Origin of the sequence: Indibacter alkaliphilus LW1 (genome assembly GCF_000295935.2) — a bacterium.
GTDB classification, from domain to species: Bacteria; Bacteroidota; Bacteroidia; order Cytophagales; family Cyclobacteriaceae; genus Indibacter; species Indibacter alkaliphilus.
Window position 1 is genome coordinate 57,672 of sequence record NZ_ALWO02000054.1, and the last position, 57,671, is coordinate 115,342.

49 protein-coding genes (2 of these 49 cut by a window edge) are annotated in these 57,671 nt (G+C 40.1%); 25 read left to right on the forward strand and 24 right to left on the reverse strand.

Annotated elements, in window-relative coordinates; all coding sequences use genetic code 11:
- From A33Q_RS20980 to A33Q_RS21040, 13 genes are all read left to right on the forward strand, one after another.
- Window positions 1–1,165 carry the 3' portion of a sialidase family protein gene (locus A33Q_RS20980; protein WP_009035345.1) on the forward strand. It extends 374 nt beyond the left edge of the window, so only the last 1,165 of its 1,539 coding nucleotides appear in the window; its start codon lies off the left edge, out of view; its stop codon occupies window positions 1,163–1,165.
- 75 nt (window positions 1,166–1,240) lie between these two features.
- Window positions 1,241–2,422, forward strand: coding sequence for a DUF4221 family protein (locus A33Q_RS20985; protein ID WP_009035344.1), 1,182 nt, complete (start codon window positions 1,241–1,243; stop codon window positions 2,420–2,422).
- 225 nt (window positions 2,423–2,647) lie between these two features.
- Complete coding sequence (locus tag A33Q_RS20990) at window positions 2,648–3,796, forward strand: 6-bladed beta-propeller (RefSeq protein WP_009035343.1); 1,149 nt, start codon at window positions 2,648–2,650, stop codon at window positions 3,794–3,796.
- A 48-nt stretch (window positions 3,797–3,844) separates the two neighbouring features.
- A complete protein-coding gene (locus A33Q_RS20995; RefSeq protein WP_009035342.1) occupies window positions 3,845–4,189 on the forward strand; it encodes a cytidylyltransferase domain-containing protein in 345 nt (114 codons plus the stop codon).
- A 61-nt stretch (window positions 4,190–4,250) separates the two neighbouring features.
- On the forward strand, window positions 4,251–5,405 hold the full coding sequence (locus A33Q_RS21000; protein ID WP_009035341.1) for a n-acyl-d-glucosamine 2-epimerase: 1,155 nt from the start codon (window positions 4,251–4,253) through the stop codon (window positions 5,403–5,405).
- 156 nt (window positions 5,406–5,561) lie between these two features.
- Window positions 5,562–5,756, forward strand: a complete 195-nt coding sequence (locus A33Q_RS22030; RefSeq protein ID WP_152527445.1) for an SGNH/GDSL hydrolase family protein — start codon at window positions 5,562–5,564, stop codon at window positions 5,754–5,756.
- Between the two features lie 566 nt (window positions 5,757–6,322).
- Window positions 6,323–9,511 carry a SusC/RagA family TonB-linked outer membrane protein gene (locus A33Q_RS21005; RefSeq protein WP_009035339.1) on the forward strand — a complete coding sequence of 1,063 codons (3,189 nt, stop codon included), beginning with the start codon at window positions 6,323–6,325 and terminating at the stop codon, window positions 9,509–9,511.
- A gap of 11 nt (window positions 9,512–9,522) precedes the next feature.
- Entirely contained in the window at window positions 9,523–11,520 is a 1,998-nt protein-coding gene (locus A33Q_RS21010; protein ID WP_009035338.1) for a RagB/SusD family nutrient uptake outer membrane protein, read from the forward strand.
- A gap of 393 nt (window positions 11,521–11,913) precedes the next feature.
- Window positions 11,914–12,735: a glycoside hydrolase family 16 protein gene (locus A33Q_RS21020; protein WP_009035336.1), complete on the forward strand. Its 822-nt coding sequence runs from the start codon at window positions 11,914–11,916 to the stop codon at window positions 12,733–12,735.
- Between the two features lie 175 nt (window positions 12,736–12,910).
- Complete coding sequence (locus A33Q_RS21025; RefSeq protein ID WP_009035335.1) at window positions 12,911–14,320, forward strand: arylsulfatase; 1,410 nt, start codon at window positions 12,911–12,913, stop codon at window positions 14,318–14,320.
- Window positions 14,321–14,342: 22 nt separating this feature from the next.
- A complete protein-coding gene (locus A33Q_RS21030; RefSeq protein ID WP_009035334.1) occupies window positions 14,343–15,872 on the forward strand; it encodes an alpha-L-fucosidase in 1,530 nt (509 codons plus the stop codon).
- Between the two features lies 1 nt (window position 15,873).
- Window positions 15,874–17,427, forward strand: coding sequence for a sulfatase family protein (locus A33Q_RS21035; protein ID WP_016255691.1), 1,554 nt, complete (start codon window positions 15,874–15,876; stop codon window positions 17,425–17,427).
- A 33-nt stretch (window positions 17,428–17,460) separates the two neighbouring features.
- Window positions 17,461–19,473 (forward strand): family 20 glycosylhydrolase, encoded by a 2,013-nt coding sequence (locus tag A33Q_RS21040; RefSeq protein ID WP_016255692.1) that lies wholly within the window; start codon window positions 17,461–17,463, stop codon window positions 19,471–19,473.
- 60 nt (window positions 19,474–19,533) lie between these two features.
- Here A33Q_RS21040 and A33Q_RS21045 read toward each other — a convergent pair whose 3' ends face one another.
- Window positions 19,534–19,926 (reverse strand): GreA/GreB family elongation factor, encoded by a 393-nt coding sequence (locus A33Q_RS21045; protein WP_009035443.1) that lies wholly within the window; start codon window positions 19,924–19,926, stop codon window positions 19,534–19,536.
- A 357-nt stretch (window positions 19,927–20,283) separates the two neighbouring features.
- Between A33Q_RS21045 and A33Q_RS21050 the strand changes: the two genes are divergently transcribed.
- From A33Q_RS21050 to ygiD, 3 genes are all read left to right on the forward strand, one after another.
- A complete protein-coding gene (locus A33Q_RS21050; RefSeq protein ID WP_009035444.1) occupies window positions 20,284–20,868 on the forward strand; it encodes a Crp/Fnr family transcriptional regulator in 585 nt (194 codons plus the stop codon).
- A gap of 123 nt (window positions 20,869–20,991) precedes the next feature.
- Complete coding sequence (locus tag A33Q_RS21055; RefSeq protein ID WP_009035445.1) at window positions 20,992–21,912, forward strand: DsbA family protein; 921 nt, start codon at window positions 20,992–20,994, stop codon at window positions 21,910–21,912.
- 91 nt (window positions 21,913–22,003) lie between these two features.
- Window positions 22,004–22,828 (forward strand): 4,5-DOPA-extradiol-dioxygenase, encoded by an 825-nt coding sequence (gene ygiD / locus A33Q_RS21060; protein WP_040490824.1) that lies wholly within the window; start codon window positions 22,004–22,006, stop codon window positions 22,826–22,828.
- 968 nt (window positions 22,829–23,796) lie between these two features.
- Here the strand turns inward: ygiD and A33Q_RS21065 are convergent.
- From A33Q_RS21065 to A33Q_RS21165, 20 genes are all read right to left on the reverse strand, one after another.
- Window positions 23,797–25,134: a hypothetical protein gene (locus A33Q_RS21065; RefSeq protein WP_009035447.1), complete on the reverse strand. Its 1,338-nt coding sequence runs from the start codon at window positions 25,132–25,134 to the stop codon at window positions 23,797–23,799.
- Between the two features lie 14 nt (window positions 25,135–25,148).
- A complete protein-coding gene (locus A33Q_RS21070) occupies window positions 25,149–27,593 on the reverse strand; it encodes a TonB-dependent receptor (protein ID WP_009035448.1) in 2,445 nt (814 codons plus the stop codon).
- A gap of 13 nt (window positions 27,594–27,606) precedes the next feature.
- Complete coding sequence (locus A33Q_RS21075; RefSeq protein ID WP_009035449.1) at window positions 27,607–28,146, reverse strand: GNAT family N-acetyltransferase; 540 nt, start codon at window positions 28,144–28,146, stop codon at window positions 27,607–27,609.
- Between the two features lie 24 nt (window positions 28,147–28,170).
- Window positions 28,171–28,947, reverse strand: a complete 777-nt coding sequence (locus tag A33Q_RS21080; RefSeq protein WP_009035450.1) for an ABC transporter ATP-binding protein — start codon at window positions 28,945–28,947, stop codon at window positions 28,171–28,173.
- Window positions 28,944–29,957: a FecCD family ABC transporter permease gene (locus tag A33Q_RS21085; protein ID WP_009035451.1), complete on the reverse strand. Its 1,014-nt coding sequence runs from the start codon at window positions 29,955–29,957 to the stop codon at window positions 28,944–28,946. The genes A33Q_RS21080 and A33Q_RS21085 overlap by 4 nt, the downstream gene beginning before the upstream one ends.
- Window positions 29,954–30,982 (reverse strand): ABC transporter substrate-binding protein, encoded by a 1,029-nt coding sequence (locus tag A33Q_RS21090; RefSeq protein WP_160169363.1) that lies wholly within the window; start codon window positions 30,980–30,982, stop codon window positions 29,954–29,956. Before A33Q_RS21090 ends, A33Q_RS21085 begins: the two co-directional genes overlap by 4 nt.
- 129 nt (window positions 30,983–31,111) lie before the next feature.
- Window positions 31,112–31,561 carry an urease accessory protein UreE gene (locus A33Q_RS21100; protein WP_152527446.1) on the reverse strand — a complete coding sequence of 150 codons (450 nt, stop codon included), beginning with the start codon at window positions 31,559–31,561 and terminating at the stop codon, window positions 31,112–31,114.
- 113 nt (window positions 31,562–31,674) lie between these two features.
- Entirely contained in the window at window positions 31,675–32,397 is a 723-nt protein-coding gene (gene hypB / locus A33Q_RS21105) for a hydrogenase nickel incorporation protein HypB (protein ID WP_009035455.1), read from the reverse strand.
- 2 nt (window positions 32,398–32,399) lie between these two features.
- Window positions 32,400–32,753, reverse strand: coding sequence for a hydrogenase maturation nickel metallochaperone HypA/HybF (locus tag A33Q_RS21110; RefSeq protein WP_009035456.1), 354 nt, complete (start codon window positions 32,751–32,753; stop codon window positions 32,400–32,402).
- Between the two features lie 12 nt (window positions 32,754–32,765).
- Entirely contained in the window at window positions 32,766–33,731 is a 966-nt protein-coding gene (locus tag A33Q_RS21115; protein WP_009035457.1) for an urease accessory protein UreD, read from the reverse strand.
- Window positions 33,724–34,350, reverse strand: coding sequence for an urease accessory protein UreG (ureG, locus tag A33Q_RS21120; RefSeq protein WP_009035458.1), 627 nt, complete (start codon window positions 34,348–34,350; stop codon window positions 33,724–33,726). Before ureG ends, A33Q_RS21115 begins: the two co-directional genes overlap by 8 nt.
- Window positions 34,351–34,372: 22 nt before the next feature.
- Window positions 34,373–35,059: an urease accessory protein UreF gene (locus A33Q_RS21125; RefSeq protein ID WP_040490799.1), complete on the reverse strand. Its 687-nt coding sequence runs from the start codon at window positions 35,057–35,059 to the stop codon at window positions 34,373–34,375.
- Window positions 35,025–35,549, reverse strand: a complete 525-nt coding sequence (locus tag A33Q_RS21130; RefSeq protein WP_009035460.1) for an urease accessory protein UreE — start codon at window positions 35,547–35,549, stop codon at window positions 35,025–35,027. The genes A33Q_RS21125 and A33Q_RS21130 overlap by 35 nt, the downstream gene beginning before the upstream one ends.
- Window positions 35,550–35,596: 47 nt before the next feature.
- The gene (ureC, locus tag A33Q_RS21135) at window positions 35,597–37,435 is read right to left on the reverse strand and encodes an urease subunit alpha (RefSeq protein ID WP_009035461.1); all 1,839 of its coding nucleotides are present in this window, start codon (window positions 37,433–37,435) and stop codon (window positions 35,597–35,599) included.
- Between the two features lie 14 nt (window positions 37,436–37,449).
- Entirely contained in the window at window positions 37,450–37,836 is a 387-nt protein-coding gene (gene ureB, locus A33Q_RS21140) for an urease subunit beta (protein WP_009035462.1), read from the reverse strand.
- Window positions 37,837–37,858: 22 nt separating this feature from the next.
- Window positions 37,859–38,164 (reverse strand): urease subunit gamma, encoded by a 306-nt coding sequence (gene ureA / locus A33Q_RS21145; protein WP_009035463.1) that lies wholly within the window; start codon window positions 38,162–38,164, stop codon window positions 37,859–37,861.
- A 32-nt stretch (window positions 38,165–38,196) separates the two neighbouring features.
- A complete protein-coding gene (locus tag A33Q_RS21150) occupies window positions 38,197–39,585 on the reverse strand; it encodes a hypothetical protein (protein WP_016255699.1) in 1,389 nt (462 codons plus the stop codon).
- A gap of 131 nt (window positions 39,586–39,716) precedes the next feature.
- Window positions 39,717–41,117: a sensor histidine kinase gene (locus A33Q_RS21155; protein ID WP_009035465.1), complete on the reverse strand. Its 1,401-nt coding sequence runs from the start codon at window positions 41,115–41,117 to the stop codon at window positions 39,717–39,719.
- Window positions 41,114–41,794 (reverse strand): response regulator transcription factor, encoded by a 681-nt coding sequence (locus A33Q_RS21160; RefSeq protein ID WP_009035466.1) that lies wholly within the window; start codon window positions 41,792–41,794, stop codon window positions 41,114–41,116. Before A33Q_RS21160 ends, A33Q_RS21155 begins: the two co-directional genes overlap by 4 nt.
- 390 nt (window positions 41,795–42,184) lie before the next feature.
- Window positions 42,185–42,373 carry a hypothetical protein gene (locus tag A33Q_RS21165; RefSeq protein WP_009035467.1) on the reverse strand — a complete coding sequence of 63 codons (189 nt, stop codon included), beginning with the start codon at window positions 42,371–42,373 and terminating at the stop codon, window positions 42,185–42,187.
- Window positions 42,374–42,941: 568 nt separating this feature from the next.
- On the opposite strand from A33Q_RS21165, the gene A33Q_RS21170 reads away from it, so the two are divergent.
- The 9 genes from A33Q_RS21170 (at window position 42,942) to A33Q_RS22260 (ending at window position 55,352) form a co-directional block, all read left to right on the forward strand.
- Window positions 42,942–43,586: an RNA polymerase sigma factor gene (locus A33Q_RS21170; protein WP_009035468.1), complete on the forward strand. Its 645-nt coding sequence runs from the start codon at window positions 42,942–42,944 to the stop codon at window positions 43,584–43,586.
- Window positions 43,587–43,864: 278 nt separating this feature from the next.
- Window positions 43,865–44,902, forward strand: coding sequence for a FecR family protein (locus A33Q_RS21175; RefSeq protein ID WP_009035469.1), 1,038 nt, complete (start codon window positions 43,865–43,867; stop codon window positions 44,900–44,902).
- 178 nt (window positions 44,903–45,080) lie between these two features.
- Window positions 45,081–48,326, forward strand: a complete 3,246-nt coding sequence (locus A33Q_RS21180; RefSeq protein ID WP_160169364.1) for a TonB-dependent receptor — start codon at window positions 45,081–45,083, stop codon at window positions 48,324–48,326.
- Window positions 48,327–48,371: 45 nt separating this feature from the next.
- Window positions 48,372–50,021 carry a RagB/SusD family nutrient uptake outer membrane protein gene (locus A33Q_RS21185; protein WP_084328525.1) on the forward strand — a complete coding sequence of 550 codons (1,650 nt, stop codon included), beginning with the start codon at window positions 48,372–48,374 and terminating at the stop codon, window positions 50,019–50,021.
- 435 nt (window positions 50,022–50,456) lie between these two features.
- Window positions 50,457–51,665 carry a porin gene (locus A33Q_RS21190; RefSeq protein ID WP_009035472.1) on the forward strand — a complete coding sequence of 403 codons (1,209 nt, stop codon included), beginning with the start codon at window positions 50,457–50,459 and terminating at the stop codon, window positions 51,663–51,665.
- Between the two features lie 12 nt (window positions 51,666–51,677).
- Complete coding sequence (locus A33Q_RS21195) at window positions 51,678–53,060, forward strand: alkaline phosphatase (RefSeq protein ID WP_009035473.1); 1,383 nt, start codon at window positions 51,678–51,680, stop codon at window positions 53,058–53,060.
- Window positions 53,057–54,358: a fibronectin type III domain-containing protein gene (locus A33Q_RS21705; protein WP_009035474.1), complete on the forward strand. Its 1,302-nt coding sequence runs from the start codon at window positions 53,057–53,059 to the stop codon at window positions 54,356–54,358. Before A33Q_RS21195 ends, A33Q_RS21705 begins: the two co-directional genes overlap by 4 nt.
- A complete protein-coding gene (locus A33Q_RS21205; protein WP_009035475.1) occupies window positions 54,355–55,134 on the forward strand; it encodes a hypothetical protein in 780 nt (259 codons plus the stop codon). The genes A33Q_RS21705 and A33Q_RS21205 overlap by 4 nt, the downstream gene beginning before the upstream one ends.
- 80 nt (window positions 55,135–55,214) lie before the next feature.
- Complete coding sequence (locus tag A33Q_RS22260; protein ID WP_009035476.1) at window positions 55,215–55,352, forward strand: hypothetical protein; 138 nt, start codon at window positions 55,215–55,217, stop codon at window positions 55,350–55,352.
- A gap of 318 nt (window positions 55,353–55,670) precedes the next feature.
- Here the strand turns inward: A33Q_RS22260 and A33Q_RS21210 are convergent, their stop codons facing one another.
- From A33Q_RS21210 to A33Q_RS21220, 3 genes are all read right to left on the reverse strand, one after another.
- Window positions 55,671–56,288, reverse strand: a complete 618-nt coding sequence (locus tag A33Q_RS21210) for a hypothetical protein (protein ID WP_009035477.1) — start codon at window positions 56,286–56,288, stop codon at window positions 55,671–55,673.
- A 91-nt stretch (window positions 56,289–56,379) separates the two neighbouring features.
- Window positions 56,380–56,925 carry a hypothetical protein gene (locus A33Q_RS21215; RefSeq protein ID WP_009035478.1) on the reverse strand — a complete coding sequence of 182 codons (546 nt, stop codon included), beginning with the start codon at window positions 56,923–56,925 and terminating at the stop codon, window positions 56,380–56,382.
- A gap of 89 nt (window positions 56,926–57,014) precedes the next feature.
- A protein-coding gene (locus A33Q_RS21220; protein ID WP_016255710.1) for a hypothetical protein crosses the window boundary here: on the reverse strand, window positions 57,015–57,671 show its 3' portion. 603 nt of this gene lie beyond the right edge of the window; only the last 657 of its 1,260 coding nucleotides appear in the window; the start codon falls outside the window, past its right edge — the gene reads right to left on this strand; its stop codon occupies window positions 57,015–57,017.

Below are 57,671 nucleotides of genomic sequence, written 5' to 3' on the forward strand. Positions count from 1 at the left end.
TGCCCATGATTTGAAAGACAAGGTCAATATTTCGGTAGGAAATATAATGCTGGATAAAAAGAAGATTGCTATAAACAGCACCAAAGAAGTTCCTGCCTACAGACTTGCTACAGCCTTAAGAAGTTATGGTTTTGAAGGCGTACATTCTTACAGGATACCTGGACTGATTACTACCCCAAAGGGAACAGTGCTGGCAGTATATGATATCAGGAGAAATAGCTCTGTGGACTTGCAGGGTGATATAGATGTAGGCCTGAGTAGAAGTACGGATGGCGGAAGAACCTGGGAACACATGAAAGTGATCATGGATATGGGCGAATGGGGAGGCCTTCCTGAAGATCAGAATGGTATAGGTGATCCGGCGATTTTAGTAGACCATGAAACGGGTCATGTCTGGGTTGCTGCTTTGTGGCTTCATGGCAAGCCTGGAAAAATGGCCTGGAATTCTTCCGAACAGGGTATGAAGCCTGAGGAAACCGGACAGTTTATGTTGGTCAAGTCTGAAGATGATGGTCTTACATGGTCTGAACCCATCAATATAACCCAACAGATGAAAGACCCCAAGTGGCACCTTTTCTTCAACGGTCCTGGTAAAGGTATTACCATGCAGGATGGTACCTTGGTTTTTCCTGCACAATACAAAGATGAAAACCAAATGCCTCACAGCACCATAATTTACAGCAAAGACAAAGGAAAAACCTGGTCTGTAGGTTCGGGAGCTAGATCCAATACTACGGAAGCCCAGGTGGTCGAGCTTGCTGACGGTACTTTAATGCTCAATATGCGGGACAACCGTGGAGGTTCACGGGCTGTTGCAGTGACCAAAGATTTTGGAAAAACCTGGACAGAACATTCGACCTCCAGAAGCGATTTGATTGAGCCTGTATGTATGGCAAGCATCATTGATAATCCTCACATAGACCAAATGCTGCTATTCTCCAATCCGGCACATGAAAAAAGAAGGGTCAATATGACCATCAAAGCAAGCAAGGATGACGGCAATACCTGGCCGGAAGGCATGCAGCTGCTGTTGGATGAAGGACAGGGCTGGGGCTATTCCTGCCTGACCATGATCAATGAAAAAGAGGTGGGGATACTTTACGAAAGCAGTGTGGCCAATATTACTTTTCAGATTATCCCTTTGGAAGATGTTATCGGAAAATAATGGTAACTGTTGAGAATTATACCAGATTCTATCAGGCTGTATTTCTACAAGGTTTACTCTAAAATATAAAGTTTTATGTTCAAATATTATTTAAAAGCGATAGTCATCTTATTTTTCTGTTCCTGTGGGCGGTCAAATGATATTGAGAAAAACAAGGATAAAGAATCTTCTCAAAAAAACAGCTTCGAATTTGAAAGAATAGGCACGAAGAAGTTCCCTCTGGATTCTACCACTGCTGGAGGGGGTAGTAACTTTCAGTATGTAGAAAATGAAGGAAAGAAATTATTGTGTTATTTAAATACAAATCAAAATACCCTTATTTTTTACGATTATGAGCAAGAAACATTGGAATACCAATTGAGCATTGAGAAGAAAGGGCCAAATGGAGTTGGTGAAATCAGTGGGTTCTTAGTTCATTCCACAGACTCAATTTTTGTATATTCCAATAGTGGTGTCAGGCTTTATCATTTAAACCAATCGGGAAAAATCATCAATATCTATGACCCCAAGGCTAAAGAAGATGGATTGATCATAAGGCCGTATGTATCCGGAAGCATGCCTATGATGAAAAGAGGCAAGCATATTATTTTGAATTCCTGGGGTTCCCAAAAAGAATATTATAACAATGACACCTATCCGGAGAGTCTTTTGCTCAGGGTGAATCTTGAAACCAAGGAGATGGATTATGGATTTTCCTATCCTGAGATCTATACAAAAGGGGTCTGGGGAATGCAGCTCCATGTCATGTACAATATGTTGAATCCTGAAACATCAGAAATAGTTGTGGGCTTTCCCATTGATGACCACCTCTACGTGCTAGGTGAGGGCTATGTGAAGAAGCACCCACAAGGGAGTAAATATTTTAAAGGTGTGGTTCCTCTTTCAACCAAAAGTAAAATAAGCCCTCCTCCACCAAATCAGGAGGTACAAAATGAACGTAGCCAAACAACCTACCGGACAATCCATTATGATCCCTATAATGAGATCTATATCAGAGTGGTTCATAAAGCTATCAGTGAGGAGGTACTGGCCATGAATGACCCTGTAAAAAGTGTATTTCCGAAAGCATCGTTAATGATTATGGATAAGGAGTTTAAAAAATTGGGGGAAGTTGATTTTGATAATAATGATTATTGGATAAATAATATTTTCATCAATGAAAATGGTATCCATATTATGAAAATGGATTTTGTAAATGAGGATGTACTCACATTTGATGTTTTTGATTTGAAATTTCCGGGGACCGGGAAAAACTAAAAGTATTCTGACAGGATTATGGAACAATACCCTACTAAGTTTGAGGAATGTGAACTTCTGGATGAATTAATGCTACCCATTTTTAATGCAATGGAGTTTAGGTGGCGAACAACTTTTCTAAAATTTTAGACTTTGGAAAAGTTTTAGCACATAGGTAAAGCTTTTATAACAACCTTTAATAGCTATAAGATATTGTTCAATTGATATCCAAAAACTTTAATTTAAATGAGAATAAACCATATCATCATTTTCTTATTTCTTGTTTTTGGTTGCTCCCAAGAAAGTAATCATCAGTGTAAACCAGAGTTTGAAACCATAAATGTCCCAAAGAGCCAAACACCAAAACTCTCTGATTTTGTCAATAAAATTGATTACCACGTAATGCCCAAGGAGATAGCTGCAGGATTTTTTGATAAAGTACTTGTCACTGAAGACCATTATATCTTTGCGGATTATGATATGTCACAGAAAATCTTCGTTTTGGACAAGGAATTCAAATTGGTTTCCACAATTAGCAAGTATGGCGAAGGGCCAGGTGAGTACCAGTTGATGATGGCGGTAGACTATAATGAAGAAATGGAAGCCATAGAAATACTGACGCAGAAAAACATCTTACGCTATTCCACAGATGGGAAATACATTGAATCAGTGAAAGTGCCTTTTACATTCGGAAGCTTCATTCATTATTCGGGAGATGATTATTTGATATACAACAAAAATCCCCAAGAGTCCACCAATGAAAACAAATCCTCTTTTGCTTTGTGGAATTCCAAATCAAACAAGTTTAGCTCAATTGTAACACATGAAACAAATGAATTGGCGGGTTCATTTATGGAGAGAAGCAACTTTTATAAATTCAACAATGAAATATTTGCCACCCAAATTTTTTTGGACACTTTATATAAAATAGGTAAAAGCAATCAGGTAACTAGATATTATTTAAATTTTGACAATAAGAATTTGCCTTATGAATATGTCAAATTTGATTCAAAAGGAAGTATTCAATCCATTTTGGACAATGAGGAATTCATGAAGGATTACGCATTTCATTACCCAACTTTATTGATATCAGACCATTTTTTGATTGATAGATATATAAAAGACAATATTTTCTATTTTTTTATCTTAAACAAAGGAAATGGAAAGGTCTTGTCCGGGGATTCTTTCGTAAATGACATTGACTCAGGAACCAATTACCTTCGTCCCCTTTTTATTGACAATTCCAATAATCTTTACACTATCCATCAATACGAGGAACTGAAGAGACTGACGAATGACAGCTCCAATGAAAATTCTAGATTTTCAAAATTTGTAAATAGCCTTGACCCGGAAACGGGTTTTGTAGTAGTGCAGTACACACTAAAGGATTTCTAGGTGAATTTTGTTGCAAATTCAAACCTGACCTTGAAATATAATTATAGCATGAATTTAATCCTCAAAGACAAAATTATAGCTTTTATCCCGGCGAGGGGCGGTTCGGAAGGGTGCAAAGACAAAAACATCAAACTCTTTAACGGTAAACCTTTAATCTATTACAGCATTGAATTTGCCAGAAAGTGCGGACTGGGAGACAGCACGTACGTCTCTACGGATGATTTGAAGATTGCAGAATTGTACCAAATGTCCTACGCGAATAAATATTTTCAGGGTTTGAAGCAAAGACAGGAAAACCTGAAGCCCCGCTATGGATTATTGGACGGTCGGGCAAGCGAAAGGATGCTGGATTTTTTTGGGAGGATCGTTCCCGAAGGACATTTGCGTGCATAAGATAATGATTCTCTAGTTTCAATTAATGGTAATAGAATAATAAAACTGATTTGATATAATTATGAACCAATACGCAAGAATATACAGAGATGCCCTTTTGAATGACGTGGTACCTTTTTGGGAAAAGCATTCGCTGGACAGGGAATATGGAGGGTACTTTACCTGTTTGGATAGGGATGGGGAAGTCTTCGATATGGATAAGTTTGTGTGGCTGCAAGGCAGACAGGCCTGGACATTTGCTATGTTGTACAACAAAGTGGAAAAGAATCCTGCCTGGTTGGAAACGTCCCGATTGGGAATAGATTTTCTGAAAAAGCATGGGATGGATGCGGAGGGAAATTTCTATTTTTCCCTGGATAGAAAAGGGAACCCTCTGGTACAGCCTTACAATATTTTCTCGGATTGCTTTGCGGCCATGGCATTCAGTCAGTATGGTCAGGCTTCAGGAGATCAGGAAAGTTTGGATTTGGCCGTAAGCACATTCAACAATATCCTCGAAAGGCAGCATAACCCTAAGGGTAAGTATTCCAAAATCATTCCCGATTACCGTCCTTTGAAAGGCTTTAGCCTTCCGATGATATTGAGCAATCTTTGTCTGGAACTCGAGCCCCTGCTGGATAAAATCTTGGTGGAAGAAACCATAAATGCCTGTGTCAGGGAAGTAATGGAGGTGTTTTTGGACAAAGAAAGCCTGATGGTCTATGAAAACTTACTGGAAGATGGCAGTTTGAGTGACAGTTTTGAAGGCAGGCTGATCAATCCCGGACATGGGATTGAAGCCATGTGGTTTATGATGGATATTGCCAAGAGGCGTGATGACAAAGCTTTAGCTACTTTGGCTAAGGACGTTACCCTGAATTTATTGGATTACGGATGGGACAAGGAATTTGGAGGGATATTTTATTTCCTCGACAGAAAAGGCCATCCACCGCAACAGTTGGAATGGGATCAGAAACTCTGGTGGGTGCATTTGGAAACCCTTGTTGCATTAGCCAAAGCCTATCAGATGACAGGAGACGCTGCCTGTATGGATTGGTTTGAAAAAGTTCACCAATACAGCTGGAAGCATTTTGCAGATCCTGAATTTGGGGAGTGGTATGGTTATCTCAATAGAAGAGGAGAGGTCCTGCTTCCGCTCAAAGGCGGGAAGTGGAAAGGATGTTTTCATGTGCCAAGAGGGATGTATCAGGTGTGGAAGGCATTAGAAAATGAATAAACTTTACTATGGATTCCGCATCTCGACTAGTATCAATTAGAAATGAAGTTTATAGATTCAGATACTTATTGATATTCGATATTCGTGGATATTAGTTCCAGTATTCAAATTGTTGCTGTAAAATCAAGTAAGTGCTTTCGTCCATTAATTCCAATCATGATAACTTCAATTACAAGGCTAATGCTTTTCTTTTTCACCATGTTGCTGATCCATCATTTATCTTCGCAAGCTATCGGATTGGATCAGTTTGATTTTGTTGATGGAACTCACCCTACTGATGGGGGTATGCTTAAATATGCCAAAGCATACCAAAATAAAATCTTAAACAATATTGACGATCTATCACGTTGAGGATAGTTTGAATTCATATTATTTTTGCATTCAAAAAAATATTAAACTGAGGTATTTTAGTATAAAATTTGTATAAAAAGGATAAATGATATTTTTACTTTTTCGTATTGTTTTAATGCTGTTAAATGAAATAAAATTCTTTTATAGTCATTTTATAGTGTGAAAATAAATTGTTTTTTTGAGTGATTCCAGTGTCTGACGGTATATAATAATATAAATAAAAATGGTAAATATTTAATTTTTTTCAGATGTTTAAAAATAACAGGTTAATGCAAATATAGTATCATTTATAAAAGTAAGAAAAGATTTGTAAAAAATTTAAATATGATTAAATACTTAAGAAATAAAATTAATTATAAACAATTAAATAAATAAAAAAACACTAATATTAGAATATTTATAATATGAAAATTCGAATAAGTTTAGAGTATAAATGAAAAATTAATTTCTCTAATACAAAAAAATAATTTTATAATAAAAACTTTTATAAATTTTTTGTAAAACTTTTTAGGTCCAATTTAGGAGAGCTAGTCACTAGCATTTAGTCTTAACAAAAACCTAAAGAAATGGTAAAAAGTTTTACAAAATGGATGTTGCTGATGCTCGTTCCGCTACTCTTTTTGGAGAGTCCGGTATGGGCACAAGCAGAACGGACTGTCAGGGGGACAGTTACCGAAGCGAATGGTGAGCCATTAATTGGCGTAAGTGTGGTGGTCAAAGGTACCACCAAGGGAGTAGTAACAGATATAGAAGGTGCTTTTTCACTTCAGGGAGTAAGTGAAAGTGCAACTCTTGTGTTTAGTTACATTGGATTTAAAAGTCAAGAGGCCGCGGTAGGATCACGTACCAGTTTCGACATCGTACTTGAGGAAGACATGAGTACTTTGGGAGAAGTTGTGATCGTAGGATTCGGTGAACAAAAGAAAGCCAACCTTACTGGTGCAGTCAGTACCATCAGTGGAGATATTCTTGCAGAACGTCCTGTTCAGAATGTTGGTCAAATGTTACAAGGGCTGATTCCAGGTTTGAACCTACAAACCTCAGGACTTGGCGGTGAACTTAACCAGAATCTCAGCTTCAATATCAGAGGTACAGGATCCATTGGCCAAGGGTCCAATTCATCTCCTTTGGTACTTATTGACGGAATGGATGGAGATCTTAATGCCCTGAATCCCCAGGATATTGAAAACGTCACCGTATTGAAAGATGCAGCAGCGGCGTCTGTATATGGATCAAGAGCAGCATTCGGCGTTATTTTGATTACTACTAAGAGCGGTAAGGAAGGAAAAGCGAAGGTGAACTATAACAACAACTTCAGGGTCAGTCAGCCTAGAGGTTTACCGAATATGATGGATTCGCATACTTTTGCACGCTATTATAACGAAGCGGCATATCATGCCGGAAGAGCTCCAATATTTGAAGATGATGTATTGAACCGAATTGTACAATTCCAAAATGGTGAAATTACAGCCTCTACGATTCCGGATGCCAATGGTGCCAGATGGCAGTATTACCAACAATCCAATGCCAATACGGATTGGTTTAGAGAACAATACCGTGATCTGTCTTTTAGCCAGGAGCACAATGTGAGTGTTAATGGAGGTAATGAAAATGCCAGATATTTTGTATCCGGGAATTTTTTGGATCAGGGAGGACTTACCCGTCATGGTGGGGATAACTTCCAACGTTATTCCTTGGCTGCTAAAGTCGACTTCAAATTGACAGATAAGCTTAGCTTCATGTACAACAACAGGCTTGTCAGAGAAGCTTTTTCCAAAGCTACACACCTCAACGATTTATTTTATCACAACATAGCCAGAAGGTGGCCTAATGTTCCTGTCAGGGACCCAAATGGCTTTTTCTCAGACCCATCTGAAATCAATCAGCTTAGAGAAGGGGGTAGGGTAGAAAACCTAAGAGATTTCAACTATATGCAAGGCCAGTTGACTTATACGCCCCTTCCAGGTTGGAATATCGTAGCCAGTGCCAACTACAGGGTAATCAATACCAATAACAACAGCAATGTGCTTCCTTCTTTTGCTTATGATGTAGAAGGTGAACCTTTCCCTCTTCCGGTTTTCTGGAATGCTGCAGGACATACGGCAGTTAGTGAGTTTAACCAGAAAGAAGATTTCTTCACATCCAATATTTACTCTGATTACAGTTTTAACCTTGGAGATGGCCACAGCTTCAAGGCAATGGTAGGGTTTAACTCAGAAGTCAATAAGTATAGAAATATCAGTGCAAGCAGGGTAGGGTTGATTTCTCCTTCTGTCATTTCCATTAATACAGCTACTGATAATTTCCAAAATGCCGGTCAATATAATCACTGGGCAACAGCAGGATTTTTTGGCAGGCTCAATTACAACTACAAGGAAAAATACCTTGTGGAATTCAACTCAAGATATGATGGTACATCCAGGTTTATCCAGGATTTGAGATGGAACCTGTTCAATTCTTTCTCCTTAGGTTATAACCTTGCCAGAGAAGGTTTTTGGACCATTGAGGACAAAATACAAATGTTGAAACTGAGAGGGTCTTATGGTGAACTTGGAAATCAGAATACCAGTAGTTGGTATCCATTCTACCTAACACAACCTTTCGCAGTGAATTCTGGTGCTTGGATGGTCAATGGAATCAGGCCTAATACAGCTTCTGCTCCTGGTCTCATCAGTCAGTTTATGACTTGGGAAAGAGTACGAAGCTACAATGTTGGACTTGATCTTGGCATGTTCCGAAATAGATTAGTGGTCAATTTTGACTATTTCCAAAGATTGACTTTGGATATGGTGGGACCCGCTCAAGAGCTTCCGGTGATTTTGGGTACTGGAGTTCCTGTAGTAAACAATGCGGATCTGAAAGCCTGGGGTTTTGAGTTGGAAGCCTCTTGGAGAGACAATATCGGGAATTTCAATTACAGCATCAGAGGTGTATTGTCCGATGATCAGATGATGGTGACCAGATATCCAAATGAAACAGGAAACTTGGATCAATGGTATAGCGGAAGAATGGGAGGCGAAATCTGGGGTTTTGAAACCGTAGGTATTGCAAGAAACCAAGCCGAAATGGATCGTCATTTGGAAACAACCAATCAAAACCAGATTGGGCCGAACTGGCAGGCAGGGGATGTCATGTACCGTGACCTCAATGGAGATGGGGCAATCAACACTGGAGCCAATACATTGGATGACCCGGGAGATAGAAGGATCATAGGAAACTCCACACCTAGGTATAGGTTCTCTTTGGACTTTACAGGACAATACAAGCAATTTGATTTCCGTGTGTTCCTGCAAGGTGTAGGTAAAAGAGACTACATGCCAAATGGACCTTATTTCTGGGGTGCAGGAGGACAGAACATGTGGCAAGCAGCAGGCTTTGTAGAACACATGGACTTTTTTAGAGATGAGAATTCTCCAATGGTACAGGCAGGTGTAGCAGATGTCAATCTTGACTCTTATTTCCCAAGACCAGTATTTGACAATGGGAAGAACAACTGGACCCAAACAAGATTCCTTCAAAATGCGGCATACATGAGGCTTAAAAACGTGCAGGTTGGGTATACCATTCCAAAATGGATGTCTGACAAAGCAAGGGTAGCCAACGCCAGAGTGTACCTGTCCGGAGAAAACCTCCTTACGTTCACCAGGCTATCTAGGATTTTTGATCCTGAGTCAGTTGGCTTGGCCGGTTGGAACAGTGGTAAGACCTATCCTTTTGCCACAGTATATTCTGCAGGTCTCAACATTAATTTCTAAAGTATTTAATCATGAAGTCATATACATTTAAAGATACTTTCATTCTATGGGTAAGCTTGGGTTTTTTAACCCTTACTTCCTGTAATGATTACCTGGATCGGGAGCCACTTTCTGTGGTAACCCCTGAAGCTTACCTTCACTCTGAAGCTGATTTGGCTGCCTTTACCATAGGTAGATATAATTTCCCTACACATGGGGGCTGGAATGTGGGAACATTTGGTAATGACAACCATACAGACAATCAAGCTACCACCAATGCTCATAACAGGTGGATCCCCGGAGAATTAAGGGTGCCTCAAACAGGTGGGAGTTGGAATTTTGGAGCCATCAGGGAAGCAAACTATTTCCTGGAAACCGTAATTCCTCGATGGAAAGCCGGTAGGATTACCGGTAACTCTACCAATGTGAACCACTATGTTGGGGAAGCTTACTTTCTAAGAGCTTATGAGTACTTCAATAAGCTTGAAGCGTTCGGGGATTTTCCAATCGTCAAAACGACTCTTCCGGATGATATGGAGACTTTGAAAAATGCATCCAAAAGAAGGCCTCGCAATGAGGTTGCCAGATTTATCCTTTCTGATTTGGATTCAGCGATCAGTCTTTTGAGCGTTTCTCCTCCCGGAGGTAAAAACAGGATCAACCAATTGGCTGCTCTCAATTTTAAGTCGAGGGTAGCACTCTTCGAAGCTACCTGGCTCAAGTACCATCAGGGAACTGCATTGGTTCCGGGAGGGGCTGGATGGCCCGGTCAGGGAAAAGTTGAAGGATTCAGCATCAATATAGATCAGGAAATTGATTTCTTTCTTACACAAGCCATGGAAGCAGCTGAGCAGGTGGCCGACAATGTGCCTCTTACAGTCAATTCAATGGATGATGGTTATGATTCTTCCCAAAACCCTTACCATGCCATGTTTGCTGATTTTGACATGGAAAAGTACAGTGAAGTTTTGCTTTGGCGTGCCTATGACCAAACTTTGGGAGTGAGGCATAATGTTAACCATTACCTCAATCAAAATGGTGGAAATACAGGGTACACCCGAGGAATGGTGGAAAGCTTTTTAATGGCCAATGGACTTCCCATTTATGCTTCAGGATCAGGCTATGCAGGTGATGATTTTATTGCTGACGTAAAACAGGACAGAGATAACAGGCTGCAGATTTTCATGAAAGATGTTGGCGAGTTGAGATTTACTGATCAGACCAGTTCTGATGGTTCTCCTATCGAAATTGCCATTCCGGAGATTGCCGGTAACCAGGAGACCAGGTATGTGACTGGATATGGTATCAAAAAAGGATTTAACTATAATTCTTCCCAAATAGAAGGAGAAGCCGGTACCATAGGATCAATTGTTTTTAGAGCAGTGGAATCTTACTTGAATTATATAGAAGCTTCCTATCTCAAATACGGATCTATTGATGGAAAGGCCGCAGCATATTGGTCTGCTATTAGGACCAGAGCTGGTGTAAATCCTGATTTCAATATCACAATTGGAAATACTGAGATGGCCAAAGAGGCAAAAGGTGATTTTGGTGCATACTCTGCAGGATCTATGCTCAATGATGCCGTGCTCTACAACATCCGACGAGAAAGAAGAAATGAGTTGATGTCGGAGGGTTTGAGGTATTTCGATCTTAAAAGGTGGAGGTCGATGGATCAGCTGAAAAATGACCCCTACATCGTTGAAGGCTTTAAGCTATGGGGTCCAATGCAGGAGTGGTATAAAAATGAAGATACAGGACAAAGTATACTCGTGCCGGCTGAATCAGGAGCTTCAGGTACGCCAAATGTCTCAAGCCCATCGGAAAGTAAATACCTGAGGCCTTACAGAATAATACTTGGGCCTACCAACTTGGCCAGAGAAGGATACAGATGGGCAACGGCGCATTATCTGGAACCGATTGCCATACAGCATTTGATCATCACATCACCTTCCGGTGACCCTGCTTCATCTGTCATTTACCAAAATCCGGGATGGCCATTGGTAGCCAACTCCGGGGCTACAGAGTAGATTGAAAAATAGGGTTATTTAATCAAAGAGGTCGTCATTATTTGGTGACGACTTCTTTCTAATTATGCTTTCCAATATTTAATAAAAGTTTTTGTACCGACAGGAACAAAACAGCTACAAGAAAATAATGATTATGAATAGTTTATCATATAAAATTTCACTAGGTCAAGGTCTGATATTTTGGCAATTAGCCGCTATAATTTTGGTTGTTCTAATCATTTATATCCTATATAAAATTCTTAAAAAGGCTAATATCCTTCCTGCTTTTACCGCAGGCTTAGCTCTCATATCTTTTTATTCAATTCTCTGATTTGTTCAGTGGTCAAACCGTTAAGAGTCAGGTTGTTGATCTTTTACGCTTGGAATATGTCGTTATTAAATTTTAAATATGAAATGAAACTTTCACTCCACTTAAAATATAAGCACCAGGGAGCAGGACTGATGTTGCTCTTGCTTCTGGTTTTCAGAGTCCAAGCTCAGCATGCAGACCTTACAGATTGGAAATTGATATGGGAAGATCAGTTTGAAAAAGAAGGACAGCCTGACAAAGAAAAGTGGTCATTTTCAGGAAGGAGCACTCCTGATTGGGCCTGTTATTGTACTGACAGTAAGGAAACTGCATTTGTTCAGGATGGTAGGCTTATTTTACGTTCCGGATTAAACACCCAAGCTGGGGATTCGGTCAAATATCAAACAGGCTGCTTGCATACCAAGAAGCACTTTTCTTTTCAATATGGGAAAGTAGAGGTAAAAGCAATGCTTTCCGAAGGAAAGGGGTCTTGGCCTGCCATTTGGATGATGCCAAGGGACGCTGTATATGGAGGATGGCCGGCAAGCGGTGAAATTGATATCATGGAACACCTTAATTACGATTCCATTTTCTATCAGACCATACATAGCACGCATGTGGACCAAAAAGATGAGAAAGATAACCCCCCTTATTACCATACAGAAAAGTTTCTAATTGGTGAATTCAATATTTTCGGTCTTGAATGGTACCCTGACCGGCTTGAATTTTTCCTCAATGGTAAAAAAACCTTTACCTATCCTAGAGTGGAGTCTGAAGGAAAGGACCAATGGCCTTTTGATCAGCCTTTTTACCTGATATTGAATCAAGCGCTGGGAGGCAATTGGGTAGGGGAGATACACGATGAAGATTTGCCTGTTGAAATGCAGGTGGACTGGGTTAAAGTATACCAGAATGAAAGCAGGTAGCATAGATCATGAAATCCCGACACAATGCTTTTAAGCTTTGGGAATATATTAAGCTGATTTTGACTCAAGGTGAATCCATTTTGATAAATCAGTTTTCGGGGCAAGGAATAAAATAGTTCGAATATCAAAACATCAAATTGAGAGTATTTAAGGCTTCTCATAAATAAAATTATAAATGGAAAAGGCTATGAAATGCTTAGGGGTTATGTTGGTAATGATCTTTGGACCTTTCGCTGGTTTATATGCCCAGCATTTTTCAGAAAAGCCCAACATCGTTTTCATCATCGCTGATGATCTTGGGATAGGTGACATTGGCCCTTATGGACAAACAATAATTCCTACCCCGAATTTGGATAAAATGGCCTCAACGGGGATGAAGTTCAACGACTTTTATGCAGGCAGTACTGTATGTGCACCCTCTAGGGCAAGCTTGATGACCGGTCAACATACAGGTCATACTTTGGTCAGGGGAAACGGAGAATACCCTCTTGAATCTGGCAGGAAAATTTTACCCGAAAGGCTAAAAGAAGCTGGATACACCAATGCCATGTTTGGAAAATGGGGACTGGGACTCGCCAATACACATAGCAGTCCTGAAAAGGTAGGCTGGGATCATTTTGTCGGTCACCTGCATCATGTTTCAGCGCATTATCAAAAGCCGGATTCCTTAGACTGTATTATAGAAGGCGAAATAAGCCGGATGCCTGTACCAAAAGGAAAATATGCCAATGATCTTTTTGTAGAAAATTCCATTGAATTTATAGAGACTCAAACTGATGAACAACCCTTTTTTCTTTACCTGTCCCTCACAGTTCCCCATGCAGAATTGCTTGTGCCTGAAAGGTATTTCCAGCCCTTTTTGGATGAATCAGGGAAAAGTATTTTCCCTTCTGAAAAAGCTCATCCAGAAGGATTGCATTATGGTGCCCAGCCTTACCCCAAAGCAGCTTATGCGGCATTGGTAAGTAGCATAGATGATTATGTAGGTAGGGTGATGAGTGCGCTTGAAAAAATAGGGATTGCAGAAAATACTTTGGTAATATTTACCTCTGATAATGGAACACATGTAGAAGGTGGCAGAAGAATGGAGGATGTAGATTATTTCAAAAGCAGTGCCCACTTCAGAGGTGTCAAAAGAGATTTATTTGATGGAGGTATCAAAGTCCCCTTGATGGTGAACTGGCCAGGAAAAATAAAAGAAGGATCAACCAGTGATTTCAGAGGAGCATTCTGGGACCTTTTTCCCACACTTTCACATCTTGCCGGAATAGAAGTAGATAGGGATGATACAGACGGTATTTCATTTTTACCTACCCTTCTAGGACAAAAACAAAAGGAAAACCATTCCTATCTCTATTGGGAGTTTCATGAAGAAGGTGGCAAACAAGCTTTACTTCAAGGAGATTGGAAGTTGGTCCGGTTAGACATCAACAAAACTGAGGGGCCCAAAACTTATTTGTACAAAGTGACTGATGATCCTGGTGAAGTGGATGATCTTTCTTCCAAACATCCCGGAAAAGTAAAAAGAATGAATAAAATCCTGGATCAAATCCGTACACCAAACCCCTATTTTGAATTTAACTAACAATTAATTAAGACCTATTATTATGTTATTATCTCAGAAAAAGATTGCTTCCTTTTTACTTATTCTCTTGAGCTTTTCATGTTCAGAGAAAGAAAACGGGAGTTTAGAGTTTGCAAATTTTCATCCCATCCATCCTGATGATTCAGAAGAGCTTATCATACAAAAGGCTGCGCATGTAGTACCTACTCCAAGACAATTAAGATGGCAGGAACTTGAACTTACCGGGTTTTTCCATTTTGGGATCAATACATATACTGGAAAGGAATGGGGCGATGGAAAGGAAGATCCAGCATTATTTAATCCAACGGATTTGGATGTGGAGCAGTGGGTACTGACCGCCAAACAGGGAGGTATCAGACAGGTGATCCTCACCGCCAAGCATCATGATGGTTTTTGCCTTTGGCCAACGGCTACTACTACACATTCTGTGGAAAGCAGTCCATGGAAGGAAGGAAAAGGCGATGTGGTGAAAGAAGTAGCTGAGGCCTGTGAAAAGCATGATATGGGATTTGGGGTATATCTTTCTCCATGGGATATGAACGCTCCAATGTATGGTACAGAGGAGTACAATGACTTTTTTGTTGCCCAGCTTACTGAATTGCTGACCCAATATGGAAAAGTTGACGAAGTGTGGTTTGATGGGGCCAACGGTGAAGGCCCAAATGGTAAAAAGCAGGAGTATGATTTCGACCGATGGTATTCATTGATCAGAGAATTGCAGCCAGAAGCAGTTATCGCCATTATGGGACCTGATGTGAGATGGGTTGGAACAGAGACAGGATATGGTAAAGAAACGGAGTGGAGTGTAGTTCCTGTGAATAATCTCAGTCAGGATCAAATTGCAGAAAGTTCTCAGAAAGATGTGAACATCAAACCAACCTGGGATAAAAGCGACGAAGTATTGGGAGGGAGAGAAAGCCTTCTGGAAGCAAAAGGCTTGGTCTGGTATCCCGCAGAAACAGATGTTTCTATTCGTCCAGGATGGTTTTTTCATGAAAGCCAAAACAATCAGGTCAAGAGTGTAGAAAAACTTTTGGATATATATTTTCACTCTGTCGGTAAAAACGGTGTTTTGCTCCTCAACATCCCCCCGGACAAATCAGGTAGAATCCATTCCACAGACTCTCTGAATCTTGTTCAATGGAAATCTCAGATAGACAAAACCTTTTCCGAAAATATCGCTAAGTCAGGAAAAATACATTCCAGTGATGGAACTGATGCCTCTAATTTGATTGATGGAGCACAGCAAACATTTTGGACGCCAAAAGACAAAAGTTCTATTGCTGAATTGGTTTTGGAGTTTACAGAACCAAAGCTTTTCAATGTGCTGAACTTACAGGAATATATTCAAAGAGGGCAGCGTGTAGAAGAGTTTGTATTGGAAGTGGAGCAGGATGGGAATTGGAATGAAATTGTAAATGGGACAACTATAGGTTACAAGCGGCTTCTAAAATTTCCTGAGGTAGAAGCAAAAAAAGTGAGGCTTCGGATTTTGTCGTCAAGGCTCAATCCACAGCTTTCAGAGATTGGGCTTTATTATGATGAAAATTGATATGAGATATTCATGGATTTTATTACTAATGGTTTTTGGACTGATTTCCTGTCAAAATGAAAGGCAGGAAATTGCTAAGCCCAATATCATCATCATTATTTCTGATGACCATACCCAGCAGGCTATCTCGGCGTATGGAAGCAAACTGACCCAAACTCCGAATATTGACAGGATTGCAAATGAAGGAGTATTGTTCAACAAGGCCTATGTCAACAATTCCATTTGTGGACCGAGTAGGGCTGCTTTATTGACAGGTAAATACAGCCATAAAAACGGCTACCGTGACAATGAGAACTCCTCCTATGACTCTTCGCAGGATCAGTTTGTCAATCATTTGCAAAAAGCCGGATATCAGACTGCTTGGATTGGGAAATATCATTTGGGGGAAGACCCTAAAGGATTTGATTATTGGGAGATTTTGCCCGGACAGGGACATTATTACAACCCGGATTTTATACAGATGGATGGTTCTAGGGTCAGGAAAGAAGGGTATGTCAGTAATCTGATAGAAGATGCAGCAGAAAGTTGGTTGGATTCACGTGACCAGGATCAACCTTTCCTTCTGATTTTGGGGCATAAGGCCACACACCGGACATGGATGCCGGATTTGGATGATCTGGATATGTTTGACGAGGTGGAGTTTCCCCTTCCTGACAATTTTTATGACGATTACCAAAACCGGGAAGCAGCCCGTGTCCAGGATATGAGTATTGCGCATTCCATGCAAATGGCCTATGACCTCAAAATGTATCCTGAAGATACCAAAGATGGTAATGTCACCAGAATGACAGCTGACCAAAGAGAAAGATTTGATGGGTATTATAAGCCCATTCAGAAAGCACTCAATGAAGCAGGACTGGAAGGTGATGCTTTGACAGAGTGGAAATTTCAGCGCTACATGAGGGACTATTTAGCTACAGCTGCTTCCATGGACCGGAATATCGGTCGTTTATTGGATTATTTGGATAATCACGCATTGAGTGAAAACACCATCGTCATTTACTTGTCTGACCAGGGCTTTTACTTAGGCGAACATGGTTGGTTTGACAAGCGCTTTATGTATGAGGAGTCTTTTAGAACACCCATGATGATGCGTTATCCCAGGGTTATTGCCCCGGGGACTGTTTCTGAGGATTTTGTCATGAATCTGGATATTGGTCCTACCATGTTGCAGGCTGCTGGTCTGGAGATCCCAAAGGATATGGATGGAAAGTCATTTTTGCCGGTACTGACTGACCCAAAAGCAGAAGGAAGAGAAGCCGTCTATTACCATTATTATGAAAATGGCGAACATGCCGTGTCCCCGCATTTTGGTGTCCGGACTGATCGCTATAAACTTATCCGCTTTTACAAGCGGGTAGAAGAGTGGGAATTGTATGATCTAGGAAATGACCCACAAGAGCTGAATAATCTGCTTGGAAATGAAGAATATGCAGAGGTCCATAGGGAAATGTATTCCAAATTGATGAAGGTGATTGAAAAATATAGAGATGAAGAAGCAAAAACTATCGCGGAACATCCTCTTAATGGAGATCTCAATTTGAGAAAAAAGTAAAATGAATAGGTTCTAAAATCGAATAATAAAAAAATGGATAGCATAAGATCTTCGATATGGGCATTTCTGATTTTGCTTTTGATATCTCACTTTACGGTGTTTGGTCAATCAGAAAAACTCCTGCCTAAACCATATCAAGCATCATTCGGAAATGCTAAATTGGTAATCAAAGGGGACAAAGAGGATTTTAAAAGTAAGTTGACTGAATGGATTTCGGTGCCGCGAGATGGGTCTTATAATTTTGAAGATGTTCAGGTCAGCGTCCAGTGGGTGGAGAAACTTAACGGCATTGATGTCAACAAAGAGGAATCGTATCTTTTAGAAGTGACTGCTGAACAGATTGCCATTCAAGCAGTAAAACAACAAGGGGCTTTTTATGCCCTTCAGACCCTGCTTCAATTGGCAGATGAAAAAGAAGGTAACCTGGTATTCCCTGAGTCCAGGATACTTGACCGTCCTGCTTTCCGTATAAGGGGATTTATGCATGATGTGGGCAGGAGTTTTATCCCTGTGGAAGAATTGATGAAGCAGATTGAAATCCTTTCCTCCTATAAGATCAATGTTTTTCATTGGCATTTTACAGAAGACCTTGCCTGGCGATTGGAATCCAGGCTTTTTCCTGAATTGACTGCCGATGAAAATTTTGAAAGATTTCCGGGAGAATATTATACCCAAGAGGATGTCAGAAAACTGATCGATTTTGCCAAAAGACACCATGTCACTGTCATTCCGGAAATCGATATGCCTGGGCACAGCGCGGCTTTCCAAAGGGCTTTCGGCTATGATATGCAATCCAAAGAGGGTAAGGAGATTCTGAAAGCACTACTGACAGAGGCTGGGGATTTGTTTGCAGGCCTCCCATATTTCCATATTGGTACTGATGAAGTGAGATTTACAGACCCGGACTTTGTCCCTGAAATGGTGGCTTTTGTAAGAGCTATGGGTTTTAAGGTTGTATCCTGGAACCCTGGCTGGGATTACAAAGCTGGGGAAATAGATCTGCTTCAACTCTGGTCATACCGTGGAAAAGCCCCCGAAGGAATTCCTTTTGTCGACAGCAGATTTCATTATATCAATCATTTTGATGCTTTCGCCGATTTAGTAAGCTTATTCAGAAGTAATGTGGCGGGCTATGATATTGGTTCGGAAACAGTTGCAGGTTCGATTTTGGCCGTTTGGAATGACCGAAAACTGAATGACTGGAAGCAGATCATCAGAGAAAATAACTTTTATCCGGCCATGCTGACTTTTGCCGAAAGACTTTGGCAAGGTGGAGGTGAAGGCTATTTTGATGAAACAGGTGTTTTATTACCTGAACCGGGCACACCTGCTTGGGAGAGTTTCGCAGACTTTGAGGATAGACTATTGTGGCAAAGAGATCATCAATTTGAAAACTTTGATTTCCCCTACTATAAACAAAGGGATATGGAGTGGCTGGTCTTACCACCATTGGCTAACCAAGGAAATTTGGACTTGGAATTTGACTTTGAAGATGATCTTAAAAAAGGTCAGGTACCAACTGAGATGCTTGCGAAAACAATTCACGTAAAAGGGGCAGGAACATACTTGAGGCATGTTTGGGGTACCCTTGTTCCTGCTGCAATCAGTAATCCCCAGCCCAATCATACAGCTTTTGTAATAGGGAAAGTATATTCTCCAGAGGAAAGAGCAGTCAATGTTGCGATTGTCTTTCAGGATTATAGCCGATCAGAAAAAGATCTTCCGCCCCCTCAAGGCGCATGGGATTGGAAAGGCAGCAAAGTTTGGATCAATGGTGAACCGATCCCGGCACCAATTTGGGAAAATAGCCATACAGAAAAAACCAATGAAATCCCTCTTCAAAATGAAAACTGGCAGAGTAGACCAGCACAAAGGGTAGTATTGAAAAAAGGCTGGAATACCATCTTGCTGAAATTGCCAGTAGGCCAATTCCAAACCGAGGAATTACGCTTGGTCAAGTGGATGTGGAAATTAGTGATTCTAGGTGAGGATGGTAAAGAGGCGGGGGGCTTGAGATGGGATAACTCAAAAATTGAATCTAAATAATTGTGTGGGCATTCCGCCAACAAAAAATCCTTCCCCTACATAAAGNGNAAGGAGATTTTTTTATGCTGACAGGATACTTTCGGATTGGGATACTTTTTCAATTTTGAATTTCCGGGTTCCGGCAGGTAGGTTCCACTCTATTACCTTTCCTTCCTGAAATCCTATCAGGGCTACTCCTAATGGTGAAAGGATAGAAAGCCTCTGCTCTGCTAAATTGGCATTTTTGGGAAAGGTAAGCGTAAACTGTAGTCTTCTCCCACTTGCGATGTCGATAATTTCAAAGCTGGAACCAAGCTGTATGACTTTCTCGGAAATTTTATTGTCAGCCACTATTTTGGCTCTTCTGAGTTCCGATTGTAAAATTCCCAGTTCTTTGGTTCTTCCGCTTGAAGGGATACTTTCCATAAGTTCGGAAAGCGCTTTTTCGTCTGATTTTTTAATGATAGGTACCATAATTGATTACGTTTGATTTTTGTGAAATATAGATAGCCGAACAAATACAGCAGACCTGAGAGGTGCTTGGCTATATCAGTCGGAAATTGATAGAATTTACCCTAGAAGTGAAAGGGAAGGGTTCCCCTGCTAAAGCACTGTTTTAAAGAGATAGCAGGGGCTTAGTTACAAAGGCCTTGCTGTGTGCGGATTTCAAAAATTGCATAGAATTCCCCTGAAAGAAAAAGTTGCAGTTGGGCTTTATGTTAAGAGGAAATTGCATAGTGCAAGATACGATTTTTGTCAGATAATCCGGATAGTTTATAAAGAAAAACAAGGTGTATTTAATATCTTGGCTATTTGCTAAATTTATGCTCAATGGCTTTATACGATTTCTATTTTCAACAATTCAATGAGAAGGTTCCACTCACAAACGAGGAACAAGAGCAGATTCAATCATATCTTACACTCAATAAAATCAGGAAAAAACAATCCTTTCTCCAGGAAGGAGAGGTTTGCAAAAGTTATGCTTTTGTGAATAAGGGCTCCTTGAGAAAGTATTCTATTGAAAATGGGAATGAGCACATCATACAGTTTGCCATTGAAGGTTGGACAGTCGGAGATCTGTTGAGTTTTCTTAGCGAGGAACCTGCCACTTACCATATTGACACCCTTGAAGACAGTGAATTGGTACTTATGAGTAAGGCTGCCCATGATGAGTTGCTCAACATACAGCCCAAATATGAAACCTATTTCCGTCTACTTATCACAGGGGCCTATATCGCTCTTCAGCGACGTCATTCTTTTAGCTTAAGTCTACCTGTTGAGCAGCGGTACATGGACTTTGTAGAAAAATACCCGGAAATCGTTCAAAGGGTGCCCCAACACATGATTGCTTCCTATTTGGGCCTTACACCCGAAACCCTCAGTCGAGTGAGGAAGAAATTGACCAAACATAAATAATCTATAGATTCTTTTCTTGATTATGGTCAATGGCTTTTCTTGATTTAAATCAATGAAAAGGGCTTTGGCATGGGCTAATTTTGTAGCTAAAGTTTAGCAAATGCTCAAATAAAATTAATCAAGATGATAGAACAGAGTAATCCCTTATTATGCGATCTAGAGACAGGTTTGTGTGAAACTCCTGATTCCACAGCAAAAGGCGTGACGAGTAAAAAGGTGAATTCCCTTAGCAAACCTATTAAGGTAATCTATTATACAGACCCAATCTGTTCGTCCTGCTGGGGGATTGAGCCCCAACTCAGGAAACTAAAACTGGAATACGGTAGCTACATAGCTATCGAATACAGAATGGGTGGCTTGTTGCCCGATTGGAGCTACAGTAGTGGAGGAATTAGTAAGGCTTCTGATGTGGCCCATCATTGGGACGAGGTAAGTTTGCATTATGACATGCCCATTGATGGGGATGTATGGTTGGAAGATCCATTGAATTCCTCTTACCCGCCATCCATTGCCTTCAAAGCTGCCCAAATGCAGAATGAGAACCTTGCAATTGCTTTTCTTAGAGAAATTAGAGAAATGGTCTTTTTACACAAAAAGAATATTGCGAAATGGGAAATCCTTGAAGTTGCGGCTGAAAAGGTTGGCTTGGATTTAAGAAAGTTCAAGATTGATTTTGAAGGCAAAGCGAAAGCTTTGTTTGAAGAGGATTTGATGCTTGGAAGGAAGTTGGGCGTAAGGGGTTTTCCCTCGCTTTATTTCTCCGATGGGCAGGGAAACACTGAATTTGTGTATGGCACCAGAGCTTATGCCTTTTATGAAATAGCTGTGCTCAAATTGGCTCCTGAAGCAAAGAAATCTGAGTACAGGAGAAATTGGGAGGCATTGTTTGGTAAATACCCAACTCTAACCGCAAAAGAATTCTCGGAGCTATCCGGAAATGGCAGGGCGGAAGCAGAGGAAGTATTGGATGTCCTGACTACCCAAGGAAAGTTGGTAAAAGAAACTACTAAAAACGGGTGTCTGTGGAGAAGAAAGATGGATTAAAGAGCGCTGAGGAATAATATTAATGGGTCGGAAAAAATTTCTTAAAACCTTGGTCCCGCTAATGATTGCGGGACCTTTAGCCATATCAACCATGAAACTGAAAGAACTCAACATGATGATAGCCCCTCTGGGCAAGACCCAAAAAATGCCTGTATTATTCCTTGGGCATGGGAGTCCTATGAATGCCATTGAGGAAAATGAATTTGTGGCCGGATTCAGGAATATTGCTAAAGAAATCCCGAAGCCAAATGCCATCTTGTGCATTTCTGCCCACTGGGAAACACGGGGAACCTTGGTTACAGCCATGCAGCATCCGCCCACCATCCATGATTTTGGCGGTTTCCCTCAAGCGCTTTTTGATGTTCAATATCATGCACCTGGCAGCCCTGATCTTGCTAAGGAAACACAGGGATTAATCACAAAAGCCAAGGTAGAACTGGATGATAAATGGGGTCTTGACCATGGCGCCTGGTCTGTAATCAAGCATTTGTATCCAAATGCGGATATTCCAGTGGTACAGATGAGCTTGGATCATTACCAAACTCCTCAATACCACTATGAACTTGCAGCGGAGTTGAAGTCCCTTAGGGAAAAAGGAGTACTGATCATTGGGAGTGGAAATATGGTACACAACCTCAGGATGTTGGCATGGGGCAAGATGAATGAAAACTATGGGTTTGATTGGGCCTTAGAAGCCAATGATGCAATGAAAAGCTTTATTCAGAATGGAGATCACCGTTCCTTGATCAATTTCCGTTCACAGGGCAAAGCTTTTGATTTAGCCATCCCCACACCGGAACATTATCTACCGTTGCTTTACACCTTAGGCTTGCAGGATAAAGGGGAGGAGTTATCTCTATTCAACGACCAAGCTGTGGCAGGTTCCTTGACCATGACATCGGTTAAGATTGGGTGATTGGTGATGAAGTAAGGATGACTTAGTGTATTTATCGTCATGATTTTTTATGTTAATACGCAATCTTGTCATTAATTCAATTTCCTATTTGAAGCGAGAGGTAGACCGAAGTCAGAATTACCGGACAATTCAGGCTCCTTACATAACTTACATTGAATTTCAAATTTAAGGGCATCTTTAGGTACACATCAGTTTTTATCAGGTTGAAAATTGTGTCTTAAACGCTATCCAAAATCCTGCATTGAGTGGAAAAAACAAAAGCCCTCTCCTTCAAATAAAGAGAGGGCTTATTTAATGTGGTCTGAGACCAGGTAGAGGCATAGCCTTTATTGTTAGGGTTCCAAGACGTAGCTATGGAAACCTGCGATTTTTTAATATACAAATAGTCAGTACTTTATGCCTGACCCTTCAATTATATTATCTTTTTTTTCTTTCCTTATTCATTTTCTCCTCCATCTTTTTTAAAATTTTTTCTCGTTTTTTTTCTTTTAAATCTTTGGTAGGTTCTTTTAAGCTTTTTCCGAATTTAGACATAACATTATTATTAAATCAATCGAACGATAGTTTAGTGTTAAATAGTCCTAAGAAATAAAGGAGCTTAACCTTATTCTATGGGTTTGCTATAAATGGATAAGCAAGAAAATTAGCGATTAAGGTTAAATAGTTATTCTAGGCATACCCATGGATGCCTAGAAAATCCGGAAAGATGATTTTGCTTTGATATGGTGTAGAAAACGTCATGTTTGTGATCAATCTAATACCACCTATAAATGAATTAATATCAAATGTACGAGGCACCATATTTTTAAATATTATCTATTTATTTCAGTTTAAATTAGATTGATCTACTAGTGATAAATTTAATCAATATTTTGATTAAAGGAATTAAAAAACAGCTGATTATAATATAATCTAAGGGTTATGGCATATTGTTTTTTTATTCTTCTATTTCGCAAAACCTACCTCTTTTAGAACACAAATAGCTGCAATTGTAACCAAAGCTGACTATAGCTGTCCTTTTCTGCTCCTCCATTGAATGCTTCACGGCCATAAGTGACCTGGGTGTAGGATAACCGGAGGTTAGTTGTGTAAGCATTGAAGAAGTAATTCAACCCGAATCCGGCCCTTTGGTTGGAACCTATCAGGTTAGCATCGCTTAGCTGTTGCTCGCTGGCATTTTGTGGCAATCCTAATTGGCTTGGATGGCCATTGATGGATTGGTTTTCGTATTTGATCCAAGGTTGAAATTGGGACCTTTTGAAATAATAGCCCATTTCCAAAAACTGGATGTTTTGCCTTGGGATCAGCTCTGTAAAATTGTACTTTGAAGTGCTTATTCCACCTGTCATATTGGTATGGGCGGCATTCACGGTCAGAGCACCCTTATCTCCGATTGGGATATCGAGGTAAGCATCCAATCCAACGTTTCGGTAGGTACCCTGCACATCAAATCCACCGGCTAGTGCAAAGGTGTTGCGTGTTCCCAATCCTGTGCCATTGTAATAGAAGTCTTTTTCTGGATCGAGAAAATTGTATACCAGACGACCCACATATCTTGCAGGGGCTCCTCCATCAAACCTTCTTCCCGTAAACACTCCCAACCTGTACTCCAAACGGTCCTGTGCCAAAAACCCTCTCGTATTGATTCCTACATCACGGCCAAAATACCCCTGAAGCGGGCTGTCCTCCCACATGTTGTATGGGTATTGATAATGGGTGAAATCATTGGCCATAAGGGTAGCGGCTCCCTGAAGACCATTCCGGTTGTGGCTGACCAGCATCTGCCCTGCTATGACAGAGAAGTAATTGCTGAAAACATGTTCATATTGTGCATCCAACACCATTAAAGGCACTTCCATATTCTTATTCTCACCGGTACCGGATCCAATAATCCTTGGGATCTCAGTTTCTATAAAAACATTCCCTTTTTTGGATAGCTGTGCTCCAAACATCAAACGCGCCCTGTAAACATTGAAACTTCGATCGTAACTGTTCCGGAAATTGGGGTCAGCTGCCTGTTGGGCAGTGATCTCTCCCTGACTGTAAGCCCCAAACATGTGGATGATAGCACCTACCTGATAGGGGATTCTGGATTCCTTTTTGGTGGATTCTTTATCCTCTTCTATTTCCAGAGCTTTTGTTGCCGGAGTTCCTTTGAGTAAACTCAACCCCGCTTGAGAGGCCTTATCAGGTATTCCCAATTCGTGGATTTCTGCTTCTTGAAAATCAGTTTCCTGACTATGTACCGTTAAGGAATAGCAAAGGAAAGTTAGTAGTGCGATTGATGTGAGGTGGTGTTTCTTCATTTTGATAGTGGGGGTTAAAAGGTGTATGAAAATCCAGTCAATAACATGCGTGGGGAACCGGGGAATGCCCTGAGGTGATCATAACCTCCCACGAAATAGTAGGTGTCCAATAAATTATTGGCATTGAGGCTGATCTTAAACTTATCTACCTGATAGAATAAAGAGAGATCAACCAAAGAGTATGAAGGCCAATAATCCCATATCCGCTCTCCGGTCTGTACATCTTGCACCCGGTTTTCCATTCTTCGCTCTCCTACATGGGTAAATCCAAGCCCCCATCCAAAACCCTCGAGACTACCTGAATTAAACCTATGCTTTAGCCATGCGCCAGCGGAATGCTTGGGAGCATTGGGGGCATTCATGCCAATCTCACTTTCTATGTCCGAATGCAAGACTTCCGTCACATTGAAGGCATAGTTAGCACTGAGACTGAGGTTAGGAAGTATGTTTCCAGCCCATTCTGTTTCTATACCTGTGGAACTGATTCCTCCAATTTGTCTCATTACAGGGTTACCGCCCGAGGTTACCTGTCCTGTTTGGGCCAGAATGTTTTCCCTTCGTATGTGATACAATGACAGAGTTGAAAATAATTGGCGTTTGAAAAATTCTGCCTTTACGCCTGTTTCCATTTGAAAGGATGATTCAGGGCGAAAGGGCTTCTCTGCACCAAAGTTTTCGGGATTTCTTATATATTGAGGAGGCAATGGCCTAAATCCCTGATTGTACCCTACAAAAAAATTGACATTAGGTTTGAACCTATAGGTAAGTCCAATTCTAGGTAATGTAGCACTCTGAAGTATTTGTTCATCTTCTTGGTCAAATCTCCTCTGTTCGCTGAACCGTTCATGGCGTAACCCCAGCATCATCTGAAGCTTTGAGCCAAATTGAACCTTATCCTGTAGGTACAATCCTGTAGTGTGATAGCCTGTATTGAGGTAGTCAATGAAGAATGGGGCAATAGGTAAACGCAGATAATTTGAAGGGTCCCTCAATTCATAGCTTGGGTTATCCAAATCGAATGTCAGAGGAATTGCCTCTCCATTTACTGATTTAGTCCTTGCTTCCCACTGATGGCCTTTTTTATCCGTAGCAAATTGGGCATAATCCATCCCCGCCAACCACTGGTGTTTGGTAAGTCCTATTTCATTTTCGTAGTTCAGGTACAGAGTAAGGTTATCTGTAGTTTCATGGATTTTTTTCTCCATGTACCTGATATTCATGACGGTATTGGCAGGTGCGTCTTGATAAGTTCCCAACGTACGGTGTTCTGCAAGATCTTCGTGGTACACAAATTTCATATAGCCGGCATTAAGGGAAAGCCGATCACTGAATTTATGATTTAAGGAAGCATTGAGTGAAATGTCATTTACTCGAAAGTAATCACTTGGCTGACTGATGCTGAATGACCTTGGTAATCCAAATAGGTCTCCTCCTCTAATACCCATGCCCCGATCCAGGTACCCATCAAAGCTACTATATACAATTTCCGAATTAAAGGTAGTCTTGTCAGTAGGCATAAATGTCACGGTAGGTGCCACCATCAAGGATTTCCGGTGATTTACATCACGGAAGGTTTTACTGTCTTCATAACCTATATTTAACCTGTAAAGCAAGGTGCCTTCTTCATTGAGTGGTCCCGTGGCATCGAAGGTGGTGCGTAAGGTATTGAATCTACCAGCAGAGAATTTCAAAGCTGTTCGGTTTTCTTCCAGCGGTTTTTTGGTCACCAAGTTGATGGTTCCCCCTGGACTTACATCCCCGAATAAAGTCGCTCCCGGCCCTTTCAGTACTTCTATGCTTTCTAGATTGACGGTAAGTGGTACCCTGAAAAAGCTCGTGCCGTAACCATAGCCGGACCTAAGCCCATTAACCAGACGGAACCCAGACTCCCAACCATTACGGAACCCTCTAATGGTAAAATCATCGTAAGCTGAATACTGGTTGACACCTGCCAGATTTCCGGCCAATTCTGTGATTTGAAAGGCCTGCCGGTCTTCAATAAGCTCTTTGGTTACGGAACTTATGGTCTGTGGTATATCCATGACACGGGAAGCCGTCTTTGCTCCCATAAAACTGTAGGAGTTGATATAGGTGGTCTCCTTCCTACCCAAGATCAATATTTCCTGTAATGCATGATCCTTGGCATCCAAAATCACATCTAGTCTAAATTTGCCATCGCTGCCCACCTCGTTCCAGGAAATAGTTTTGGAAGTGTATCCCAAGCCCCTGAAATTGATATGGAAATCCTTACTGGAAGTGACCTGAATTTCATATTCTCCATTTTGATCCGTAACTGTACCTATCTGAAATTCCTTCACCCAAACCATAATTCCCGGAAGGGGTTCACCTTCGAGATTCAGGACTGTTCCATGTATTGTATTGGTTTCATTAGCCAATAAGGGGTTGATAACTCCAAGAAAATTGGACCATAACAAAAGATATAAAAGCGTGTTTTTCATTTTCAGTTAACTTTTATACTTTCATTTTTGATGATGCCGTACGAACTGTTGGATGGTTTTTAAGCTTTTTTTCAAAATGCACTGTTTCCAAATTTCCATTTTGTTCCCATGTCTTAAGGAATCCGTTCTGTTCCCAAAAAGAAATTGCACCTGGTAAAAACCTGTGGGTATGCAGATACAATAGCTGAATTTCAAGTGCTCTGGCTTTGATTTCTAAGGTTCTGTACAAGACCGTGGCTAGTCCATTTCTACGCCATTCAGGTTTTACAAAAAGTTTGACTATTTCAACTATGGTTTCATTGGCATATTTTAGATTGGCAAAATGGTGATCGTACAGTTTCATGCCTATCATGCCGATGATCTTGGCTTCGCTGTCTTTTGCAAGCAGAAATGCACCTTTTTTGGAAAGGATGAAATCACGGATAAAGTCCTTTTCTACTTGTTCCTCAGTCAATGGAGGGAGCATAGGAAAAAGTTGCTGCCTATTTTCCTTGATCATCCGGACGACGATGGGAAGGTCTCTATTCTTTATTTCTTGAATGGTATATTTCATAGCTTTATAAAATCCTTGAACTGGTTACTTATCATTTTTAGGTAGGTAGTAAGACTTCCCGGAATTAGGTATTTCATTGAATGGAATATTGTAGATGTATTCCAAAAAGGCTGCCTGATTACTGGATTCCGTTTGCTCAAAATCCAGGATTTTACGGTCTTTCATAAAGTAGGCTTTATCAGCATAAGAAAGTGCCAGGTTTGGATCATGCATGATGGCGATTACTGTCATGCCTTTGTCACACATTCTTCTTAGAGACTGCATGACATAGGTTTGATAATATACATCCAAGTGGTTGGTGGGTTCATCCAATAAGATGATAGGAGGTTGTTGTACCATGACTCTTGCAATCATGACCAATTGCTGCTCACCTCCACTGAGGTCTGAATAGGGTCTGTCGGCTAAGTGGCCAATTCCAAGCTCTTCCAATGCTTCCAGCACAAGTTTCTTGTCTGCCGCCGACGGGGAGAATCCTGAAAAGGCAGCCCGTCCCGTCAATACCACCTCTTTTACTTTGAATGGGAAAATGGGTTTGTGAGATTGTGGCATAAAACCCATGATTTTGGAGCATTGAGCAAATGATAGTTTCTTCCTCTCTTTGTCTAAAATCTTGATGGATCCGGTTTTATACTGTTCCAAACCGGTAATCAGTCCAAAAATGGTGGATTTCCCACAGCCATTCCTTCCTAGAAGTACAGTGAACTGACCTTTCTGTATATCAACATCAACCTGATCCAGGATTTTGGTAGAACCATAGCTGAAGTCCACTTTTTTAACCGATATAGCTACTGAAGTCTTCATACCCAATTGATCTTATTTTTTTTCATCAGAAATAAGAAAAATGGAGCGCCGAGCAGCATGGTAAAAATCCCAATGGGAATCTCAAACTCCATCAATGATCTTGAGAAATTATCGATCAGAAGTAGAAAAGAACCTCCGAAGAATATATTGGCAGGTATGCTTCTTACATTGTCCGGGCCAACAAGCATTCTTGTAAGGTGTGGGACAAATAGGCCGTATAAGCTGATTATTCCTGCGGCTGCCACCGACGCTGAGGTGATTAACGTGGCGAGTGATACCAGAATAATTTTGTCTTTTTGAGGGTTTACCCCCACAGCTTTGGCCTCGACATCTCCCAATGCCAAAAGGTTCAATCTCCAGCGCATGATGAAAATGCCTGTAATTCCTATGGCTATTGGGGTTATGGCATGACCGATTTTGCCCCATGATGCATGATGCAGGTTACCCATAGTCCATTGGACAATGGCTTGGAGTTGATAAGGGTCTGACATGTATTGGACAATAGTGAGGCATGCAGTGAAAATCCCTGAGACAATCATTCCGGAAAGAATGACACCGATAATGGAGCTGTTTTTCCCGGAAAATGAAAAAATATAGGTTAACAGGACAGAGGCCAAGCCAAATATAAAGGCCGAAATATTAATTTGTACCAAAGGAAATGCGATGGCAAGCGCCGCTCCAAAGGCAGAACCCGAAGAAATGCCCAGCACATAGGGGTCGACAAGTGGATTTCTGAATACGCTTTGCAAAGCAGAACCGGATACCGCAAGAGCACTTCCTATCAAAAAGGTCAAAAGCACTCTTGGAAGTCGAATTCGCTCCAGAATGTTTTTGCCCAAAGCTACTTCAGAACTCACTTCTCCGACTTCCATCATACCAAGCCTCAGCCTAATCCACTCTCCGAACATTTCCCAGGTTACCACAGTGCTACCCGGCCCAACGCTGAGTGAATAGCATATCAAAGGAATCGGAATTCCATATATAAGGAAGTTTGCCGCTGTATTCTTCATAAGAAAAGTTGCTTAGCTTTTTCTTCATAAAGTCCTGTCATGATCTCTTTGCGGAATTCGTCTAAATCCAGTTCAGGATTGTCACCATAGGCAACTTCGTGAAGTTCCAAGGCCATGTACATGATCTTTAGTGTGTGAGGGTCATAAAAAAAAGCCGGTTCGAATACGTGAATGTTTTTTTCTGCGATGGCCCGCATACTGCTCAATTCGCGTGCATTCAATAAATCCTCCTGCTTGCTGTTCCAGAGCAGCATGATATCAGGATCCCATGCAATTAGGCTTTCGGGATTGATGTTAGGCGTATCAATGTCAAATGGACAGGCATTCTCCACCCCCGCCAGATCAAAGCATTCGTGCATACGGCTGCTCCTTCCTGATGTGGAATAAATCCTGCCACCCGACCAAGCATAGTAAACCTTCTTTTTTTTATTGATATGGGATGTTTTTTCGCGGATTTCAAGAAGCTTGGTTTCGGTAAAGCCCAGCAATTCTCTGGCTCGGCTCTCTGTCCCCGTCAATATTCCTATTCCTAAAAGCTCTTCATACAACTGTTCGTTATTGCTTGGAGAGACTGCGAACACCGCTATTCCAAATGACTCAAGAATTTCTATTGCTCCCGATTGTCCGGAGGCCATTATGACAAGATCAGGCTTTAATGCTACTACTGATTCCAGATTGGTGGAGTTTTCCCAATTACCGGGAGCTGCTATTTCCCGCCTAGCTATCCTAGGATCCAATAACCCAAAATACTTGAAGGTTTCTGGGTTGGTGTAAATATTATGCTGAATGCCTACCAAACTCTTTTCAGCACCAAGCATGTATAAGCCATCCAAGGCTCCTTGGTATAAGACCACTGTCCGTTTAGCGGGACTGGAAAGAGAAACAGATTTACCCCTTGCATCTGTAGCTGATAAAAGGGTGGTGTTAGAAGATTCTTCTTCAGGGGACTCGGAGTTGCAAGAAAATAAACCTAACAAACACATGAATAAAACTGCTATACCAATCAATAATATGAATCCGTTCATTTTTCTTGAGGGTCTTTTCAAACATTGGTGTTTTGACATACCTTGGTTGTGATTTGAGTTTATTGCCAAAGGTATTCAGGAGGTATTAGAAGGGGGTAAAGGTGGGATTAGAGTGGAATTAAAATTCGATTAGAAAAAATTACCATAGGCTTTGATCATCTGGGAGGGGTGTAGGATTCTCTCTTCAATACGCATATCAAAATCTCCTCCTTGGAGAATGCCAAAAAGATGGCCGTCATAAGCTGCCATGACTTCTCCTTGGTCGTTAAAGAAAATGGGGATATGCTGATTTCCAATTTCAAAACAAATCCTTCCAGTTTCTATAATGTCTTTGGGACTAAGGACTAATGTGTCGCAGGATTTAATTTGAACGACCACCCTGATTCCATTTTCATCAAAAATCACGTCCCCATCCTGATAATGTACTAAGCTGCTCTTTTGAATTTGGACCCATAAATTTCTGTTGGTCTGCCTTTTGAGAGCGGATACATTTACTTCATACCATTCTAAGGACAAATAGTGAAGCTCAGAATAGTGGGCTTTTAGTGCTTCCTTAGGTATGGGGTCTTGAGTGCTCACCAAATTTAAAGGTTTTAAAGTATCCATGGTCAGTATATAAGAAAAGGTGCCTCCCGGGGAGGGCAGACACCTTTTGGATGTTAGTTAGAAATTGATCGCCTTAAGGAATGTGATTAAACAGCAGAGACGGCTGTCTTGCTTTTTTTCTCCTGCACTTTGTTGACCAGCCAGTCACACCATTCATCTAAGCCTTGACCCTTAAGACTGCTAAGCGTCAACACTTCCAGGTCAGGGTTTACTTCTCTTGCATCTTTGGTGACTGCATCTACCGAAAATGGAACATAAGGAAGCAGGTCAGCTTTGGATACTACCATTAGTTCACTGGTCAAAAACATGCGGGGGTATTTCTTGGGTTTATCGTCTCCTTCGGTCGCTGCTATGACCGTGACACGATAATCTTCGCCCAAATCGAAGGCGGCAGGACAAACCAAATTGCCCACATTTTCTATAAAGAGTAGGTCTACGCCAGATAGATCGATGTGGTCAATTGCCTGCAATATCATCTGGGCCTCAATATGGCACATCCCACCTGTGACTATCTGAAGGGCGTTGATGCCTACTTCCTTCATCCTGACAGCATCTCTGTCGGTTTCTGGATCGCCTACGAGAACGGCCATGTTGAGCTTGTCTCTTAGCCTTTTGCCTGTTTCCTGCATCAAGGTAGTCTTGCCACTTCCAGGAGAGGAACAGACGTTGACAACCAATACACCCTCAAGCTTTTCCCTGACACTTTTGGCCACAAAGTCATTGGCTTTGAGAAGGCTGAGGTTGATATGTTCTGACTGCACTGATCCTACTGGCATGCGGTTGCTTTTTGGATTGTTTTTGGTGCTCATAATTAATGTGATTTATCTTGTTTGAAATCTATTTTGCTGATTTGTAATTCCTCACCCTGTACGATTTTGGAAGATGGCTTCCCACAAGTACAGACAAACCGGTGATACTTTACTTCGAAGTTATTCTGGCAATCTGTACAATAAGCCAGAATAGGCAACAGCTTGACTTCTACTTCCACATCTGAAAGATGGGTTTCCTCTGTTTTCAAAGCTTCGAAGGCGTTTTGTATCAGGATGGGTTGTATGTTACTCAGAAGTCCGGCCTCGATTTCCACTTTGACAATCCTTTCATACCTTTTTGGATATGCTTCTTCCAAAGCTTTAAAGATGTTTCGGACTACAGATACTTCATGCATGGCGATTAAATTTTAGGCTGAAAGCACCGATTTTTTTTTCTTACTCTTGGTTTTGCCGGCATGTCGGGCTCTTGTTTCGGTGTTTTTGGATTGTTTACCTGACTGTAATTCTATTGGAGTTTTTTCAAGTTTTGGCTGTTGTATTTCAGCCGGGGAGTTTAAGTCTTTCTGAATCTTCTCTTCTTCTTTTTTATGAAGTGTGTATTCCCAGCACAATCTACCCATAGCTGTCATCCACTCGTAGAGCAACTCTCCATCATTTCCCAAAGCCCGCAGCATTACTGAGTTAGGTCCACAACTGGTAAAACCAAAAGTGATTTCCTGATATTGACCTGCAAGAATCTCGTCCAGTTCTTCCTTTAGCTGATCACCAAAAGGAGAGGTGTATATCAAGGTCGCCTGATGTGTAAACCCTTCATAGTGTAGAAGGGACTGAATTGGAATGTCGGATGGTTGCAAAAGCTGATTGTCATAGAGCACTAAGCTACCATCTACTTTTAGTTTAGTGACAGAATGAAGGCTTTTGAACTGAAAGGATTCACCTTTGGTTACCCGACCAGAGGCGATGATATCACCCCAGATAAGGCATGCGCTTTTGGGAATTTCTAATTCATTTACTGTTTTGAATATAGACCCTTCATAAGGCGTCACAGGATGAGGGATGAAGTGGAGCATACTATGTTCTTCCATTCTGACTTTGGTCAGTTGCAATGCGCCTTTTTCCTTCATTGGATGGATTTTGTTGAAGGATTGGGTATAGAGCCTTAGGTGGGCATTCGCTTTGACTTTAATGTCTATTTCCAATTCATCCCCTTCCATCATGCCAGGTGAAGCCGACATCATGATCATTTCCAGATGTTGGTGAAGTTTTTTATCACCATAATGCACCATCTTATAGGGGGCATTATGGTAACTTTCACCAAGATGGGTTCTGCCGTTTTCTTCGAAAGCCTCCAGGGCCATTCTGCTTTTAAGCATGGTCTTCTGAGGTTTCCAACAAGGCGTGGGTTTTAATCCATCCGATCACCTTGTCCAGGTTTTCTAAAGTCATAAGGTTGGTAAAAATAAATGGACGGTCACCTCTCATACGTTTGGCATCCCTTTCCATTACGCCGAGATCAGCTCCGACATAAGGGGCAAGATCAATTTTATTGATCATCAAAAGATCCGAGCGGGTAATTCCAGGTCCTCCTTTTCTTGGGATTTTTTCACCCTCTGCCACATCAATTACAAAAATGGTCACATCGGCTAAATCTGGACTGAATGTGGCCGAAAGGTTGTCCCCTCCGCTTTCCACAAAGACAATTTCTGTATCTGGGTGTCTGGCAACCAGTTCCTCAACAGCTTCCAGGTTCATAGAAGCATCTTCGCGGATAGCAGTGTGAGGACATCCGCCCGTTTCCACACCTGCAATTCTGTCTGCTGGGAGGCTTGAATTTTTTTGCAAAAACTGCGCATCTTCTTGTGTATAGATGTCATTGGTGACCACACATATAGAATAGTCGTCTTTCATCTTGCGTGTAAGTCTTTCGATCAAGGCGGTTTTACCTGATCCTACCGGACCGGCTACTCCAATTCTGACATGTTTTCTTTCCATAATAATTGAATGATTTAGTTTCTTAGGATATGTAAAGTCTTGAATATTGTTTTTCGTGTTGCATGCATCTGATCTCCTGACCTATAGCGCATAAGCCCACTAGGTCAGGATCTAATTCTTCTTGCTTTTCAACCAGCTCTGAAATCAATCCCTGTAAGTTGAAAAGGATTTTTTGGCTATCATTTTGACTGATAGGAACCAATTTTGCACAGTTGGTGACAATTCCGTTGAGTGTATTGTAATAGAATGCGGAAAGCGTGTCTTTGAGTGTTAAACCATTGGCATAGGCATACATGGCAAAGGCGACTGGATAATGCCCATGTAATATTCCGGTTTGAATTTTTTTCAGGTAGTTTTTGCACTTGACATCAGTCTTAAGATCAAGAGTTAATTTTAAAAAACGGATAGCCAACCTTCGGCTTGCCTCCCTGATTTCTTTGGGTGCTTTTATTGCAGTAATAAATTCATCCTGTTTTTGAAATTTGGAAGTATGTTGTTTTTCATAAAGCATTCCCCAAGTCTGAGCCAAAAAAGCTGCATCATTATAATAAACGTTATCACGGATCATGTTTTCAGCATAAATCGTGGAAGTAGCTACATCATGGACCAAGCCCTGACTTACATAAGATTCCAGCCCATAAGAGTGGGTAAACCCTCCAATAGGAAACATAGAGTCATTGATTTGCAGTAATGTTAATAGGGGATTCATCTTGTATCTTGTGTTTAAGTTTGATCCTGGCAGTAGTTTTGAATTCATGTTTATTGACCCGCAGCGCATGTGTCTTCAATAATTTCCTTGTTTCCTTTCTGGGTTCATATCCGAATCTATCCAATAAGGTAAAAAGAGGATTTTCATACTCAACAAGGACCTCTCCCTCATCACTTATGAAAATCGGAAGGTGTTTATTGCCAATTTCGAAGCAGATCACCCCCATATCCTTGTGACTTTTAGGTTTGAAGACTATGCATGCTGTGGGCTTTATCCGTACCCTGATACTGAAGCTTTCATCCAGATAAAGGATATCGCCATCCTCAAGTGGGGTACTATCTTTGCGTACTCCGATTTCCCTACCATTCCGGGTTGTTTTGCGGAAAATGGTTTTGGATGTTTCAAACCAATCCAGTTCCAAGGTGTCCTCCTCCACAGACTCCGGAATTTTACTGTTCGTAAATTTTCCCTTACCAAATATCCTGATCATAATTAAAGTAGATCTGGAGGGATCACCCCCAGATCAGATTATGTTGTTTAGAAAAGGAAATAGCGTTGGGTCATGGGTATTTCCTTCAGCGGATCACAGGTAAGCAACTCACCATTAGCCCTAACCTCGTAAGTTTCAGGATTTACTTCCAGCTTTGGCGTTGCATGGTTGTGGATCATGTCCTTTTTGAAGACATTTCTACAGTTGAACACTGGCAAGGACTTTTTGCCAAGTCCAAGTCTTTCCACTTTTCCATTGTCCAATGAAGCCTGTGACACGAAGTTGAAGGAACATTTTTGTATGGAGCGACCGTGATAGCCAAACATAGGTCTGAACATGACCGGCTGAGGGTAAGCAATGGAGCCATTTGGATCACCCATTTTTGCGCCTACTACCATGCCTCCCTTGACCACGGTATCCACTTTCACACCGAACATAGCAGGATCCCAAATCACCAAATCCGCATACTTTCCTTTTTCCACGGATCCTACATAAGATGAAATGCCATGTGAAAGGGCAGGGTTGATGGTGTACTTGGCTATATATCTTTTGACTCTAAAATTGTCATTTCCGTTGGCAGCATCCACTTCCAGAGGCCCTCTCTGTAGTTTCATTTTATGGGCTGTCTGCCAGGTTCTTGAAATGGTTTCTCCTACTCGGCCCATTGCCTGACTGTCGGAAGACATCATACTGAAGACCCCCATGTCATGTAAAATATCTTCTGCGGCAATGGTCTGAGGACGGATTCTGGAGTCCGCAAATGCCACATCTTCCGGGATCTTTTTGTCCAAATGATGAACAGACATCAACATATCCAAATGCTCATCCACTGTATTGACCGTGTAGGGTTTGGTTGGATTTGTTGAAGAAGGAAGGACATTTGGATACATGGCTATTTTGATGATGTCCGGAGCGTGACCACCACCTGCACCTTCGGTATGGAAAGTGTGGATTACTCTGCCATTGATGGCTTTGACTGAATCTTCAAGGAATCCGGCTTCATTTAAGGTGTCGGAGTGAATGGCCACCTGCACATCGTAGCGATCTGCTACACTAAGAGCCGTATCAATGGTTGAAGGAGTAGTCCCCCAATCTTCGTGAAGTTTCAGTCCCAAAGCTCCAGCTTCAATCTGCTCAGCAGCCGGTTGAAAAGAGGATACATTCCCTTTGCCCAAGAAGCCCACATTCATTGGGAATGCTTCGCAGGCCTCTAGCATGTTGTGTATCCAGTATCTGCCTGGTGTGACAGTGGTGGCTAAGGTGCCATCTACCGGACCTGTTCCTCCGCCCAGCATGGTAGTTATACCACTGTAAAGTGCCACGTCAAACTGTTGTGGGGCGATAAAGTGGATATGTGCATCTATTCCACCTGCAGTGACTATTTTTCCTGCGCAGCCATGCACATCAGTGGAGGCTCCGATTACCATCCCCGGTGTTATTCCTTCTTGGGTGTCGGGGTTACCTGCTTTGCCTATACCTACTATCCTACCATTTTTGATACCGATATCCGCTTTTACAATACCCCAATGATCTACAATGGTACAGCTGGTGAGGCATAGATCCAGTACATCAGATTCAGTGGCCGTAGTACTCTGCCCCATTCCATCCCTGATGGTTTTTCCTCCTCCAAATTTGTTCTCGTCACCGTATACCGCATAATCTTTCTCTATTTCGATAAAAAGATCCGTGTCTGCCAGTCTGATTTTATCGCCCACGGTTGGGCCAAATATTGATGCATATTTGTCCCTGGGGATATATAATTCCCCATCTATGTATTTGACTGCAGAAGGGTCATTTTTTGCCAGTGCGTCGAGGCCCAGCATGGACAGGCCAGCTGTACTTAGCCCGACTACTTTTATCCATTCTCTTCTATCCCAATTTGACATAATTTCTTTTTTGTTTATGGTTTTTGTTGCTTAGGTGTACTTTTAAAGCCTTCCTTTTGGGCTTTATCCAATGCTTTTGTCCTGGTGTTTTCGTTGGAAGCATTGCCTTCCAGAAGATTGTTGAATCCAGTGATTTTTTTATCGCCTCCAAATTCTACTAGGATGACTGTTTTCTTTTCACCCGGTTCAAATCTTACCGCAGTACTGGCGGGGATATTCAAACGCATACCTATGGATGCTTCTCTGTCAAATTCCAGTGCTTTATTGGTTTCAAAAAAATGGTAGTGAGAGCCTACTTGAATAGGCCGATCTCCTGTATTGGATACCTCTACCCTTACAGTGTTCCTGCCTACATTGGCCTTGATTTCTTCTTTTCTAAGAATGTATTCTCCTGGTATCATAGTTGTCTTATTTAAAGGTGGATCATCGAATAGGGTGGTCAACAGTGATTAGTTTGACACCATCCGGAAAGGTGGCTTCTATCTGTAGTTCATGAACCATGTCCGATACGCCTTCCATGACCTGGTTTTTTTTGAGGAGCTTGGTGCCAAACTGCATCAGGTCGGCAACTGATTTTTTACCATCACGGGCTTCCTCCATCAGTCTCCCACTGATATAGGCGATTGACTCAGGATAATTGAGCTTCAAACCTCGCTTGAGTCTTTTTGCGGCCAACTCCCCAGCAAGGTGGAGGAGGAGCTTTTCTGTTTCTACTGGATTCAAATGCATGGAATTGTTCTTTTTATTATTGTTTGATTGAATTATAAGAATGTCTGAAACTGTAGCGTAAACTGTCCCAAATATCCATCCATTGATGTAGGAGAGAGGAAGTTTGGTCTGAGTGAATATTGGACTGAGACTTTGGCGTTGTGCTTTTGCACAAACATATTGGCTCCCCAATCCCATTTGATGGATGGTAGTGCCAGGGCTTCAAAATTGGCTCGGGTGTATGCAATAAATGGCTGAAACCTCAATTTGTCGTTGCCACTGAAATCAGGTAGTTTAAAACCGGTTTGATTATATAAAATTTTGCCTGTCCCGATCATCGGTGCCGAATTTCCTGGTCCTGAAATTGAGGTTTTGCCTGTAAACCCAGCATCTATTGAACCTATATTCATAATACCAAAATGCCGGAGGTAATTGGGTCCAAACTGGTAAACAAAAAATCCGGTATAGGAGGTAAATGCCATATTTTTGGTTTTTTGACCTACTGGTAAGTCCAAGAATAGATCCACTGCTTTTAATGAAATGGGATGATGTACTTTTTCTCCCTGTTGAAGGCTCTGTGTACCTTCATTTTGATGATAAAATCCTACACCTAGATTGAGTACTTTTTTGCTCCCCAAGTAGCTTCCGACTTTGAAGGGGAGTTGGTTAGATTCCTGTTCCAGAAAATGATATTCGAAATAACCACCCAGGGAAGGTTTTACAATCCCACTGTTATCCACTGCCACATTTTCTTCCAATGGTTGTAGGTCAGTAGCGAAGGGCTTGTTTAAGCTCAGCCTATACTCTAATTTTCCTGCTTTGCCTTTGCCGTATATTCCATACATCCTGACAAATTGGTCTGAAGCTTCCACCAATGGAAATGAAAAAATAGGTGAATCCAATGTGAGAAAATTGGTTGTACTGACCATAGAAATTCTCGAAACCCCCAAATAGGAATGCAGGCCTGCACCTAGATATAGGCTGAAGAAACTATTGGTGCCTGTAATAGGATCAAACTCCGGAATTACGGCATATTCAGAAGTGAAGTCATGGAAAAACATACCGGGTTTTTTCCCTGCACCATAGCCCCCTGTTCCCTCCGCACCCGCAGCACCTCCATTAATAAATGTCTGGTTGTTGATGCCAAAATGCGCCATCATCATAAATCTAGGCGAAATCTGTCCTGTTAGGATCATCCGCATCCTTCTAGCGCCAATGTCGAAAGAACGCTGGGCGGCCTGCCCATTGATGCTGGTGCCTGGATTGAGCTGCATTTCCCTTACCCAAATCTGATTCCAAAACATCAGTCTTAAGTACCTGCTGTCATCCTCCGAGATTTTTACCCTAAAACCATTTTCATACTCGGGCACATATTGGGCATAAACGGATTTCATGTCTGAAATCAGAAACAATACACTCAAAATGGTTATACTTCTCTTCATTAGGTGATCCATTTCGGACTAACTTTCGAAGCGAAGATATTTTGGACTTATTAGGATGGTTTAAGAAAGAAATTAAAATTTGATTAGAGAGGGGGAAGCATGTAAAGCTTTTAGTGATTTGATAGTCACTGTTATAAGGTCTCAAAATTGGTGTTCTCCGATACTGCTACAGGCAACTCCACAGTGAAAATAGACCCATAGTTAGGTTTGGACATCACAGAGATGGTTCCGCCGTGCATGTTGATAATATCCATGGTAAGGGGGAGGCCAATGCCAAAACCTTCAAAAGATAGGGTGTTTGTGGCGCGGTAATAGGGTAGAAAAATATTTGGAATGTCATCCTTTGGAATTCCGATTCCATTGTCAATGATTCTTATAAAAATTTTATTGGCTTTTATACCATATTTGATTTTCACCTGTTTTTGGTTTGAGTACTTTATTCCGTTGAGAACGATATTGGTCAATGCAAGATTCAGAAGGCTTTCGTTTCCATTGACTAGGAGAAAATGATGCCTCAACATTTTTGAAGGGGATCCGATTTTCAATTTGAAATTACTGTCCATTCGAATGACGGAATCATAAATGGACTTCACCAGTTCGTCTATCCGCACTTTTCCCCATTCCCTTTTTTGTTTTCCGGTGCCTGAACGTGCCACCTCCAAAAGTGTATTGACAATATGGTTCAGCTTTTCCGCTTCCTGATTGATGGTTTCCAGTGGTTCATATAATGCATGTTTTTTGTCAAGTTTGGCCAGAGCGATCTCTACCTCGCCCATGATAACGGTAAGGGGAGTTCTTAAAGAATGTGTAGTGTTTCCGATGAATTTCTGCTGGGTTTTGAATGCTTCGTCTATACGGGCCAGCATGTCATTAAATGTGTCTTTTAACTCTGCAATTTCATCGCTAAATTCCCCTTTCTCCAATCTGGTTCCCAAGTTGAATGCGTTGATGCTATTGACACTTTTGATAAGCCTTAATACTGGGTCAAACAACCTCTTTGAAAAAATAATTGAGGTAATTATCATCGTCAAGACCGCTACTAAGAAAGCTGCTGCAAGGGATGCCCTTAGTTTTTTCCTATACGCGTTTCCGGTTATGTCCTCAGCTGCACTGAGTACGAGGAAGTCCTCACCAGTATTTTTATTTTTAAATATAACCCCTGCATAAGACTTGTTTTTGATAACTTCCCCTGCAGTTCCATCGCGCGTTAATTGATGGAAAAAATCTTGACTTAAGGGGAAATCAATTTTGGACTTATCAAGTTGGCTGCCTGATTCCAATTTCAACACTACATCTTCTGCTTCAGTAATTCGGTGGACTTGCTGTCTTGAAAGTTCCAGAAGGACCTCTTGGAAGTTTTCATTTTGATGGGCTACTGCAATAATGGCTGCCCTGTCTTCCAGACTTTTGAGAAAATTCTGTTTTCTGAAGCCCGAAGAGAGATTGTACATGATGATGTTGACCGAAAAAAGCAAGACAGCCATCACTCCTGTGAAAATCAGGGTTAATCTATATTGAGAGGAAAGCCTCATACCGCCGCCTTCATCACATAACCTACACCTACCACCGTATGGATAAGTTTCGGTTCAAAGTCCTTATCTATTTTTTTCCTAAGGTAGTTGATATATACGTCAACCACATTGGTACCTATGTTGAATTCATAGCCCCAAACAGCCTCCAGTATATCTAGTCTTGGAAGAACCCTTTTCTGGTTCATCATCAGGTGTTCAAGAAGTTTGAACTCGGTAGAGGTGAGGCTGATGATTTTATTGTTACGGGTGACTTCCATGGTGACCAGATCCATCTTGAGGTCAGCAAGGGAAATGGTGTTGTCCTCAATTTTATGTCTATTGGATCTGCGGATCAGACTTCTCATTCTAGCACCCAATTCGGCAATTTTGAAAGGCTTGGTCATGTAATCGTCCGCGTGGATATCAAGGCCTTTGACCACGTCTTCTGTAGAGTTTAGGGCAGAAAGAATCAGGATAGGTACATTTGGATCAAATCGTCGGATATTGCCGCAAACCTCAAGTCCGTTTATGCCCGGGACCATAATGTCCAAAATAATCAGATCAAAGGAATGAAGTCCGGCAAGTTTTAAAGCCGTGTACCCATCCATCGCCACTGCAAAATCATAGCCTTCGCCCTCAAGTCCCCGCTTGATGATCGAAATTACCTTGGGTTCATCTTCCAATAGAAGTATTTTCATGATTAGGTCATTGATTTTGTATGAAAAAGTAATATTACCAAAATTCTAAAATTTCTTTGGCCTAACAACTGTAATACACACGTTAACTTAGTAAATAAATCATTTTAGGGAACGGATGAAACTATTTAAAGTCTATTTTTCACCTGATTTTGCAGCGCAGTCTTTTTATAAATTTACTTTTCTAACTTAAAGCTTTTGTAAAAAAATAAATTGGCGCTGAACAATTAAAAGCTGGAGAGCAGGTTCAAAAGTAATTTGTTATTTTTCTTACTAATGCTTCCCAAGTTATGCCTGTCCCTGCTCACGTGTCCGATGTGATGGTGTAGGTTTTTCAAGGGATTAAAACAGGAGGAGTTTTCTGGGTAGGATTTATTCCGTTCCCCCTTGCACTCAGAGCATGGACATGCAGACAGATGGTTCATCATTAGCCATCAAAAGCTCCAGCTCAAGGAGTGAAAAGTATGCAACAATATCATGGCTACTTCTGAAAATATTGGATTTGTTCTCCGTCTGCTGGATGGAGAGCAGATACAACAATGTCATGACTCTGATAAAGAGTATGTCCTGATCAGCCTCCATATATGTAATGCATTTTTTACTGTTGAGTTTAGCTCAAAAAGGAAAGGAGGTAGCCATGAATGAGTATGTCATCAAACTTCAAAAGGTAAGTGATAAGAAAATTATATGGTAGAAAACCCTGGCTTTACCATTTCCAACTGTCTTTCTTTCAATTGCTGAATTGAGCCCCATTGAAAGGATGCAATGTTGAAAAAATGCTGCTTTGCCAAGGGTGCCTAAACCTGCCAAGAAAAACAGGGCTTTCAAGAGGAAACCTTCCCGGTTTTTTCAAAACATACTTCTGTAAATGGCGATTCTTTTCTTTCTGTTTTTTTGTTAATCTTTCCAATAAAATGTAAAGAATGTCCTTTGTTTAATAATGGTTTTGCATTTAATATTTATCTGGATCAGCAACTTAAATACGGGTATTTTTGGATTTACAGAAATTTATAGTACTCAATGGAAGAGTTGCTGCAATTATATTTATAAGTGTAAAACGTATCCTCTAATTTGGCTTGAAGAGATAAAATCATTTTGAATTTATGGCAAAAATTACTTCCTTCATAAACCAATAAGCCTATAACCTATTATGAAAGAAAGAGTTAATGAGAGTTTCTCATTAAAAGAGAAGCCTATATCAATTGATGTCGAAATTTCGAAAAGACCTGATTTTGAATTATGGAAGGCTTTTTTGGCGGGTAATAAATCCGCTTTTATAAATATTTACGAGACTTATTTTGATGTTCTATTCAGTTACGGGATGCGTATAACCCCCAATGAAGAAGTTGTTAAGGACAGTATCCATGACGTGTTTTTTGATTTGAGGAAAAACAGCAAAAATATTGGGGATACTAACCATATTAAGTTTTATTTATTCAAATGTCTAAAAGTGAGACTTTTTAAAGAACTAAAAGGATGGGTAGGAAAGCGTGGTGGTTTGGATGATCATACTCCTTTCGAAATCACTTTTTCATATGAACAAATGTTGATAAATAGCCAAATGGATGCAGAACAAACTGCCAAAATTAAAAATGCTATTGAAGATTTGTCACCAAGAAAGAGAGAGGCAGTTTATTATATTTATTTTGAGGGACTCAACTATGAAGAAGTAAAGGAACTGATGGGGTTATCAAGTGCCAAATCTGCAAGAGATCTTGTATACAAAGCCCTTAGAAAATTGAGAAATTCATTAGGTTTCCTTCCTCCACTTTTTTATATTTTAGAAACACATTAAAATTTTCTCACAGAAATATTTAGTGTGATTCATTAAACGGAATTTTTCAACCTGCGCACAATTGATTTTTTTAAAATAATAATTGTAAAAATTTGATCTAGATAACCTGAAGTTTTTGGATCAGATTTTAAATTCACATAGGATATGATAGATGATTTTTCTGAATCATTCGCCATTTAGTCTGCGGAATAAATTTTTGTCAAAAAAAAAATAGGATTTTTAGGCGTTGTTCCCTTAATAATTTGCTTTACCTATTAAAAATTGATTCGACTATTTATATGCCACAAATCAAAGACCTTTTAGAAGACCTGGAATTTATTAGGTGGGTAAAAAAACCCGACAAAGATCTCAATCTCTATTGGGAAAGGTGGATAGCATCAAATCCTGATAGGATAGAGGATATAAAACTGGCTAAACAAATTCTGCTGAACCTTAAGTTTCCTGCTAAAACACCAAGTATGGAAACAAAGAGAGAAGTATTGAACAAATTACTTAAAGACTATTCAACAGGAACCTCTCAAAGAAAGACTCCCAGAAACATTCAGACGTCTTTTTGGAACAATCAATTCAGTAGAGTGGCAGCCATTCTTGTAGTAATTTTCGCAATATCATTTTTGTTTCATGCTATACTTAAAGAGAATAGACCAGAAGCAGGCGATCAAATTCCATCATGGTTTTTCATTACAAAAAGTACCAATTATGGGGAAAAACTCAATTTTGCTCTACCTGATGGATCTATGGTTTGGCTTAATGCTGGAAGCAGTTTAGAATTTCCCAGTGCTTTTGAGGATAATGTAAGACTGGTAAAATTACATGGGGAAGGGTTTTTCGAAATTGCTGAAGATGTTGCAAAACCTTTCAAAGTACAAACTGGTAATTTGACCATTACGGCTCTAGGAACGTCATTTAATGTAAACAACAGAGATAAGGATGATTTGAGAGTTTCTTTAGTAACTGGAAAGGTTAAGGTAGACGATACATTCAGTGAAGGAGAATATTTTTTAATCCCGGGACAGGAACTTGTTTACAACCCTGAAGATAAAACAGGAGCAGTCTACCCTTTTGATTTGGAACTGGTTCAAGGCTGGAGAAACGGTACATTGGTTTTTAAAAAGGCTCCTTTTGAACATGTCAAAAGTGAACTGGAAAGATGGTATGGTGTGACCATAAGCACCTCTGGAAGTTACTCTACCTCATGGCATTTCAATGGGAAATTTGAAAATCAAACCCTTGAAACCGTCCTTTTAAGCCTTTCCAATATTGAAGAATTCAAATATGAAATAGAAGGCAAAAAAGTTAATATCTCCTTTAATTAAGTAAAAAAGTCATGACCCAAAATAACATGAAAATTAATGATACATCCTGAAAAAAAGGCCAACTGATTTAAATCAGTTAGCCCATTTAATAGTGGTTACGGGCATATCGAAACATTGGGGAATGTGAATGCTCCTGATAACCAGGCCTAGTGAATTTATCAATAAACCAATCAAAAATATGAAAATTAATTTACAAAAGACAATATATATGTTGTCAAAAAACTTCCTGAACGGGCTAATAGTACAAATGTTGGTGCTCAACTTTGTGTTGGCCTCCAATGTAAACGGGCAGTACAAATCGATAGATGAGGTTAAAGTTCGTATCGAAAAAAAGTCGCTGACATTGACCGAATTTTTTGAGAATATAGAGTCCCAAACATCTTTCAACTTTTTGTATGACCAAAACCAGATTGATGAGAATCTTCCTGTAAGCGTACAAAGAAAATCTGGAAGTGTAGAAAGTTTCCTAAAGGAAGTAGCACTCCAGGCGAATTTAGGTTTTAGGCAGGTAAATAACAGTATAGATGTCAAACTCCTTAAAATAGCTGACTCACTTCCAACTCCGCTGAGCTTAGACATTTCGGTAAGTGGTACCGTAACTGACGAGCAGGGTGAGCCCATGCCTGGTGTGACCATTATAGTGGAAGGTACAAGTGTAGGAACTGTTACAGATTTGGACGGTAATTATGTAATCGAAGTAGATGAAGGTGATGTACTTGTTTTTTCTTTTATTGGATATGAGAAACAAAGAAGAACAGTTGGGTCTTCTGATATAATATCTGTTCAGATGGTTGAGGATGCCAGCTCATTGGAAGAGGTAGTCGTAGTGGGGTATGGGAGTCAGAAAAAGAGCGACATCACAGGATCAGTCGCTTCTATTCCCAAAGAGCGGATGGAAATGGTGCCAAATATAAATATTGCCCAAGCCATTCAAGGATCTATACCAGGTGTAATGGTTCAAAATACTTCTGCAGGTGCAGAACCTAGCCAAGATATCATGGTAAGGGGTCGGAATTCAATCGGGGCAAATAATTCGCCACTGGTCGTTGTCGATGGAGTTCCATATGGAGGGAATCTTTCAGATATAAATCCTAATGATGTAGAATCTATTGAAATTTTGAAAGATGTTTCAGCGGCTGCTATATATGGTTCACGAGGAGCAAATGGGGTTATTCTTGTCACTACGAAAGAAGGTAAAGAAGGAGCACCAACTATATCATACGATGGTTTTTTTTCCACTCAACAATTTTCGAATTTGCCTGATTACATGGACGGCCCTCAGTTTTATAACTTCAAAAATGATAGGTTGCCAAGTGGAGTGACTGCATCAGAACAGGCGGTTTATGATGCCGGGGCATGGGTCGATTGGAAAGACCTTGCGTTCCGACAGGGAATGAGTAATCAGCACAACCTATCCATATCGGGAGGTTTCGGAAACACTTCATATTTTGTTTCAGGAGCCGTATTGAATGTGAGAGGTATAACACAAAGTGATAATTATTTCAGAGGGAGCAGCAGATTTAATTTAGATACCAAAATCGCAGATTGGCTTACCATCGGTACACGTACCCAGCTAACATTTGCCGATAAAAGCGGTGTGGCTCCAAGCATGTTTGATGTTTTTTTAGCAAACCCTCTAGCAGTACCTTACAACGAGGACGGATCATTGACGGTTTTCCCAATCGCAGATGACCCTGCACGTGCAAACCCTCTTCAAAGGACTCTGTTCGAAAACTCCGATAAATCCCGGCAAGTTGTAACCAATAATTTTGCCATTGTAGATTTCGAAAGGTTCATCCCTGGTTTGAATTTTAGGTTTAATTATGGCCTTATGGATAGGGTGTCAGATAATAATACTTATCGAGGAAGAAATACTTTTGATGGACTTAATGCCCAGGGAAGTGCAACCCTTGTGAATTTAAATACTTCCAATACGGTAATTGAAAATATTCTTTCATATAACAAATCTATAGGAGATCATTCTTTATTTGCTACTGCAGTATTTAGTACACAAAAAGACATTGAGTCCTTAGCAGAAATGGAGATGGCTGGATTTCCAAATGATTTGTTAGGATGGTACGCGGGCGGTCAGGCTGACTTGGTGGAGCCTTCTTTCGATTATTTTGAATCACGGCTTGTATCCCAAATGTTACGATTTAATTACGCCTATGACAGTCGTTATCTTTTTACTTTAACCGGTAGGAGAGATGGTTATTCAGGTTTTGGATCAGATTCTAAATGGGGGATTTTTCCCTCAGTTGCCCTAGGTTGGAATTTCGGCAACGAGGAATTCTTTCCATGGAAAGACACCTTCAGTGAGTTTAAAATTCGAGCCTCATATGGATTAAACGGGAATCAGGCTGTGGGGCCCTACCAGTCAATGGCAAGATTACGGGAAGAAAATAACCTGGCAGGAAATATTACTATGCCGGGATATTTTCCAAGTACATTGGGACAAGGGGCCCTTGGTTGGGAAAGTTCACGATCAATGAATTTGGGAATTGATTTTGGAATATTGAATCACAGAATTTCAGGTGATTTAAATTTTTTCCACACAAATACCTATGATTTACTTTTGCATAGATCTATTTCCTCAGTTCATGGAATCACCTCAATTTTGCAGAATATTGGTGAGACAGAAAATCAGGGTGTTGAATTCTCGATTCATTCCAGAAATATTGTCAAAAAAGACTTCACTTGGTCAACTTTAGGAAATATATCTTATCTGGATAACAAAATAGTGGACCTTTATGGTGATGGTCGTGATGACATTGCAAACACTTGGTTTATCGGTCAACCTATCCGGGTAAATTTTGATTATGTTTTTGATGGTGTTTGGCAATTGGATGAAGTCGCACAAGCTGCTGAATGGGGATCCCAGCCAGGGTTTATCAAAATAAAAGATGTGAATCAGGATGGACAGATAACTCCAGAAGACAGACAAATCATCGGACGACAGGATCCTAATTTAATTTGGGGTTTAACAAATGCTTTTAGCTACAAGAATTTCAACGTAACGGTTTTTATTCATGGTGTCCATGGGGTGACAAAAGAGAATAATTTGATGGATGATCAAATAGTGACCTCCGGAGTTCGAAGAAACACAATAGTAAAAAATTGGTGGACACCGGATAACCCAAGCAATGAATGGTATATGAATGATATCAATGCCCATAGAATGGCCGGTGTATCAACAAGCATATACGAAAATGCAAGTTTTGTGCGATTAAAAGACATCACTTTTTCTTATGAATTCCCAATTGACTTAGTTCAGAAAATAGGTGGAAACCGGTTCCGGATTTACGCAACTGGCCGTAATCTTCTTACTGTGACAAAATGGAGAGGGCTTGATCCAGAATTAGACAACCAGTTGTCCATTCCCTTGCAACGCGAATTTGTTCTAGGTCTACAGGTAGGGCTCTAATTCGGCCTTAAAATTAAATATTATTTCAAAATAAAAATTAAAGCGATGAAATATATAAAAATAGCTACAATTCTACTGGTTTTGATTCAATTATCTAGTTGTGATTCGATGTTGGATTTGAATGAAAACCCTCCTCATTTGGTAACTTCTGATGGATTGTTTACAGAATATGCAGGTTTTCAGACAGGTATAAATGGAGCTTATTCGGAAATAAGAAATGAACTTAATGGAGCAGGAATGCCATTCCAAGTATTTGTTAACGGAACAGATAACATGACTCCCAATTATCTCTCCAATTTTGGTGTCATTGCCTCTCAGTGGGGAGATGTCAATAACCCTGAAAATAGCGATCTAAGAAATACCTTTGATTGGCTTTATGGAATCATTAATGCTGCAAATACAATGATTGATAGGGCTGAGGGAGAAAATGTGGACTGGAGTGGAGGACCTGGTAATGATATTGGAAATAAAAACAGCGTAGTGGCTGAAGCAAAAGCAATTCGCGCCTGGGCATACCGCCACCTTACCTATCTTTGGGGAGATGTTCCTCTTTCTCTTGTTGAAGCAGCAGGAAGTTCCATAAAGACAGATTGGGAAAGGACACCGGTAAACGAAGTACGAGAACAGATTATAGCAGACCTATTATTCGCTGAGGAATATATTCCTGTAGAACCAACTCCGGGGAGAATGAGCAAAGGAGCTGTTCAGCATTTTCTTGCAGAGATGTATTTGGTAATCGATGATCCTGAAAAATCTCTACATTGGGCAGATCAGGTAGTAAATAATCCTGCGTATCAATTGGTAACCCAAAGATATGGTATCTATATGGACCAGCCGGGGGTTCCATTTATGGATATGTTTTATGAAGGTAACAAAAATCGTGAGGAAGGTAATACAGAGGCCCTTTGGGTGTGGCAGTATGGTTTTCAGCTCATAGGTGGAGGAACCAACCCACGAACCCGGGCTATGCATCTGGGTAGGTATATGGATATTGTCATTGATGGAGTACAACCCTTGCAAATTACCTTTGACCGAGGAGGAAGAGGGAAAGCATATACTGCGCCAACCCAATGGTTTATGAACTCATATGAGACTCAGGATGATCGGTTTAGCAACTATGCGATAAGAAAATATTTTATTCTTAAGAATGCTGAGGAAAATGCGCCTTTTTCTGCTGACCGCCTACCTCCTGGTTATTCTTATGGGGATACAATAAAACTGAATTGGAATGAACCTCTGACTCATAATAACTGGGAAGTTGATGATTGGCCTTATTCAAGGAAATTTGAAGGAAGTATTCCTGACAATGTGGCATCTGATTTCAATTATGATGATTATATCGCTTTAAGATTAGCCGATACCTACTTATTGAAAGCTGAAGCAGAGTTTAAGCTTGGTAACCTAGTAGCAGCTGCAGAAACCATTAACATTGTAAGGAGAAGGTCCAATGCAAGTGAGGTAACTGCTGGAGATATAAATCTGGATTTTATCCTTGATGAGAGATCCCGTGAATTATTTAATGAAGAATACCGAAGGTATACTTTGTTGAGAACAGGTAAATGGCTTGAAAGAACAAAAGCTTATAACTTGTTTGGAGGTGAAAGAATTAGGGAGAGGGACACGCTTTTCCCAATTCCTCAGGCCGTAATTGATGCAAATCTAGATTCCAAAATGCCTCAAAATCCAGGATGGTAATTTTCTCGGAAGGCAACTAGCCTATTGTAATCTATTACCAAGATTATTGGCTGAACCAGATGATGAAGGAAGCATTTGACTGCATGGGATAACTAAAGAGCCTCAATCACTTATCTTTTCATTTTTCGGTTCTACTTTAACATTGTGGGTCAAAGTAGAACCGAATAAGTCTCAAATTCTAAATGTCCAGCTTAATTGGAGCATGTAAGGGACTGCTGAGAATCCACATAATCACCATAGATTACTAGAAAAAGAAGTTAAGGCTTTGCACATCGGTGTTTCATGAGTGAGTTCTACCTCATTTTGTCAATAAGTTTCCGAATGGACTCTTTGTTGGCATGTCAACATTCAAAACTTCCATTATTACGATTGGGCCGACATCTTCTGATAAGATCTTAAGTTTTTACAGTAATTAAAGTAAAAGACCTTGAATAAATGAATTCAAGCAAATCATTAACCACCAATACCTTTATTAGTTTAATCTGCTTGTTGTTTGTGCTATCGGGGGCCCATGCTCAGCAACTTCCCCCGACCCAGACACCTTACTTCCAGTATAGCAAAGGATTGGAAATGACTGCTCCAGATAGTCTTTTCAAAATGAATATCAGGTTTAGAATGCAAAATAGATTTGCCTTTCATTCTCCATTTTATGAAGATCGCCTTGGACTGGATCAAATTGAAGCAAGGATAAGAAGGTTGAGATTGAGATTAGACGGATTTATTTATTCTTCAAAACTAACCTATGTTATCCAGCTCTCTTTTACAAGAGGAGACATGGATTATGATGTTACCCAATTCCCAAACATTATTCGGGATGCCATGGTGATTTATCAGTTTAGTGAAAAATTTTCAATGGGACTTGGTCAAACAAAATTACCAGGAAATAGACAAAGAGTTAATTCATCAGGGGATTTACAGCTGCCTGATAGATCAATTGTCAACGCGGCATTTAATATTGACAGGGATTTTGGGATTCAGGCATACTATGTTGAAAATAGGTTTGTTTTGAGAGGAGCAATTAGTACAGGCGAAGGCAGAAATATTCTAAGCACCGATCCAGGACTGGCATATACAGTGAGGGGAGAAGTTCTTCCTTTTGGACATTTCAGCAATGGAGGAGATTACTTTGAAGGGGACTTGATGAGGGAAAAATCTCCAAAGGTTTCACTTGGTATCACATATAGCTATAACAACAATACACTTAGGAGTGGTGGGCAGTTGGGTTATTATTTGTACGAGAGGAGAGATATCGAGACAAGAATGGCTGATTTATTATTCAAGTTTAATGGTTTCTCATTAAGTGCGGAATACATAGAAAGAAATTCTTCCGACCCTCTTACATTTTCGTCGGAAAATGAATTAAGATATGTCAGCGCAGGAAAAGGGAAGAATTTCCAAATGGGATATTTATTACCCTCCAACCTTGAACTAGTTGGCAGATTTTCAAGACTAGTACCTTTTCCTGAAATCAGATTTTTAGAAGAGGAAGTTTCGGAATTTACCATAGGCTTAAATAAATACTTAAAAGGTCATAGAGTAAAGCTACAAAGCGATATTACCCTTCAAAATCTGAACAGTTTCCAAAATGGAAGTCATAACAAAAGACAAGTGATTACACGGTTTCAGATTGAAGTCGGAATCTAAAAATAAAAAAATATGAAAAGAAGATCGTTTTTTAAAAGAGGATTGCTCGCAACACTGGGAACGACTCTGGTTCCTTCAATATCATCAATTGGACATCCCAGGGGAGTAAGGGATGGCGCCAAAAACGTAATATTTTTGGTTAGCGATGGTATGAGCCATGGGACTCTGAATATGGCTGACATTTTACAAAGAAGAAAAAACGGTAAACCATCTGCTTGGGTTGACCTATATGTGAACAACAAAGTAAAAAGGGCTTTGATGGATACCGCATCAGCCAACTCCATGGTTACAGATTCTGCTGCTGCAGGATCTGCTTGGGGAGGTGGCATGAGAGTGGATAATGGTGCTTTGAATATTGGGCCAAACGGTGAAAAACCAACTCCTATTTTACAAAAGTTCAAAAATGCGGGTAAGTCTGTTGGATGTGTTACTACAGTTCCTGTTACACATGCTACACCTGCTTCTTTTTGTGTAAACAATTTTAACCGAAATGATCAGGAAGGAATTGCCCAAGATTATCTCAATCTTAAGTTTGACCTTTGGCTTGGAGGTGGTGACAAATATTTTAATTCTAGTAAAAGAAAAGACAGAACTGATTTATATCAAAGTTTTAAAAAATCGGGGTATAAAATTGTAAGAAGCAGGAAAGAGTTAATTGAACTTAAATCAGGACCTGCTTTGGGTATTTTTGCTGATGACGCCTTGCCATATTCAGTAGACCGGGAGAATCAGGCTGAACTGAAAAATAAAACTCCAAGCTTGACAGAAATGACCAAAAAAGCAATAGAGATTCTAAGCAGTAATGATAATGGGTTTATGCTTCAGGTTGAAGGCGGTAAAGTGGACTGGGCAGCGCACGGAAATGATACTCCTGCACTTGTATATGATCAATTGGAGTTTGATAATGCAGTAAATGCAGCAATTGAGTTTGCAGAAGAAGATGGGCAGACCTTAGTTGTAATAACAACAGATCATGGTAACGGTGAACCAGGTGTTTTTTATGGAAAAAAGGCAGATTCTAATTTTGATAGGCTTCAGAATGTACTTTGCTCTAATGAATGGGTCTTAAATCAAATCGATAAATCTTTTACACCAGGACAGGTTATTGAGTTGATTGAGAATTCCCAAAAAGTGATTTTGAATGTTTCTGAGGCCAAAAGAGTATTGGCCAGCTATGAAAATATTGAAAAATCCGGATTGTATAATCCCCGGCAACTTCCTTTTAAATCTTTGGCGGACTTTCAAGAAAAACATTTCTCAGTACACTGGGCTAATAACGAACATTCAGGAGTTTTTGTAGAACTGGCGATGTTCGGGCCCGGAGCAGAAAAGCTACCGGGTATGATAGAAAATTATAAGCTTCATGATTTCATTCTAAAAACGACGCAATTATGATATTTAGTAAAAAGCAGAAAAAATTTTCTTTAATCTTTGTTTTTTTCCTACTGACAAGTGTAGCTAGTGCCTGGATTTTTAGAGTCAATGAGTTTGAAAATTCGGAAGTAAAACACCTGAGAGTGGTTTTTACTGAGGATCCATCAAGTCATGCTATTGTAAGCTGGACTTCCTTTTCCAGAACTCAGGAGAATATTTTGTACTTCGATACTGTCAGCAGAGATGGAGAACTAAGTAGGTATAACTTTGAGCAAAAAGAAGTTAGATCAGGGAAGATAACTATGACCGCAATGGATAAATCTGAGGGAGTTCCTGAAGGTTTCTATAATCACGCTGAAGTCAATAAACTAGAAGCGGGTAAAAAATACTATTTTGTTGTGAAAAGCGGTGACTCGGTTTCTAAAGAGCATTACTTTATCACTGGCTCTAGTAATTCAACTTTAAATATGTTTTTATGGGGAGGAGATTCAAGATTAGGTGGTGAGAAACCGAGGTATGCGGGAAGGACACCACATACCGCTAGGCAGAGTATGAATAAAAGGATGAGAATCTTATTTGAATCAAACCCAGACATTATCGCTTTATTTCATGGAGCTGATTACGGATCTACAGCAAACTGGAGGCATTTGTATTGGTGGTTTGAAGATCATCAACTTACTACAACCAAAGATAATAGGATTTTGCCGCTGGTTATATCTAAAGGTAACCATGATGAAGCGATAGGGTTTTTGGAGAATTTTTGGCTGGGTGATATTAGCAGCGAAAATGTAAATTCATTTTACTATACAACTTTATTAGGTGAAAACGCAGTTGTCATTACCTTGAATACGGAGACAATTATTGGTGGAAGTCAAAAGGGATGGTTAGTTAGAGAACTTGAAAAATACCGTCATTACAAGAGATGGGTGTTGGTTAATTACCATAGACCTGCTTATCCGGCAACCAAAGACTTCAACGATTTTACATTTGCAAGGGTAAGACAAACATGGACTCCGATATTTGACAAATATTTGGTGGACTTGGCTTTGGAGTCAGATGGGCATGTACTGAAAAGGACTGTCCCTATCCTTGAAGGAAAAGAAAATAAAGACGGTATAGTGTATATTGGTGAAGGTGGCTTGGGCGTGCCACAAAGAAAAGTTGATCCAACTCTATGGTTTATTCAACCTCCGGGTATGGGCGGGAGTACCAATCATGTCCATCTGATCAGCTTGACACCTAAAGAGTTAAAGCTTCAGGCAATTGATGAGAATGGTAAGGTAGTAGACGAATATTCACGACAACCGCGGAAATTATGAATAAAACTACCCTTTTTGAACCATTGATGTTTGGACGGGTTTCAATATTCATTTATGTGGTAGGGTTATTCCTAAGTCTGAATTCAGGCAGTGTATTGGGGTCTGTTTTATTTATAGATTACGGAGTTACGGTTGACCAGGCAAAACAAATTGAAAAATCTATTGCTGCTATATTCTTGATATTGGGCTTCATAAGCTTAATGCCTAAAATCTGGTATGGTATACCTTTAATAGGGATTGGGGCATTTATTTTTGCCTATCTCACGCAAGATTTTGGAGGTGGTTTTTTTACGAAGTGGTCATTGATCAGTCAGTCTCCTAGGTACTTACTTCCTTTTGGGCTGGTGTTTTTAACGTTTGAAAACACCAAAAAGATTGGAGTCCAACTTTTTAGAATTGGGGTTGTCCTGGTGTTTTTTATCCATGGGTTGGAGTCGCTCCAATCGCATCCCTACTTTGCTGAATATATTCTCAATAGCTTTGAATATTTAGGAATACCTATTTATGAAGATCAGGCGCTTCTAATGCTGAAAATTATAGGCGGTATCGACATATTAGTAGCCGCTCTTGTCTTGTTTTCTCCATCAGTTTTTATTTATGCATGGGCATCAATTTGGGTTTTGATCACCTTTGTTATAAGGTTTCTTAGTTTCGGATGGTTAATGCACAAAGAAGTATTGTTGAGGTGGCCTAACCTTGTTTTGCCATTGATATTACTTTCAATCATGCTGATAGAAGAAAAAAGGAAGAATAATGAATCAGTTTTTCAATTATAAATTAAGGAAGTCATTTATTCGTCAGTCAAATGGTCAGTTTATTGGAATGACAGTTGTGGAATTTCAGGCAATAAAATTATATGGTAGAAAAACCTCACTTTTCCATTTCAGACTATAAAGGCAATAAGTATCTGGTAATAGAGGTAGCATCTCTTAAAGAAACCGACAAATATGGAAGGAGTCATACGGTTTGTATCAATAAGAAAGTGAAGGATTGAAATACTTTCTTTGTTTGATTATGAATACCGCTGAAATGGCGGTATTTATTTAATCGTATATATATAAAGCATCATTTAGGTAATCTGATCTTTAAAGATAGATCAAAGGAGGTTTTTGCCTTAAAAAAAAACCTTCTAGTTAATGTAGGATGTAGATGTTACATAAGCATTTGGTACTTTTCGTAATTTTCAGTGAGAGAGAAATTGGCCTTAAAATTTGGAATCAGAATGACAAGCGATAGATGAACTTTTTCATTTATTCATGAAAATTAGGGAAGTTTTTGATTTAACTAGGTTTTTTGTTAAAATCTGCACTGATTAATTTTTTGCAATCAAGGCCTTAAACTTACCTTCACTGATGGTTATTTTTTCCTTTGTGAGGGGAGCTTTGTTGATGGATGCATGTTCCCATAGCAAAAACTCAAATTTCCCAGTGATATAATTTTCATCAATGCTTTCAATTATAAGTTTTCCTTGCGGAGTACCTTTCCAAGAATCAGGAGCTTTATATTCCAAAGCCTTATTAGAATAGTAGTTTGGACCATTGTATTCAAGAATCTTTGTGAAAGTAACTCCTATACCCCCTGAGTAACCATTTTCCGGATCACTTGTCTGGACTAGGCTATATTCACCAGGTGAAGGAAGCCCAATCGGGTCCCAAGACTGAATTTGGAATTTTAGAATAAAATCAGGTGTTGTTTGTTTATCGTTGATCTCAATAGTCATAAAATGCCTTTCGTTGCCTTCATGTAACCTCAGTATTGCTGTACCATTTTTTGAGCCTTCCCAAGCCCCATCTATCTTAAATGAAGCATAGTTTTCATGATTCTGCTGAATTTTAATATCCTCGCTTAGGTGAATAGTATTCTCATTGATAACATTTTTATTTACCAATATGCTTAAAGAATAAATAAGGAAACTAAATAGAATTTTCATAGGTGTTGATTTTGATTCATGTAGTTTTAATATGTTGTTGATCAAGTGGTATACTGATTTTCATATTTAGAAAATCAGTAGGGTGGGGCTGCTAAAACCAGATTTTATATATAAAGTCAAATTCCCCATCGGTAATTGAAAGCATATCATTTCCCATATTGAGCATGCCGGCCCTTTCAAAAGTACCTTTTACACTGTAATAGGTTGTGTCTTGAATACTGCCAAGTTTCTCGTATTCAGTAATTTCAATTTTGGAGGTTTTGTTACGGTTGAACCCATATCCGCTCTCATTATTAAAAGTGATGACTTCATAATTTACATCAAAGCCATTATCCTGATGGTCGAAAACCCCTGTTTTTGGTTCAAGAGGTATCACAATTCTTAATTGGTTTGTTGTATCTGGATGTGCACGTTCTCTACCAATAATTCCCACAGTATTGCTTAAGCCATAAACAATAACCTGAGACTCTTCATAGTTGATTTGTTTGCCATTTACAAAGCCACTTAAATTCCCACCAACTTTTAAATTGACATTCCCTTTTGGGTCTTCATCTTTCACACACGAAATACATATAATACTTGCAAAAACTGTAATGATTAAGCCCAAGTATTGAACTATGTTTAGCTTGTTTCTCATGATTTATTTCTGTTTTTATTCCCTTAAAAATTTAATTCAAGCTGCATGGTTTTTTAAAATCAAACCATGCAGCAGGTATAAAGAATGGACTAAAGAGGGTAATGACTGTCCCTTCCATTGCCCCATCCCAAATGCCCCATTTCTGGATCTCCTTTGCCAATATTCTGAAAAAGATTATTGTCTAATTCAAGGTTTGGTAATTCAGGTCTATTTGGGCTTGCGCCTGTGTAGGCATATAATGCATAGTTTTGAATATTCTGAAACAGTGTGTTGGAAATTAAAATCTTTGGATTTGCATGCATATAAATTGCACCTGAATTTTGAAGATTCCCCACTGAGAAATCACCTTTTGCATGTTTGATTATGGCGTGTTCAATGATGTTTTCAGCTTGTGTAAACCCAAAGTATATACCTCCCCAATTGCTTTCGTTGAATGCTGCCAGTAATACTGTCTCTGAAGGTGTGCCCAGGATTTTAAGACTCAGGTCATGATTGTTGCCACTTGGGGCAGCTTGAAGAAAAGCACTTGGTTTAAAGAGAATCTCTATCCCTTCCAGTAATGTAAGATGACCACCTTCATTGATGTGAATTCTATCGTCAACCAAGTATGGCACATCCAGTTTTGACCAGGATACCGTTTGGTCTTTGATTTCATAATAATCTTTAGTGATGTTAATATAATCAGCGCCATTACCCGAAAATGAAGAAGTGTTATCGAAAATATGAGCCATTTCAGCTGATATTTT

Coding starts and splice junctions, on each gene's coding strand:
- A33Q_RS20985 (WP_009035344.1), top strand. CDS start 1,241: ATGTTCAAATATTATTTAAAAGCGATAGTCATCTTATTTTTCTGTTCC.
- A33Q_RS20990 (WP_009035343.1), top strand. CDS start 2,648: ATGAGAATAAACCATATCATCATTTTCTTATTTCTTGTTTTTGGTTGC.
- A33Q_RS20995 (WP_009035342.1), top strand. CDS start 3,845: ATGAATTTAATCCTCAAAGACAAAATTATAGCTTTTATCCCGGCGAGG.
- A33Q_RS21000 (WP_009035341.1), top strand. CDS start 4,251: ATGAACCAATACGCAAGAATATACAGAGATGCCCTTTTGAATGACGTG.
- A33Q_RS22030 (WP_152527445.1), top strand. CDS start 5,562: ATGATAACTTCAATTACAAGGCTAATGCTTTTCTTTTTCACCATGTTG.
- A33Q_RS21005 (WP_009035339.1), top strand. CDS start 6,323: ATGGTAAAAAGTTTTACAAAATGGATGTTGCTGATGCTCGTTCCGCTA.
- A33Q_RS21010 (WP_009035338.1), top strand. CDS start 9,523: ATGAAGTCATATACATTTAAAGATACTTTCATTCTATGGGTAAGCTTG.
- A33Q_RS21020 (WP_009035336.1), top strand. CDS start 11,914: ATGAAACTTTCACTCCACTTAAAATATAAGCACCAGGGAGCAGGACTG.
- A33Q_RS21025 (WP_009035335.1), top strand. CDS start 12,911: ATGGAAAAGGCTATGAAATGCTTAGGGGTTATGTTGGTAATGATCTTT.
- A33Q_RS21030 (WP_009035334.1), top strand. CDS start 14,343: ATGTTATTATCTCAGAAAAAGATTGCTTCCTTTTTACTTATTCTCTTG.
- A33Q_RS21035 (WP_016255691.1), top strand. CDS start 15,874: ATGAGATATTCATGGATTTTATTACTAATGGTTTTTGGACTGATTTCC.
- A33Q_RS21040 (WP_016255692.1), top strand. CDS start 17,461: ATGGATAGCATAAGATCTTCGATATGGGCATTTCTGATTTTGCTTTTG.
- A33Q_RS21045 (WP_009035443.1), bottom strand. CDS start 19,926: ATGGTACCTATCATTAAAAAATCAGACGAAAAAGCGCTTTCCGAACTT.
- A33Q_RS21050 (WP_009035444.1), top strand. CDS start 20,284: ATGGCTTTATACGATTTCTATTTTCAACAATTCAATGAGAAGGTTCCA.
- A33Q_RS21055 (WP_009035445.1), top strand. CDS start 20,992: ATGATAGAACAGAGTAATCCCTTATTATGCGATCTAGAGACAGGTTTG.
- ygiD (WP_040490824.1), top strand. CDS start 22,004: ATGAAACTGAAAGAACTCAACATGATGATAGCCCCTCTGGGCAAGACC.
- A33Q_RS21065 (WP_009035447.1), bottom strand. CDS start 25,134: ATGAAGAAACACCACCTCACATCAATCGCACTACTAACTTTCCTTTGC.
- A33Q_RS21070 (WP_009035448.1), bottom strand. CDS start 27,593: ATGAAAAACACGCTTTTATATCTTTTGTTATGGTCCAATTTTCTTGGA.
- A33Q_RS21075 (WP_009035449.1), bottom strand. CDS start 28,146: ATGAAATATACCATTCAAGAAATAAAGAATAGAGACCTTCCCATCGTC.
- A33Q_RS21080 (WP_009035450.1), bottom strand. CDS start 28,947: ATGAAGACTTCAGTAGCTATATCGGTTAAAAAAGTGGACTTCAGCTAT.
- A33Q_RS21085 (WP_009035451.1), bottom strand. CDS start 29,957: ATGAAGAATACAGCGGCAAACTTCCTTATATATGGAATTCCGATTCCT.
- A33Q_RS21090 (WP_160169363.1), bottom strand. CDS start 30,982: ATGAACGGATTCATATTATTGATTGGTATAGCAGTTTTATTCATGTGT.
- hypB (WP_009035455.1), bottom strand. CDS start 32,397: ATGAGCACCAAAAACAATCCAAAAAGCAACCGCATGCCAGTAGGATCA.
- A33Q_RS21110 (WP_009035456.1), bottom strand. CDS start 32,753: ATGCATGAAGTATCTGTAGTCCGAAACATCTTTAAAGCTTTGGAAGAA.
- A33Q_RS21115 (WP_009035457.1), bottom strand. CDS start 33,731: ATGCTTAAAAGCAGAATGGCCCTGGAGGCTTTCGAAGAAAACGGCAGA.
- ureG (WP_009035458.1), bottom strand. CDS start 34,350: ATGGAAAGAAAACATGTCAGAATTGGAGTAGCCGGTCCGGTAGGATCA.
- A33Q_RS21125 (WP_040490799.1), bottom strand. CDS start 35,059: ATGAATCCCCTATTAACATTACTGCAAATCAATGACTCTATGTTTCCT.
- A33Q_RS21130 (WP_009035460.1), bottom strand. CDS start 35,549: ATGATCAGGATATTTGGTAAGGGAAAATTTACGAACAGTAAAATTCCG.
- ureC (WP_009035461.1), bottom strand. CDS start 37,435: ATGTCAAATTGGGATAGAAGAGAATGGATAAAAGTAGTCGGGCTAAGT.
- ureB (WP_009035462.1), bottom strand. CDS start 37,836: ATGATACCAGGAGAATACATTCTTAGAAAAGAAGAAATCAAGGCCAAT.
- ureA (WP_009035463.1), bottom strand. CDS start 38,164: ATGCATTTGAATCCAGTAGAAACAGAAAAGCTCCTCCTCCACCTTGCT.
- A33Q_RS21150 (WP_016255699.1), bottom strand. CDS start 39,585: ATGAAGAGAAGTATAACCATTTTGAGTGTATTGTTTCTGATTTCAGAC.
- A33Q_RS21155 (WP_009035465.1), bottom strand. CDS start 41,117: ATGAGGCTTTCCTCTCAATATAGATTAACCCTGATTTTCACAGGAGTG.
- A33Q_RS21160 (WP_009035466.1), bottom strand. CDS start 41,794: ATGAAAATACTTCTATTGGAAGATGAACCCAAGGTAATTTCGATCATC.
- A33Q_RS21165 (WP_009035467.1), bottom strand. CDS start 42,373: ATGGAGGCTGATCAGGACATACTCTTTATCAGAGTCATGACATTGTTG.
- A33Q_RS21170 (WP_009035468.1), top strand. CDS start 42,942: ATGAAAGAAAGAGTTAATGAGAGTTTCTCATTAAAAGAGAAGCCTATA.
- A33Q_RS21175 (WP_009035469.1), top strand. CDS start 43,865: ATGCCACAAATCAAAGACCTTTTAGAAGACCTGGAATTTATTAGGTGG.
- A33Q_RS21180 (WP_160169364.1), top strand. CDS start 45,081: ATGAAAATTAATTTACAAAAGACAATATATATGTTGTCAAAAAACTTC.
- A33Q_RS21185 (WP_084328525.1), top strand. CDS start 48,372: ATGAAATATATAAAAATAGCTACAATTCTACTGGTTTTGATTCAATTA.
- A33Q_RS21190 (WP_009035472.1), top strand. CDS start 50,457: ATGAATTCAAGCAAATCATTAACCACCAATACCTTTATTAGTTTAATC.
- A33Q_RS21195 (WP_009035473.1), top strand. CDS start 51,678: ATGAAAAGAAGATCGTTTTTTAAAAGAGGATTGCTCGCAACACTGGGA.
- A33Q_RS21705 (WP_009035474.1), top strand. CDS start 53,057: ATGATATTTAGTAAAAAGCAGAAAAAATTTTCTTTAATCTTTGTTTTT.
- A33Q_RS21205 (WP_009035475.1), top strand. CDS start 54,355: ATGAATAAAACTACCCTTTTTGAACCATTGATGTTTGGACGGGTTTCA.
- A33Q_RS22260 (WP_009035476.1), top strand. CDS start 55,215: ATGGTAGAAAAACCTCACTTTTCCATTTCAGACTATAAAGGCAATAAG.
- A33Q_RS21210 (WP_009035477.1), bottom strand. CDS start 56,288: ATGAAAATTCTATTTAGTTTCCTTATTTATTCTTTAAGCATATTGGTA.
- A33Q_RS21215 (WP_009035478.1), bottom strand. CDS start 56,925: ATGAGAAACAAGCTAAACATAGTTCAATACTTGGGCTTAATCATTACA.